We start from the raw sequence: 57671 nt of genomic DNA on the forward strand, positions 1-57671 counted from the left end.
ACAGGCCAATGCAGTGCTCATCAGCTAACAGCTCTTCCGTACTCACGGCCGCCTCCACAATCCTGAAACCATCGCGTCAGCATACGCCGAATCGATGTTTCAGGAATGTGGATGTACGTTAGGGCGAAGGCCGGGATCCAGTTTCGCGCAAACACTACTGAATCACCTTGAACTCGATCCGCCGGTTGCGCGCCTTCCCCTCCGCCGTGCGGTTGTCGGCCACCGGCCGGTCCGGTCCCTCCCCCGACACCATGATCGTGTCCGCCGCAATACCCTTCCCGACGATGTAGGTCTTGACCGCCTCCGCGCGCGCCTGGCTCAGCGACAGGTTGCCGGCGCGCGAGCCGGCATTGTCCGTGTGCCCGATCACCTCGACCTTGACGCCCCTGAGCTTCTGCATCGCCGCGCTCATCTGGTCCAGCACGGCCATGCCGGATTCGGTCAGCGTCGCCTTGCCCGATTCGAACTCGATGATCCGGTTCGCGAGCGCCGCATCGAGCAGGCCCTGCTGCGTCTCCACCACCCGCAAGCCGTTGTTGACGGTGTAGGTGGGGTTCAGGCTGGACGCGATTTCGCCGGCGATTCGCTGGCGCTGCTCCTCGTTCTCGACGTCGCCGCGCAGCGAGACGTTGGTGCCCTCGACCTTGAGCTGGCCGCGGCTGACCAGCTTCAGGTTGGGGTTGATGAGCTTTGCGACGTAGTCGTTCCAGTTGGCGGGCGCGGCCACGGTGCCCACCGACAACTGGTCGACCACGCGCGAGGCCCCGTACACCGCGCGCAGGCGGTCGAGCAGCGCGGCCCTGGTCGGCTCGTCGGCGACGGTCCCGCTGACGACGATCGGCGGCTCCTGCTGGGCATGGGCGAGGCCGGCGACCAGGAAAGCACCCAGCAATGTCGAGAACGTGGTGGAGAACTTCGCGCAGGGTTTCTTCAATGGGTTCACGTGGCGGCTCCGATGAAGGTTTTCATGAACATGTCGCGCGCCAGCCCGAGCGGCAGGTCCGGCTGCGCCAGGTAGCTGGCCAGCGAGCGCACGTCGAGGTCGATGTAGAGCTGCTCGTCGATCCAGCCGGTGTCGCTCAGGCGCACCTGCTGCTCGGCGCCGACCAGGGGATCGACCACGCCGCGCAGGGTTTCCGCCAGCGCCGCGCAGAAGCCGATCACCAGCACCGGACGGCCCTCCTGCCGGGTGAGGAAGATCGCCAGGTCGAAATTGGCGCGGCGCAGGAAGGGCGCGACCAGCAGCAGCCAGAAGGCGGCGACCGGGTGGCGCGCGGCGGCATCGTTCGGCAGCGGCAGCACGAGGCTCTTGTGCAGCTCGGCCGGCTGGCTGTGCATCACCGGCTGCAGCAGCAGGCCCAGCGCGAGCACCATGCGCGCGAACTGGCGCTCCTCCAGCAGCGCGCCGAGCGAGCCGACCGTGCCGTTGGCCAGCAGATGCGACAGGGTCGGTTCGGCATCGCCCAGCGCGATGGCGGCATCGGCGATTGCCGCCAGGTGCGGCGCCGGGTCGGCGTCGCACAGCACGCGCGGGCACATCGATTCGAGGAAGCTCCACAGGGGTGCGAAGGCGAGCGGGCAGCGCGTGACGAAAGCGGCCGGATCGAGCACCGCGTGCGTGCGCGCGGCCAGGAAGGGAAACCGGCGGCCCGACTGGTCGTGGCTGGCGAGCAGGTGGCCGGCCACGGCATGGCGGCGCGCGGGCCCGACCAGCGCGAAACTCACGGCCGGCATGGCGTCGTAGTTGATGCGCCAGCGCGCATCCGAAGGCAGGAGGGTCATCACCTGCGCCAGCCAGCGGTCGAGCATCGTGATCGCCGCCGCGTCGTCGGCCAGCTTGACGAAGTCGGCGCGCGCCGGAATCTTGCCGAAGTAGCCGATCCGTTCCGAAGCGGGGCCGCGCATCACTGGCCTCCGGAAGTGGCGGCGAGCGTCGGGCCGCCCGGCGCGCCGTCGGGAACAGCTTCCAGCGAGCGGCCGACGATCACCGGCGGCAGGCGCAGCCCCTGGAAACCCTTGCCCTGCTCGCCGCTGCCGCTGGCGGCGGCGCTGCTGACGATCTTCAGGTCCACCGTCACCGTTACATTCTGCGCGCTCCAGCGCAGCTCGAACACGCCGCCGTCCTTACGCTTCTTCTGGGCCGCGTCGATCATCCGCTTCAGGCCCGACTGGCCCGGTTCGTTGAACAGCTCCACCGTGCGGCCGTCGAACGTAACGGCCGAAATGCGCACGCCGGCCACCCCCTGCGGCCCCGGGTGCACCATGTTGGTCCACGCGGGCGGCGTGTTCTTGTAGCGCAGCTGCTGGCCGTCGATGTCGAGCGTGTATTCCAGCGTGCCCGGGGCTGCCTGCGGCAGGATCTGGAACACGGTCTGTGGGCCGTTGCTGGTAGCGACGCCTTTCGAGGACAACGGTGCGATCCAGCCCGGGAAGCCGGACACCACCTGCGGCGACAGGGTGATGCCGATGTCGGCCCAGGTGCGGGGGGCCAGCACGCCGCCCCGGTTCACGACCAGCGGTCCCATCGACGTCGTGACGAACTTGGCCACCTCGCCCTCGGGCCCGAATATCTGGCCGATCTCCCCTGGAGTGGCTTCCACGCTGGAGCCGGCGGCGAACGGGTACTTGGTGGCGAGCGTGCGCTGGAACGGTTCGACCACCTGCAGCTGCCAGGTCTTGTTGATTTCGGCCTCGGACGGCAGCACCACCATGGCGAAGGTCTGGATCAACGGGCGCACCAGCAGCGGGCGCAACGCCGCCTTCTGGGTGTCGCTCATCCCTGTCAGCATCTGCTCGTCGACATAGCGCAGCGCGTCGGCCAGCTCGGAGCCGTTGCCCTCCAGCGTCTGCTGCATGAACTGCTTGGCGCCGGGACCGGGGTCGCCCTGGTTCTTGAGTGCGTTCAGGCGGGTCCGCAGCTTCGACAGGGCGTCGAGGTAGCCCGTCATCAAGGAGGCGTCCTTTTCCTTGGCGCCGACCAGGCGCGCCACGCCGGCGAACTCGCGCCCGATCGGCCCGGAGTTCTGTTGCGCCAGCAGCGAGGCCGGATCCACCGTATTGGCCAGCGTGCGCGCGTCCGACGGTGCCCGGCGCAGGATGACTTCCTTGAACCAGTCGGCAAAGCCGCGTTCGGTCTTGCTCAGGCCCGCGCCAAGCGCACCCGGATTGTCCCACACGGTCTCGTCGTAGATCGTGCGCAGCAATTTGGCGATCGGGGAAGCCTGCGGGTCGCCCAGCCGGTTCATGGCCTGCACGCTGCCATCGAACCCCTTGAGGTCGGCAATTGCGACGCCCTGCACGAACTTCATCCACTCGCGCGCATACTCGGCCTTGTACAGGTCGACCAGCGCCTTCTGGATCTGCTCGGGACTGCCTTCGAGGGTCAGGTCGTCCTTCGACACCGTCTTGAGCACCCAGTCGGCGCTTTCGGCCTGGCTGCTGGAGGCTTCGCGGATCGCGCCCAGCACGTACTTGTTCCAGGCTTCGCGGGTGAATGCGCCGCTCACTGCGTGGCTGCCGGCCACCAGCGCCTGGTCCTGCTCGCCGACGATGCGCGCCACCGTCACCGCCGGGAAGCGGGTCGCGGCGCGGGTCTTGATGTCGTTGTACACCCGCTCGCGCGCCGGGGTGCCGCGCACCACGCGGCGCAGGTGCTCGCGGGTGCTGTCGAGCAGCGACAGCTTGAGCGTCATCTGCGGCCAGGCCTGGTCGTTGATCTGCGACAGGTGGAAGGTCAGCAGGCGTTCGGCGCTGCGGATCATCTGCTCGCGCGGCATGTTGCCGCGGTTGGCTTCCAGCCAGGTGCGCCAGTAGCGCGTCAGCTGGTCGTTCAGGTGCCCCGGTTCGGCGTGGGACTTGTCGCCCAACATGAGGTAGGTCTTGAGGGCGTTGTAGGCGTCGGCCACGCTGGTCGCGGAGACGCCCTGGTACGTGCCGCCCGCGGACGTGGCGGACGCTGTCGCCTCAGCCGCCGGTAGCGCTGCCGGGGCTGCCGGGTCGGCCGGTGCGGCGCCGGGCGCCAGCTGCGCGGCGTTGGCGTTGACTTCCGTGAGCATCGTCTCCAGGGCCGCGGTGACCGGCTCGACCATCACCGCGCGCACGCCCGCAAAATACTCGTCGCGCAGCTTGCGCTCCAGCGACCCGCCCTGGTACAGGCCGAAGGCGAGCGCCCACGGCTGGTCCTTCCTGTATTTGTCGAGCTGCTCGATGCGGTCCTGCAGGATATCGAGCGCCTCCAGGCGCGACTGCAGGTCGATACGGCCGGCCTGCAGCTTGTTCACCTTGTCGAGGTCGGACTGGACATTGGCCACCAGTTGGCGGTTGCCCATGTAGGACCAGCTCCAGCCGCCCAGCGCGCAGCCGAGCAGGATGGTCGCCCCGAAGAAGGCCGCGACCTTCCAGCGCGCCGCGGAAGGGTTGGTGTAGCGTTTGACGAGCTCCTTGTCGGCGAAAATCACCTTGCGGAACAGGTCGAGCAGGAAGTAACCGGACTGCTCCTTGACTTCGCCGCCCTGCTGCTCGCGCAGCGCCAGGTCGAAGCGGCTCGCCACGCGCTTGCTCGACAGGTCCTGGACGCAGCCCTCCTGCAGCGCGCTGGTGAAGTAGAAGCCGCGGAAGACCGGCTTGAACTGGAAGGTGTTTTCCTCGAACAGCGTCGACAGGAAAGCGCGCAGCGGCGTCTTGATGGCCGCGAACTCCAGCGGGAAGGTGAACACGCCGGGCCGCATCTGCGTGCTGCGGTTGGCGCCCATGTTCGCCAGGCTCATCTCCTTGAGGCCGTCGTACAGCTCGTCGAAGTGCTCGTCGAAGAAGCCCAGCACGTCCTGCGGCGCACTGCGGCGGTTGTAGCGCAGCGTGGCGCCCCAGATCCGGTCGCGCTCGGAACGCTCGGTGTCGGCGAAGAAGTCGGTGAAACCGGCCACCAGGTCGGCCTTGGTGAAGATGACATAGACCGGCGCGTGCACGCCGAGGCGCTCGGTCAGCTCCTGCACGCGGGTGCGCAGGCTCTTGGCCAGCTCGTGCGAGGCGCTGGTCGGCCCGGCCACCAGCTCGGCCACGCTGACGGCAATCAGGATGCCGTTGATCGGCGCACGCGGGCGGTGCTTTTTCAGCAGGTCGAGGAAGCTGAACCACTCGGCACGGTCAGTGTCTTGTACCTTGTCCTGCACCGAATAGCGGCCGGCGGTATCGAGCAGGATGCCATCGGTGGTGAAGAACCAGTCGCAGTTGCGGGTTCCCCCGACGCCCTGCAGGGCCTTGTTGCCGGGGATCGGGAAGCTCAGGCCCGAGCGCGCGATGGCGCTGCTCTTGCCGGCCGCCGGGTTCCCGATGATCATGTACCAGGGCAGCTCGTACAAGGCTGCAGCGCCGCGCGTCAGCCCGAGCTTGGAGGTCTTGATGGTGGCGACCGCCTCGAGCATGTTCTTGCGCAGGACCGCCACCTCGCCGCCGGCGGCGGCGCCAGCAAGCGCCCCGTCACCGGGCACGATGGCCTCGCCCAGCCGTGTCGCGGCGCGCTTGCGGATGTGGCGGCGGATCGCCCACCAGATGCCCCAGCAGGCAAGCAATGCAAGCCCTGCGATCAGGGCCCAGATCAGGTCAATGCCGATCAGGTCGGCGCCAATGAGGAGGCAAGCCGCAAGCGCGGCGATGCCGATCGCGACCAGCACGCGGCTGTCGGTCAGGAACTGCCAGATTCTTGCCATGGCGGGAGCGGAGTGATGAGTTGTAGGAATGGCCTAAAGGAAATATTCGCACTTCGCCGCTTGGCAACACTTGCGACGGCTCAAGGGTTGCCCGGCCCTCAACGCTGCATGACGCCACGCACCCTCAGCTCGGTGTGGCCGAAATCCATCATTTTCCAGCGGCCGCCCCAGGTCAGCCCCAGGGATTCGGCGACTTCACCGTAGAGTTGGTAACCGCGCATCGCCCACGGATCCTTTTCGGAGATCACCAGCTTGCCGTCGCGCAGGAAAGCGCAATCGGCGGCCAGTCCATACTGGTGCCAGCTCTGGAAGGCCCGTGCATTCGTCACATGGCTGCCGGCCCGCGCCAGTTCCTCCTGGCGTGCCGGGCTGCGGTAGCCTTCGAGCAGTGCCATGTCGTAACCGTGCTTTTCCTTCATGATCTTGAATGCCAGCAGCAGACGCTGGCTGAAGTCCGGATGCAGCAAGCCCCAGTTACGGCTCGCGTTCACCAGCATCGGCCGCACCACTTCCACTTCGGCCGTGGTGAAGACGCCGGGAGGCAGCGCCACCGGAGGTACCAGCCGCTCGCCCTGCAGCAGGGCCGCCACCTGGGCGTCGGGCAGCGTGGTGCTGCCCTCGTACACGGGCAGCATGGCCGGGCTGCTCAAAGCCAGCGCCAGCAGCGACGGAATCAACACCGCCGGCACCCCGACGGCGCAGGCGATCCGGTGGCGCTTGACGAAGCGCACGACGCTGCCGCGCAGATCGCCGGGAAGGCCGTCGCGTACCGAACCGGCATAGCGGCTGCCCGCGATCTGCCAGCCGGTGGCGCGCCGGGCGAGGTGCTGACGGATCATGAACAGTCCCCGTGCGACGAAAGCCCGGCCGCTGGGGAACAGCGCGAGCCAGATCGCACCCGTGGCAAGACAAAAGTACAGAAGGGCGAGAAAAATCAGCATCGCTTCCTCCAAGATTGTTTCTAATCAGAATTAGGAGAACCAATCTTAGGAGTAATGTCGTGCGGCCTACAGACGAAAATCAACCCGCCTCCATGCGACCGAACCTGATGTCGCCCCGCCGTACCAGTGGCGAGGACAGCATCCTCGCGATGCTCGAACGCGAGCCGGGGCGCCGGCATGGCGCCGCCGCGTCGCCTGCACGGCTCGCCTGGTACGGTGCCGGCGCCGCCGTCGCGCTGGCGCTGACCGCGACACTCGTGTGGCTGGCCTCGAACAACAATGACCTGAGGCCGGAGGTGGAGCAAAGCGTGCTTGCCGACGCCATCCATGCACCTCCGGCGAATCCTGCGCATCCCGCGCCCGCCGGCGCCATGCGCTCCGATTCGGCAAGCCCGGCGGCGCCACCTGCTGCGCCGCTGCGCCAGGTTGCCATGGCGGCACCGCCAGGCTCGCCCGCCGCTGACGGCCCGGCGCCGACGCAGCATGCGAGTGCGGTGATCGTGGACCAGCCTGCTGCCCCCGACGGCGTGCCGCCGCTGCGCCTGCTCAAGCCGGCGCAAGCACAACCGGCCCCGACCGTGCCGGTGCGTGAACCGGCGCCGGTTGCCGAGAACGCCGCGCGCCTGGCCGAACGCACTGCGCCGGCCGCTGCCAGGGCAACGGCCACCGCCCGCACCGGCGCCAGGCAGGCCTCCGTCACGCCTGCGCGGCCGGCCGCAGCGCCCGCACGTCAGGCCGCGCTGGCGCGCAGCGCCGCCCGTCCCGCACCCGCCAGGGCGCAGCGCCCCGGCAGCCCGCGCAAGACGAGCGATGGGCACGTGGACGCAGACGTGGCCCTGATTTCCGCCGTCATCGTGCATGCCAACGGCCACGCCCCGGAAGACTCGCAGATGACCGAACTCCTGTGCCCCAACGATTCCTGCAAGGCAGCCCCCGCCCGCCAGTAACGTGGCGAAAAGCCTGCATCAGCCGCGAAAAAGGCGGAAACTGCTGGGTTATTGATTCCGCGCAGCGTTATACTGTACATAAGCACAGTGCAACGTTACGACATGATCAGGGTTCTGGAAAACGAGTTTTATTACCTGGATAACTTCCAGCGCGTCCTCGACTGGATCGGCGAGCGTTATCGCGACCTGTTGGGCGACGAGGAGCTCGCCTTCCTCGCGGCGTTTCCGGCGCTGCCCAAGGCTGCGCGCGCCCTGTTCGTGCGCATGGTCATGCGCAAGGGGGACCTGTTTCGCGCGAGCAAACTGGTCTATCCCGAAATCGGCTGTCCGGTCGACGCTGCCCGCGACCTGCTCGCCACCGGCTGGATCGAAACCAACCCGGTCCTGAGCCTGGACGAACTGTTCGACCTGCTGTCAAAACCCGAGATCGCGGCGGCTTTCGGGACCCGGCTCCCGCAAAAGAACGCGCGCAAGGCCGAACAGCTCGAAGCCCTGCGTGCTGAATTTGCCGAGTCGCGCCCCTTCGGCGACTGGTACCGCGAGTGCGCCGACCTGGCGTTGCGCATCCACGTCAAGCCCTTGTGCGACCGCCTGCGCCTGCTCTTCTTCGGCAACCTGCACCAGGACTGGACCGAGTTCGTGCTGTCCGACCTCGGCATGTTCCGCTACGAGCAGGTCGAGATCTCGCACGCCTCGCGAGGCTTTCGCTCGCGCAGCGATGTCGACCATTACCTCGTCCTCCACGGCTGCAAGGAACGCTTCGCCGCAGGCGAACCGCTCGACGAGGTCGTGCGCGACCTGCCCGAGCACGCCTTCGGCAACGACTGGCTCGCGAGCCGGCGCGAAAAGCTGCTGTTCCAGATCGGCCAGCAGTACGAAAAGCAGAAGGACTGGGACAATGCCTACGCCGTCTACGCACGCTGCCGCTTTCCGGGCGCGCGCGGACGCGCCATCCGCGTACTGGAAAAGCATGAGCGTTTCGCCGAGGCCTACGACCTGCTGGCGCTGGCCCGGCAGGCGCCGGAAAGCGAAGCGGAGCGCCAGCACCTGATGCGCATCGGTCCGCGCCTCGCGCGCCGGCTCGGCCACGCCAGGCTGGCCGCACCGCGTACCACCGGTGTCCACCGCCTCGACCTGTGCCTGCCCATGCCGGCCGGCGACTGGTGGGTGGAAGGCGTGGTGCGCGAACACCTTGCCAGCGAGGAGGCGCCGGTGTTCTACGTCGAGAACGCCCTGGCCAATTCGCTGTTCGGCCTGCTGTGCTGGCGCGCCGTGTTCGCCGCCATTCCCGGCGCTTTCTTCCACCCGTTCCATCGCGGGCCGGCGGACCTGTACAGCGCCGACTTCCACCACCGCCGCGAGGCCGAGTTCGCGTCCTGCCTGGCCGAGCTCGAGGACGGCCGCTATGTCGGGACCATCCGCCGCAATTTCGAAGAAAAGGCGGGCATCGCCTCGCCCTTCGTGTACTGGGGAGCGCTGACCGGCGAGCTGCTCGACCTGGCGCTGGCCTGCATTGCGCCGGCGCACCTGCGCAAATGGTGCGAGCGCATCCTGGCCGACGTGAAAGCCAACCATACCGGCTTCCCCGACCTGATCCAGTTCTGGCCGCACGAAAAGCGCTACACCATGATCGAGGTGAAGGGCCCGGGCGACCGCCTGCAGGACAACCAGCTGCGCTGGATCGACTACTGCACGGCGCACGGAATGCCCGTGTCGGTCTGTTACCTGCAGTGGGAGGTGGCTGCTTGACTGCGGGCGGCCTCGCCGGTGACGGCCCGTGCTACAAGGTCGCCGTGCGCACCTTGTGCGAATTCACCGCCAAGCAGGGTGACCTCGACCTGCGCTTCACCCCCTCGCCCAGCGCCCAGGAAGGCATCGCCGGCCATGCCGTCGTTACGGCCCGCCGCGGCGGCAACTACCGCACCGAAGTGTCCCTGAGCGGCGACTGGGGCGGGCTGCACGTGCGCGGCCGCGCCGACGGTTACGACCCCGACCAGAACCTGCTCGAAGAGATCAAGACCCACCGCGGCAAGTTTTCGAGCATCCCCGACAACCACCGCCACCTGCACTGGGCGCAGCTGCGCGTCTATGGCCACCTGCTCTGCGTGGAGCACAGGCTCGAGCAGGTGAACCTGGCGCTGGTCTACTACGACATCGGCAGCGGCCAGGAGACGGTACTGCGCGAGACGCAGGATGCGGCGGCGCTGGCCACGCTCTTCGCGGACCTGTGCGCGCGCTTTTCCGCCTGGGCTGCGCAAGAGGCGGCGCACCGTGCGGCGCGCGACACCGCGCTGGCCACGCTGCGCTTTCCGCATGCGGATTTCCGTCCCGGCCAGCGCCAGCTGGCGGAGAACGTCTACCGCGCCAACACGAGCGGGCGCTGCCTGCTGGCGCAGGCGCCGACCGGCATCGGCAAGACCATCGGCAGCCTGTTCCCGGTACTGAAGGCGATGCCGCAGGAAGGCCTGGACAAGGTATTCTTCCTGGCCGCGAAGACGCCCGGGCGCCGGCTTGCGCTCGACGCCGCCGCCAGCCTGGCCGGCACGACCATCCCCCTGCGCGTGCTGGAACTCACCGCCCGCGACAAGGCCTGCGAACATCCGGACAAGGCCTGCCAGGGCGACTCCTGCCCGCTCGCGAAAGGCTTCTACGACCGCCTGCCGGCGGCCCGGTCGGCCGCCGTGCAGGTGGGCATGCTGGACCGCGAGGCCTTGCGCGAGGTCGCGCTTGCGCACGAAGTTTGTCCGTATTACCTGGGCAGCGAGATGGCGCGCTGGGCCGACGTGGTGGTCGGCGACTACAACTATTACTTCGACGGCGGCGCCATGCTGTACGCGCTCGCATTGGCCGACAACTGGCGCACCAGCGTGCTGGTCGACGAAGCCCACAACATGGTGTCGCGCGCGCGTTCGATGTACAGCGCGGAGCTGGAGCGCGGCAACCTGCGCGCGGCGCGGGCGAACGCGCCGGAGCCGGTCAGGAAGGCGCTCGAGCGCGTCGGCCGCGCCTGGACCGGCGTCGACAGGGAAGCGCCCGCGCCCTACCAGGTGCTCCCGGCCGTGCCGGAGAAGCTGCTCGACGCCCTGCAGAACGCCACCAGCGCCGTGAACGACTTCCTGGCCGAGTTCCCCGGACCGCTCGATCCGGACCTGCAGCGCTTCCATTTCGATGCATTGGCCTTCATCCGGCTGGCCGAATCCTTCGGCGCGCATTCGCTGTGCGACCTGGCGCGCGCGGGCGTGCGCGACTCGAACATTTGTATTCGCAACGTGGTGCCGGCGCCCTTCCTGGCACCGCGCTTTGCGCTGGCCCGTTCGGTCACGCTGTTCTCGGCCACGCTCGGCCCCTGGCACTACTTCTGCGACCTGCTCGGCATGCCGCCCGATACCGCCTGGGCCGACGTTGCCTCGCCGTTCAGCGCCAGCCAGCTCGAAGTCCACATCGCCGACGGCATCTCCACGCGCTACCAGCACCGCGCCGCCTCGCTCGGGCCGATCGCGGACCTCATCGCGCGCCAGTACGCCGCCAGGGAAGGCAACTACCTGGCCTTCTTCAGCAGTTTCGATTACCTGGAACAGGTGCTCGCGGTGCTGCAGGAACGCCACCCGGAGGTGCCGGCATGGCGCCAGGAGCGCCGCATGAGCGAACCGGAACGCGCCGCCTTCCTCGATCGCTTTGCCGCGGGCGGGCGCGGCGTGGGTTTCGCCGTGCTGGGCGGATCGTTCGGCGAAGGCATCGACCTGCCGGGTGAACGCCTGATCGGCGCCTTCGTCGCCACCCTCGGGCTGCCCCAGGTGAACCCGGTGAACGAACAGCTGCGCGAGCGGATGCAGGCGATGTTCGGCGCCGGCTACGACTACACCTACCTGTATCCCGGCATGCAGAAGGTGGTGCAGGCGGCCGGCCGCGTGATCCGCACCGAGCTTGATCATGGCGTCGTCTGGCTGATCGACGACCGCTTCGGCCGGCCCGAGGTGCGTGCCCTGCTGCCGGCCTGGTGGGACGTGGACGAGCGGCCCGGCGCACGCAGCTGAGGAGGCGATCAGCGCACCGCTTCGCGCACCCGCTGGTAGCCGCTGCGGCTGATCGGCAGCTTGACGCCATCCTTCAGCACCGCGCAATAATTGTCCTTGCTGGCCGGCTCGATGCGCGCGACCGATCCGACATTGACGATGTACGAACGGTGGATGCGGATGAACACCTGCGGGTCGAGCTGCGCTTCGAGCTCCGACAGGCTCTGGTGCTTGAGCCAGGCCCGCCCGCCTGCGTTGACCTGCACGTAATCGTCCTGGGCCTCGATGTAATCGATGGTGGGCGCCGGCACCAGGTGCACGCGGGCGCCATCCTTGATCAGGACCCGCTCGAGGTATCCGTGGCGCCGCGCCGCCTGCGCTACCAGCGCTTCCACCCCGGCCTGTCGCGGACGGCGGCTGCGCGCATGCTCCAGCGCCTGGGCCAGCCGCTCGCGGCTGAAGGGCTTGAGCAGGTAGTCGATCGCATGCACCTCGAACGCCCGCAACGCGAACTGGTCGTAAGCGGTGGTGAAGATGTAGTGCGGCGCATTCGGGCTCGTATCGGGCAACTTCGTGCCGGCCAGCTCCACCACTTCGAAGCCGTCCAGCTTGGGCATCTGGATATCGAGGAAGACCAGATCCGGAGCCAGCTCCCCGATGGCCTTCACGGCCTCGAAGCCGTTGGCGCACTCGCCGACGATCTCCACGTCGGGGTGGCGTTCCAGGTACTCGCGCAGCAGCGCCCGCGCCAAGTGCTCATCATCGACGATCAGTACGCGCATCCGCATCTCCCATCAGGCTTTCCGTTGTCTCCGCGGGCAGCACCAGGTCCACCCTGAACTTGTCGTCCTCGCGTGTCCAGTGCACGCTGGCTTGCCTGCCGTATGCAGCGGCCAGCCGCTGGCGGACATTGGCCAGGCCGATGGCACCGGGCGCTGCCGCTGCTCCCGCCTCGTCCGGATCGATGTCATTTTGCACCCGAAGACGCAGGAGCGAACCGGCGCGCTCGGCCCAGACCGTAATCCTGCCGCCATCGAGCATCTGCCCGATCCCGTGCTTGACCGCATTTTCCACCAGGGGCTGCAGGATCATCGGCGGCAGCAGGCATTGCGCAGCATCCTCGCCCACCTGCCGTGTGAACGCCAGGCGCGGCCCGAAGCGTACCTGCTCGATCGCCACGAAACGCTCGAGCAGCGCCATTTCCTCGCCCAGGCTGACCTTGCGGTGCGCCTCCAGCCCCAGTGTGTGGCGGAAGAAGCCGGCCAGCTGCAGGCTCATGTCGCGTGCCTTGCCGGGATCGATGCTGGTCAGTGCGCTGATCGAGTTCAGGCTGTTGAACAGGAAATGCGGATCGACCTGCGTGCGCAGCATGCGCAACTCCGCATCCTGCGCCAGCAGCCGGGACTCGAGCGCCTGCGTCTCGGCGCGCCGTGCCCGCTCGAACTCCAGCGCCAGGTAGTGCGCGACCGCCGTCATCCAGTACAGCAGCACGCCGATCCCGAACATCATCGCCACGAACGGACGCGTTACCGCCACCGCGTCGGCCTGCGCCAGCACCAGCGTGCACAGCGACGCCCAGGCGCTGCCGGCCACGCACCACATCAGGGCCGCCGTGGCCGCGCTGAAGACGAACACCGACAGTACCGCCCCCAGCCGCCGCTTCCCGAGCGGATAGGCGCGGCACAGGTAGTAGGCGGAGAAACCGCAGGCGCTGGCGTAGCACAAGGTCAGCGGGACCGCGAACAGCAGGCTGGCGAGCGGGCCGGCGCCGGTGGCAGCGACGATCAGCCCGGCCAGCAGCACGCCCAGCATCATCCAGGCCAGCAGATAGAGCGCAACGCTGCGCCGCACCCAGGAACTGCCGTTCATCGACGGCGGACCATCAGTTGCGAACCTCCACGCCGCCCATGATCGCATAGCCGCGCACGACCAGCCGCTTGCTGTTGTCCGGCGGCGTGATGGTCTTTTCCTCGAAGCCCCCCATGATCGGCGTGCCGTTCAGGACAACCGTCCAGTCGGGCGGAACCTTCAGGGTGACGCCGCCCCAGAAAGCGAACACGTTGAGGACCGCTTCGTCCTGGATCGATGAATTGCGCAGGTCCAGTTCGCAGCCGCCCATCACTGCGGTGATCTCGCCGCCGCGGAAATGCGGGGTCGTGACACGGCGGTCGAAGCCGCCCAGGATGGCAGTGACGTCCACCACGTCGCTTCCGGTACCACCCTCGTCCTTGAGCGAGCCGCCCGAGAGCATGCGGCGTCCGGTGACCGCCTTGTACAGCATGTAAGCGCCGAAGCCGATCAGGAACAGCGGCCACACGGCGCGCCAGCTGAAGTCGATGATGTCCATCCGGTCCAGCATCATCAGCACGCCGACGCCGATGAATCCCGTACCCATCAGCTGGCCGCCACGGGTTTGGGTGTCGCACAACTTGACGGTGCCGACGACAATGAACAGCATCGGCCAGAACGACACGGCGCGGTGCATGTCGAGGATGCCGAGGTTATCGAGCAGGAACAGCAGGCCCATCAGGATCACGAGCAGGCCAAGCACGACCTGGCTGGTGACGCCGGCCTTCGACTGGATTTCATTTTTCATGCTGGCTCTCCGGATTGTTGGTGCTCGGTTGTTGCGACAGGCGGCGCGCGACCAAGGGCTGGACCACCATGTTGACGCCCCAGGCCAGGATGAACAACGGCCAGCTGTTAAAGAAAGTCAGGCCGAAGACGTTCTCGAGGCAGGCGAACAGCCACAGGCCGATGAACACGGTCCACAGGCCGTTGCCGAATTCGCGCGGACTCGGATAGCCGATGGTCTGGTTGATACCGACGACGACCAGCAGCAGCGGCCAGTAGTGCCAGGTCTCGCTGGCGTCGATATGGCCCAGGCGATCGAGCAGGAAGACGGTGCCGACGACGATCAGGAGCAGGCCCCAGATCACCTGCTTGCGCCAGCGGTAGGCTTCTTCGGTATGCATCTCGCGTATCTCCTCGTGTGTGCTCGCAGCTGAGCGAATGGACACACGATACCGGAACGGCAAGACCTGTTGGAACCGGAAATCGGCGAACGGCGGCCACGGGGCGGCGAACGGAGAAGAATTCGGCGGACGACCGGGAAAACGCTGAGCGGCACAGCGGCACGGAGGTCGCCAATGACGGCGTGGGCGACAGCACCCACTGGTGGGAACGGGGCGGACAAAAAAAAGCCCACCCCGTCGCGGGTGGGCCAGATGGGCACAGGGAAATCAGGCAGTCGCAGCGAGATCCATCTGCGGGCGACCCTTGACCTGGTTGCGGTACTTGGCGCGGGCTTCGGCCATTTTCACGGCTTCGCGTGCGATATTGGTGCGACGAATCTCCTGGCGTTCCTTCTTGCCACGGTGTTGTGCTTCATGTTTGTTGCCAATGCTCTTGGTCATGAACGTCTCCTGGAGTGACACCGTGCTCACGGTGATGGGCCGCGCCGTCCTGGCGCGAATGAACTTAGGAGCGGCTGGTGCCCGTCTTGAGATCGGCCGGCATGAGCATTCCCCAACCAAGCTGGCGCCGGATTTCTTCCGGCGTCGGCGGCGGCGCGGACTCCCGCGCGCGACGTTCGAGGTACTCGCGTACCAGGTGCTTGGGTGGGTTCTTGATCTCGGACATGGCAACCTCCGCTACCGTTGTGGCCGTCGCCTGCGCGCCGGCCGGGATCTGGTGCCGGTCCTCGAGGCGACCGGCTGACCTGTCGAGCTGTTGGTCTACCGCGCGGATGCCGCGCAGGTCCCTCACTCACACGGCTTCATCATAGCGGCGGCGCTGGGGACCCACCGTTAGGTGACGCACATTTTGCGATAGGCGCGCTCCTACACGGCGGAGGGCGGAGACGGAAGCGAGGCAGGAAAGCTAGAAAAAAAGGGGAGCCGAAGCTCCCCCTTGGTTCAACTACGCGGGAATCAGAAGCGGTACTTCAGGTTCACGTAGTAGCTGCGGCCGGCCACGTCCAGCTTCTGCGGCTCGGCTTCGCTGTAGCGGTAGTAGGCGCGCTTCACGTTGGTCAGGTTGGTCGCATCGAGCGACAGCACCAGGTCCGGCGTCAGGTTGTAGCTTGCGTTGAACGCCAGCGTGGTGACCGGTGCGGCCATGGTCGGTGCGACCGGCATCAGGACGCCGTTGATGGTCGACAGGCCCTGGCTGTTCGCGTTCGGCGCCGGCGCCGTCGAGGTGTTCACGTACTCGCTGCGATAGTTGGCGACCAGGCGTGCCGACACCTTCTCGTTCTCGAAGTACAGGCCCAGGTTCGCCGCGTATTCCGAGGCGCCCACCATCGGACGGCCGTCGTCGACCTTGGTCTTGGCCTTGCTGACGTTCGAGGTGAAGCCGAACGGGGTGCTGCCGAAAGGCTGTTCGTACATGATCTCGATGCCGCGGATGCGTGCACCCTGCTGCGAGGCCGAATTGACCGCGAACTCCTTGACGATGTTGTCGCGCGGGTCGAGCAGGGTCACGCGGTCCTGGCCGGCGACGCCGGTCTTCGGGTAGCCGGTGATGTTCGAGGCGAACAGGTTCACGCTGACCACCGAACGGCGCGCAAAGTACCAGGCCCACGACAGATCCACGTTCTTGGCGAACATCGGCTCCAGGTTCGGGTTCGGGCCGGTCACCTGGCAGATGCCGTCGGTGCAGGTCGGCGAGCCGTAGCCGGCACCCAGGATGTTGTAGTTCTGGCGCGAGATGGTCTTGCTGGTGCCGAAGCGCAGGATCTGGTCCTTGGTCAGCTCATAACGCAGGTTCAGGCTCGGCAGCAGGTTGTTGAAGGTGCTTTCCTTCGCCTCCTTGTAGTACATCACGCCGGCGAGCGGGTTGAACGGCACGCCGTCGTAGTACTGCACGCCGTCGCTGGCGGTGGTGATGGCACCCGGCACGGCGGCGCAGGTGGTGGCCGGCTTGCCCGGCTCGGTACGCGGGCACAGTCCCACCGGGATCGGCGCCGGCACGGCGGCATTGACCTTGGTGCGCACGTAGCGCACGCCGACGTTGCCGGACCAGCGCTCGCCTTCCAGGTTGGCCTGCAGGTAGCCCGCGCTCTGGCGCTCGCGCATGTCGAGTTCGGTCGAGACGCGGCGCTCCCATTGCGCATTGGTCGGCTTGTAGTTGGCTGCGAAATAGGCCTTCAGGGCTTCCGGGGTCAGGGTCCAGCTGGTGTTGTCCCAGCCGGCCGGGCCGTCCAGGCCCGAGCCGAAGTCCGCCGGCAGCGGCTGGAAGTTGAAGGCGCCGGTCGGTGCGAACGATTCCAGGTTGCTGTTGCGCAGCTGCGGGAAGCGGCGCGCGCTGTCGCGGCGGTGGTCGGCGTGGCGTACGCCGAAATCGAGCGAGTTGACGAACGCGCTATTGAGCTTGTACTCGGCATCGAGGTTGATGCTGTGTTCCTTGTCGTTGGTGGTCACGCCCGAGGCGGCGCGGCCGCTCAGCACATACCCGCTCCCGTCCGGGTTGCGGCCCGGGACGTTCGGACCGGTGCCGTAGTACTGGACGAACGGCGCGTCGTACAGGCTGCCCAGGGCATACGACACACCCGTGCCGTAGCGGGTATAGGTCAGGCCCTGGTCGAGCGCGGTCTTGCCGACGCCCTTGGTGGCCGACAGCAGCGCCTTGACCGTCAGGTCCTGGCTCACGCGATACTTCACATCGAGATCGAGGAAGGCGCTGGACGCCTTGGCGCCGTCGCGGTAGGCGCCTTCGGTCTCGCCGATGTACTGCGGGGTGGTGCCGGCCGGGTAGACGATGTCCGCCGCCTTCAGCACCTTCAGCTCGTGGCCGTACAGGGTGCGCTCGGTCACGATGACCGGGTTCTTGATCTGCGCGTAAACGCGCTGGCCGTTCGAGTTGGTCGGGACGTTGGTGCCCTGCACGCCGCCCAGGCCGCGCAGCATGCTGAACATCGCGCCGGCGTTCAGGCGGCCGAAGTTATTGGCCTTCATCTCCGAATGGAAGCCGGTCAGGGTCATGTCCAGGTCGTTGTTCGGCTTGAACTGCAGCGAGAACATGCCGCCCTTGCGGTCACGCACGCCTTCGACGTATTCGGTGCTCATCGAACCGGGAATGCGCACGCCCTGCAGGTCCGACGCCTTGTAGCCGGTGCCGGCCAGCGATTCGTCGGTGATGCCTTTCATGGTATCCAGGTTGATCACGTCCCAGCCGCTGCCGCCCGAGTAGGCGAAGCGCGAGGCCGAGTCACGGCGTACGTGGCGCTTTTCGGCGAAGACCGTGGTGATGAAGCCGAAGGTGCCCGACTCGTTCTTCCAGTTGATTGCGGCGTTGGTATCGTGCGCGAACTTGCTCGGCAGGTCGGAGTACACGCCGCCCAGGTTGACCACGCCGGTCAGGCGCTCTTTCTGCGCCAGCGGCTTGCGGGTGGTGACATTGATGGTGCCGGCCATGCCGCCGTCGACCAGTTTGGCCTCGGAAGTCTTGTGGACGACAGCCTGGTTGATCACGGTGGACGGCATCAGCGACAGGCTGGTCGAGCGGCTGCTCGAGAGCTGGTCGGCAAAATACCAGTCGCCGCCCGAGACGGTGTGGCCGTTGAACAGGATCAGGGTGTGGTCCGGGTTGGTGCCGCGCATCGCGACCTTCTCGGCTTCGTCGTAGTCGGTACGCACGGCCACGCCGGAGAGGCGTTGCAGCGAGTCGGCGATGTTCTTGTCCGGCATCTTGCCCACGTCTTCGGCAGTAATCACCTCGACGTTGGTGGCTGCATCGCGCTTGACGGCCAGCGACTTCGCCATCGAAGCACGGATGCCCGTGACCTCGACGGTCTGGATCTGGCCCGCGGGGGCGTCCTGCGCCATGGCCGGCACGGCGGCCAGGCTCCAGACGGCCATCGATACGGCCGCGGCGAGCGGCTTCTGTCTGAACATTCTTTTATCTCCTGGGTATATAGCTATCGGACTGCAAGCTTGTTTCACGGGGCCCGAAACCGGGCGCCATCGCTGCCATTTTCAAAGTATTGATTATTTGCACCCTTGTTGAATAATCACTTGTTTTCTCTGCTATATAACTCTGAGGAATGTACATATTCTCGCCGCATAAGAAAGGTTATGGCCGGGCGACGAAATTTCATTACTCAAAGCGGCACCCCGGGCGTTAGCGTGGGAGTTCGTCAACAGCTCCTTCTACAGCTCCTTTCCGACCATGCGCCTTCTCCCCCTGCTGTTCGCCGGCGCCGCCCTTGCCGGCTGCGCCATCGCCCCGCCGAAGCCTGCGTCCTCGCCGCTCCCTGAAACACCGTTGGCGGCCGTCCTGCAGAAGCAGATCTACCAGATGACGCCACAGGAAGCGGGACGCTACATCGCCCATGTCCACGGCGCCGAACCCGACCTGCGCAAGCGCATCGCCGCCATCGGTCGCAAGAACCTCGGCCAGCCGTATTCGCTGCACCTGCTGGGCGAGTTCCCGTTCGAGATCCATGACAAGCTGCCGCTGTTCAGCCTGGAGGAAAGCGATTGCGTGGTCTTCGCCGAGCACACCTATGCGATGGCGCTGTCGCAATCGTGGGAAGAATTCTTCTGGATGCTGCAGCGGATCCGCTACCGCGACGGCGTGATCGGCGTCGCCACCCGCAACCACTACACCGAGATGGACTGGAACGTCGCCAACCGCTGGCTGGTGACCGACATCAGCGCCGACCTGGCCGGGCCGGACGGCCCGACCTACGCGATGACGGTGGACCGGGCGCGCTTCCTGCGCACGCGCCACAACACCGTGCGCGACATCCCGGTCGAGAGCAGCCGCCAGGCTTTCGTGCCGAAGGAACGGGTACCCGCCGTCGCCAGCCAGCTGCAGGAAGGCGATTTCGTCAACGTCATCTCCACCCGCGACGGCGAGTACTGGGCCTCGCACGTCGGGCTGGTGGTGCTCGGCCCGAACGGCGAACGCCACTTCCTGCATTCGCAGGAGCCGAAGGTGCGTGAAGAGACCTTCGAGGCCTTCATCGCGCGCGCTGCGCAGCGCGAAGCGCGCAACGCACGCGAGGGCAAGCGCGGCCAGGCGCTGGCCGGCTTCAAGTTCCTGCGCTTGAACGAACAGATCACGGTGCCGCCGATGGCCCCGCAACCGCGTCCCGGCCGCTAAGCCACCGATTCCCTCCTTCCCGCCCTCGCCAACCTGGTCGGCGAGGCGCCTCCCGCCCTGCCTGCGCCGCGTCGCCGGCGACCCGAGCTTGGCCCCTTTGCCTTCCCCTGTTGCGCCCGGGCCGCGCACCTCCTGATTTTCTCGCACTGTTCAGCGAAATAAATAATCTATGGAAATTAAATTCTCGATTTATTTCCTATTTTCATTTCCCATTATTAATTCCAAGTCTTTTCAATTTAATTCACTCGCCGCCGTTGAGTCAGGTCAAGCTCCCAGCGAAGTAGTCGCCAGATAATAAATTTACAAAACTCACAGACCTGATCCCCGGGCTGTATTACGGGGTTCATTTATTTGCCAATTATTGACCGTTCCATTCGCACCTGCACCCATTAATCCCATTCCTTAACCAGCAGCGGATCGCCATGTCCAATTTCAGCACCGATCTCTTCAGCCAGCTTTGCGCACGGATGGTGTCGATGAGCCGCACCAGTAAAATCGTCCTGATGGTCGTCGCCGACCTGCTGGCATTGCCGGTGTGTTTTCTCATCGCGATGATATTGCGAGGCGGCGATTTACATCTCGCAATGAATTATGGCCCGGCTTCTTATGCATTGGTTGCCGTCGTCACGATTGCGGCATTTTCCATGTCCGACCTGTATCGCGCGGTAATCCGCTTTATCGACCAGCGCTTATTGAGTTTTACCGGAGTGGCGCTCGCATTTGCCATATTCTGCGTTTATGTCGTTTTAATCGTCACGAACGAACCGCGTTTTCCAAGAAGTGCCCTGGCAATTTACTGGTTCGTCGTATTTTCATATGTCGTCATTTCGCGGATCGGCGTGCGCAACCTGCTGCGTGCCCATTGCGGACAGCGTGCCAGTTCCGACGCGGTCGCCGTCTACGGCGCCAGCGAAGCAGGCGCCCGGCTGGCGCAGGCAATGCGCCACAGCGACGAATACCGCCCGGTTTGCTTCCTGGACGACAAGACCGCACTCAACGACCGCACCATCGCCGGGCTGCGGGTGTTCAACACGGCACGCCTCCCGGAGCTGGTCGCTTCGCACGGCATCCGCACGATCGTCATCGCGTTGCCCTCGGTGTCCCCGGAACGGCTGCGCGACATCATGCAGCGCCTGGGCCAGGCCGGCGTGCCGACCAAGATCCTGAGCCGTCTCGTAGACCTTGCCGACGACCGCGCACCGGCGCGCGACTCGATCCGCGAACTCAAGTTCGAAGACCTGCTCGGCCGCCCGCCCGTGCCGCCGCGGCTCGACCTGTTCGCCCGCTGTGTGCGTGGCAAGAGCGTGCTCGTCACCGGCGCCGGGGGCTCGATCGGCAGCGAATTGTGCCGCCAGATCGTCACCCTGACCCCGCTCGAGCTGCACCTGCTCGACCACTCCGAATATGCACTGTACACGGTGCGCCAGGAGCTGACTTCCCGCTTCCCGGGCCTGACCATCCACGCGCATCTCGGCTCGGTCTGCAACAACGACCTGGTCGACCGGATCCTGCGCGACGGCAAGGTGAACACGATCTACCACGCGGCCGCCTACAAGCATGTGCCGCTGGTGGAGGCCAACATTGTCGAAGGCTTGCGCAACAACGTCGTCGGCGCCCAGGTGGTGGCCAGCGCCGCGGCCAGGCACGAGGTGGAAACCTGCGTCCTGATTTCCAGCGACAAGGCGGTGCGCCCGACCAACATCATGGGCGCCAGCAAGCGCATCGCGGAACTGATCTTCCAGGCCGCCGCCGTGCGCCACGGCGCCCACACCACCTTCTGCATGGTCCGCTTCGGCAACGTGCTCGGCTCGTCCGGCTCGGTGATCCCGCTGTTTCAGCGCCAGATCGCACGCGGCGGGCCGGTCACCATCACGCACCCGGAAGTCTCGCGCTACTTCATGCTGATCGCCGAAGCCGCCCAGCTCGTGATCCAGGCCGGCGCGATGGCCAAGGGCGGGGACGTGTTCGTGCTCGACATGGGCGAGCCGGTCAAGATCGTCGACCTGGCCCGCACGATGATCGCCATGTCCGGGCTCACCGAGCGCACGCCGCAGAACCCGCGCGGCGACATCGAGATCCAGTTCGTCGGGCTGTTCCCCGGCGAAAAGCTGCACGAAGAGCTGCTTACCGACGGCACCGTCTTCCCCAGCGAGCATCCGCGCATCATGCGGATGAAGGAAAGCGCGCTGCGACCCAGCGTGCTCGAAACCTGCATCACCTGCCTGATGATGGCTTGCGAAACCCACGAGCGCGGCACGATCGAATCGATGGTCAAGGCCATCGTTGCCGAGTACGTGCCGCACCCGCCGGTCGCCGCACCGCCACTGGTCGCGGAAACGCCGCGCCCGAGCCTGATCAAGAAGTACGTGCCGTTCCGAATTTGACGCCTCCCCCTGGAATTTGTCCCTGAAGCCTGCCCCCACTATTGTCACTGACCGACGAGGAAACACATGCGCGACGAGAACATCTCCCCTCACCTGGAGCAGCTGCTGGCCAAGCTGCAGGACCGCACTGCCGTCATCGGCATTGTCGGCCTCGGCTATGTCGGGCTGCCGCTGACCCTATGCTACGCGGCACAAGGCTTCCGGGTGCTCGGGATCGACATCGATGTCGACAAGGTCGATCGCCTCAATCGCGGTGAGAGCTACATCAAGCATATCGACGCCAAGGCCGTGGGTGCGGCGCGCGAGCACGGGTTCGAGGCCACCGCCGACTTCACCCGCGCCGGCGAAGCCGATGCCCTGATCATCTGCGTGCCCACCCCGCTCAACGCCTACCGCGAGCCCGACCTGTCCTTCGTGCTCGGCACCGTCAATGCCCTGCTGCCCTACGTGCGGGCCGGCCAGGTCGTATCGCTCGAAAGCACCACCTACCCGGGCACCACCGAAGAGGAACTGCGCCCGCGGCTGGAGTCGCGCGGCTTCACGATCGGGCGCGACCTGTTCCTCGTGTTTTCGCCGGAACGCGAAGACCCGGGCAATGCGCACTTCCAGACCCGCACGATTCCGAAGGTCTGCGGCGGCAGCACCCAGGCCTGCCTGGACGCCGGCCTGGCACTGTACCGCGCCGCGGTCGACCAGGTGGTGCCGGTCAGTTCGACCCGGGCGGCCGAACTCACCAAGCTGCTCGAGAACATCCACCGCGCCGTCAATATCGGCCTGGTCAACGAGATGAAGATCATCGCCGACCGCATGGACATCGATATCCACGAGGTGATCCGCGCCGCCGCCACCAAGCCGTTCGGCTTCACGCCCTATTATCCCGGCCCTGGCCTGGGCGGGCACTGCATCCCGATCGACCCCTTCTACCTCACCTGGAAGGCGCGCGAATACGGCGTGCACACCCGTTTCATCGAACTCGCAGGCGAAATCAACAGCGACATGCCGCACTGGGTCATCAGCAAGGTGGCCGATGCACTCAACGAGCGCGGGCGGTCGATCATGGGCAGCCGGGTGCTGGTGCTGGGCATCGCCTACAAGAAGGATGTCGAGGACATGCGCGAGTCGCCGTCGGTGGCCTTGATGGAAATCCTGCGCCGCAAGGGCGCCACCGTCGACTATTCCGATCCGCACGTGCCGGTCTTCCCACGGATGCGCGAACACCGTTTCGAGCTGTCGAGCGTGGCCCTGACGCCAAATGCGATCGCCTCCTACGACGTGGTGCTGGTGGCCACCGCCCATAGTGCCTTCGACTATGAACTGGTGCGCCAGTACGCGAACCTGATCGTCGATACCCGCGGCGTGTACACCGAACGCCTGCCGAATGTCGTGAAAGCCTGAGCCAAGCCCGGAGACTACGATGCGTTCCTATCCCCCTGCCATTCTCGACCGCAAGATCCGTTTCGCCCTGGTCGGCTGCGGCCGCATAGCCAAGAACCACATGAATGCGATCCGCGAGCACCACGACCGCTGCGAGCTGGTCGGCGTCTGCGACGTCAACCCGCGCGCACTGGAGGAAGCCGCCGCCACCGGCGCCAGGCCCTGGCGCAGCCTCGACCGCATGCTGGCCGAATGCGACGCCGACGCCTTCGTGCTCGCCACCCCGTCCGGGCTGCACCCGCAGCAGGCGATCCAGGTGGCGCAGGCCGGCCGCCATGTCATCACCGAGAAACCGATGGCCACCCGCTGGGAAGACGGAAAGGCCATGGTTGCCGCCGCCGATGCCGCCGGCGTACGCCTGTTCGTCGTCAAGCAGAACCGCCGCAACGCCACGCTGCAGCTGCTCAAGAGCGCAGTCGAGAAGAAGCGCTTCGGCCGCATCTACATGGTCAACCTGAACGTGTTCTGGACCAGGCCGGACGAGTACTACAACAGCGCAAAATGGCGCGGCACCTGGGAGTTCGACGGCGGCGCCTTCATGAACCAGGCCAGCCACTACGTCGACCTGATCGACTGGATCGTCGGCCCGGTGGAAAGCCTGCAGGCCTACACGGCCACGCTGGCGCGCGACATCGAGGTCGAGGACACGGGCGTCATCAGCCTGCGCTGGCGCAATGGCGCGCTCGGCTCGATGAACGTCACGATGCTGACCTACCCGCGCAACCTCGAAGGCTCGATCACCATCCTGGGCGAGCACGGTACTGCCCGCATCGGCGGAGTCGCCGTCAACGAGGTACAGCAGTGGGAGTTCGCCAAACCCGACCCCGATGACGAACTCGTCAAGGAAGCCAGCTACCAGACCACCTCGGTCTACGGTTTCGGCCACCCGCTGTACTACGACAACGTGATCAAGGTCCTGCGCGGCGAAGCCGAACCGGAAACGGACGGGCGCGAAGGATTGAAGTCGCTCGAAGTGCTGGTAGCGGCCTACCGGTCGGCGCGCGACGGCAAGCGCATCGCCCTCCCCCTGGAGTACTGATCATGGCCATCGTGATCCACTCCAGCGCCATCGTCGACCATGGCGCCGCCCTCGGCGACGGCACCCGGGTATGGCATTTTGCCCACGTCTGCGCCGGCGCGCGCATCGGGAACGACTGCTCGCTGGGCCAGAACGTTTATGTCGGCAACGACGTCCGGCTCGGCAACCAGGTGAAGGTCCAGAACAATGTCTCGATCTACGACGCCGTCACGCTCGAGGACGAGGTGTTCTGCGGCCCGAGCATGGTGTTCACCAACGTCTACAACCCGCGCGCCGCAGTGACGCGCAAGCATGAATACCGGCGCACCCTGGTGCGCCGCGGCGCCACGATCGGGGCCAACGCCACCATCGTCTGCGGCGTGACCATCGGCGAATATGCCTTCGTCGCTGCAGGCGCCGTCGTCAACCGCGACGTGCCGGCCTTCGCGCTGGTCGCCGGGGTGCCGGCACGGAGAATCGGCTGGATCAGCCGCTTCGGCGAACGCCTGCCGTTCGAACCCGACGGCAGCGGCGAAGCACGCTGCCCGCACACCGGCGACCTGTACGTGCTGCACCAGGGTGCGTGCCGCATCGAACGCGCCGCCAACCAATCCTAAGAAGGACCGTCATGGATTTCATCGATCTCAAGTCGCAATACCTGGCCTCCCGCGAGCTGATCAACCAGCGCATCCAGACCGTGCTCGACCATGGTCAGTACATCATGGGGCCGGAAGTAGCCGAACTGGAAGGCAAGCTGGCTGCCTACACCGGCGCCCGGCACTGCATCACGGTGTCGTCGGGCACCGAGGCACTCGTCATCGCGCTGATGGCCCTGGGCATCAAGCCCGGCGACGAAGTCATCACCACGCCCTTTTCCTTCATTGCTACCGCCGAAGCGGTCGTGCTGCTGGGCGCCACGCCGGTGTTCGTCGACGTCGAAGCCCGCACCTGCAACCTGGATGCGCGCCAGATCGAGGCGCATGTCACGCCACGCACCCGCGCCATCATCCCGGTCTCGCTGTACGGCCAGCCCGCCGACATGGACGCCATCAACGAGGTGGCCGAGCGCCATGGCCTGGCCGTCATCGAAGACGCCGCACAAAGTTTCGGCGCCACCTACCGCGGCCGCAAGAGCTGCAACCTGTCCACGGTCGGCTGCACCAGCTTTTTCCCCAGCAAGCCGCTCGGCTGCTATGGCGATGGCGGCGCCATCTTCACCAGCGACGACGAACTCGCCACCGCGATGCGCGAAATTCGCGTGCATGGCCAATCACGCCGCTATGTCCACACGCGTATCGGTGTCGGCGGCCGCATGGACACGCTCCAGTGCGCCGTCGTGCTCGCCAAGCTGGAACGTTTCGAATGGGAAGTCGAACAGCGCCAGCGTGCCGCGGCCTATTACGATGACTTGCTAGCCGGGCATCTCGACGTGGTCGGTTGCCAGCCCGACCGCACCAGCGTGTACGCGCAATACACGGTCCTGGCACCGCAGCGCGAACGCTTGCAGGAAGCGCTGCATGCTGCCGGCATCCCGACTGCGGTCCACTACCCGGTCCCGATCCACCAGCAACCTGCCTATGCCCACTGGTCCAGCCCCGGCAGCTGCCCGGTGGCCAGCAGCCTGTCCCACCAAGTATTGAGTCTTCCGATGGGTCCCTACCTCGACCGCCAGAGCGCCCACCAGGTGGCTGACGCGGTGGCGGCTGCACTCGCCCAGTTCGACGGCAAGGCGGCATGAGACGTCGTCGCATGCAAGTGCCGCCCTTCTGGCGCAACGTCGCGACGGTCGTGACCGGCGCCGTCGGCGCCCAGGCACTACCACTGCTGGCCGCGCCGCTGCTCACCCGGCTGTGCAGCCCGGGCGAGCTCGGCGCCTACAGTGTGTGGCTCGGCATCGTTGCGATATCGGCGATCGGCGCGACCTTGCGCATGGAAGCGGCCATGATCCTCGACCATGAGCCCGAACGGCAGCGCGCGTGCTTTCGCGTCGTCTTCTACAGCGCCACCGTCACCGCGGTAGCCGTGACGGTCCTCGCCGCCGGGGCGTGCCTGGTCGGCTTCGGGCCGGCATGCAGCCTGCCCTGGAGCTCGCTGCTCACCATCGGGATCGCCACCTGGCTCACCGCCTGCATGCAAACCACCCTCGCCTATGCCACGTCGCACAACGCGTTCGGCAAGGCGGCACGCGCCAAGGTCACCACCGCCGCGACCATCGTGGGCACGCAACTCGCGCTGCTGTATGCCGGACTCGGCGGAGCGGGATTGGTGGCCGGCCACGTGATCGGAAGCGCGGTCGGCTTCGCCACCGCACGCATGCTGCTGCACCCTCCCGCGGCGCCGATCGGCTGGCTCCCCGACGCCGAACAGCGCGCCCACCTGATGCGGCACCACAAGTTCTGGCGTTACTCGCTGCCGTCGAACCTGCTCAACGGCGCCGTCAGCCAGTTGCCGCTGTTCCTGATCGGGATGCGCCACGGCGTACTGGCCGCCGGTCTGTACGCCCTGACCCAGCGCGTGCTCTCCGCTCCCATCTCCCTGATCGCTTCCTCGATCCTGGAAGTGTTCAAGCGTGAATCCGTGCGCGAGTTCGAAGAGCACGGAAACTGCACCCGAACCTACATCAAGACCTTCAAGGCACTGATGGTGCTCGGCGCGGGCCCAGCCCTGGTCCTGTTGTTGTTTGCCCCGCACCTGTTTGCCTGGGTTTTCGGAGAAAGCTGGCGGGCTTCCGGGGAACTGGCCCAGCTCATGGCCCCTTTGTTCCTGCTGAACTTCATCGCCAGTCCGCTCAGCTACGTGTTTTTCGTCGCCGGGCGCCAGAAGGCCGACCTGCTGTGGCAAGTCACCCTGTTCTGCCTCACCCTCGGCGCCTTCCTGGCACCGGGCAGCATCGAGCAGAACGTGCTGTGGTATGTCATCGGGTACTCGTGCCTGTACCTGGTCTACCTGCACATGTCGTGGCAATGCTCGCGCAACGTGATGGCGGCCGCATGAGCACGCTACGGGAAACCGGATGGGAGCGGCGCGACCAGCTGGTGCTGATCGCATGCTTTTTCTTGTTGTTTCCCGGCTTTTTCTTTTATCACACCCTGCTTGGCACCGGCACCACCGGTGCCTTCCTGGGGGGCTATTTTGCACCGATAGCCCTGCTCTTCTCCATCCCCGTCTGCCTGGTCTACCTTTCACGCATGCGGCGCGACCGGCGGCGCCTGACGATGATCGACATCCACTACGGCCTGTTCTTCGCTTACTTCGCCACAGTCGTCTTCATCAACGCCGCCTCGGGCGCCAACCGTACCATCGTGACCGCCCATGTGCTCGGCATCCTGTTCATGGTGCTCGTTTACGTGATGTTCAGTTTCATCGATTTCGAAAGCCGGCGCTTCCGCACGGTCGGGCTGCTCAGCCTCGTGGCAATGTCGTCGATCGCCTTTTCGTATTCCGTGGACGGCGTGTTCTACCTGGGCGCGATGGGGGTCGCCAAGGATGCCGATGCGCTGGCGACCTACCAGGGCTTCTCGCGCTCCTACCTGTTCACTTACCTGGCGGTCGTGACCTTCACCCGCAGGTTGCCGCTGCGGCTGCTGCTGCATGCGCTGGGCGCGGCCACCCTGTTCGTCAACACGGCGCGCAGCGAATTCGCTGCCCTGCTGTTCGCCATTCCCGTGATCGAGTTCTACTACTCGCGGCACAAGCTGTATTTCCTGCTGGCCGGCGCCATGCTGGTGGCGCTGCTGGCCATGTATTTCGACCGGATCCTCGCCGTGCTGCCGTCCAACCGCATTCTCGAGCTGCTCGACCTGTCCCACTCGACCTCGGCGAACATACGCCAGCAACTGACCGTGCACGCCTGGCAGACCATTGCAGCCCATCCGATCTTCGGCGACTACGCCAGCTACAAGCCGGGCTACTATTCCCACAACGTGCTGTCCGCCTGGGTCGACCTCGGGCTGTTCGGCATGGTCTACCTGGCGGCACTGGCCATCGTGCCCATCACGCCAATGTTCTTCCACGAATATTTTGCCGCCCGTTCGCGCGGGTTGTTCCTGTGCGCGTTCTCGTTCGCCTGCGTCACCGTCCTGCTCCTGTTGTCGTCCCACTACTTCACCGACATGCTGCTCAGCGCCACCCTCGGCGCCTGCGCGCGCTACTCGTATGAGAGGAAACATGCCCCGCATCGTGCACATGACCTCGGCACATCCGCGCTTCGATACGCGGATTTTCGTGAAACAGTGCCGCAGCCTGGCCAGCCACGGACATGACGTGGCACTGGTGGTGGCCGACGGCGCCGGCGACGCGTGCCGCGATGGCGTCCGGATCGTCGATGTTGGTCGGCCGGCCGGCCGGCGCGACCGCATGCTGCGCGTCACCCGTCGGGTTGCCCGCGCCGCCCTCGCCCTGGATGCCGACGTCTATCAGCTGCACGACCCCGAGCTGATTCCCGCCGGCCTGTGGCTGAAACGCGCCGGCCGGCACGTCGTCTTCGACGCGCACGAAGACGTCCCCACCCAGCTGCTCGACAAGCCCTACCTGTCGCCGCGGACAGCACGAATGTTGTCGCAGGCATTCCGGCACCTCGAGCGCTTTGCGTGCCGCCGCTTCGACGGCATCCTGGCGGCGACCCCGATCATTCGCAGCCGGCTTGCAGCCTACAACCCGCTGACCCTTGATGTGAACAATTTCCCGCGCATCGAGGAGTTCCCGCCTCCTGCGACCGGCAACCTTATACGCGACCGCGTCTGCTACGTGGGCAGCATCTCGGCGATCCGCGGCATACGCGAACTCGTCAAGGCCTGCGCCCTGCTGCGCACCCCGGTGCGGCTGGCCCTGGCGGGCAGTTTCGCCGAGCCGGCACTCGAGACGGAAGTGGCAGCCTACCCCGGCTGGCAACGCGTCGATGCCCTCGGCCACCTGGACCGCTCGGGTGTCGCGCATGTCATGGCGCAGGCGTTCGCCGGACTCGTCACGCTGCAGCCGACCGCCAGCTACCGCGAAGCCCTGCCTGTGAAGATGTTCGAGTACATGGCGGCAGGTATACCGGTCATCGCCTCTGATTTTCCATTGTGGCGTGACATCGTCGAAGGCAGCGGATGCGGCCTGTGCGTCGATCCATGCGATCCCGCGGCAATCGCCGGCGCCATCGACCACCTGGCGGCTCATCCGGTGCTGGCAAGGCAGATGGGCGAAAACGGAAGGCGTGCAGTGTTGGAGCGCTATAACTGGGAGAACGAATCGGACAAATTGATTGCGTTTTATGCCGATATTTTCGCTGCGCAACGATCTCGCACTATTTATTCCACGAGGCATGGTTTTGCAAAACATAAGATGCATTCAATTGATTGAATTGCAGTGCCTGCTCTTAAGCCACTTCAACAAGAGCCGGCGCGTTCAGCCGTATTGTTTACCTAATACAAAATACTTGAGAGCGACTATGTTCCTGCAACACTACAATACCTTGCTCGAAGTAATTAAATTGCCCAAGGCAGAGCTTTGCTTTACCCAGGAAATCGATCCCGACGATATTAAAAAGACCTATCGCACTTATACGAAACCGCATCCACGTTTCAAACTCATTCGACATAAGACAATCGGTGCCGCGCTCATCGATCTGTCGGTCTTTCCTGACAGACAGGCTTATCTCGACCACATCAAAGGCAAGAACCAGGGCGGCTACCACGCCAAACGCGCGCGCAACCGTGGATATGCCGTACAAGAAATCGACCGGAATAACTACGTCGACGATATCCACGAAATCAATACCAGTCTCGACGAGCGCCAGGGCCGCCCGATGGACCAGAAATACCTGGAAAAGCGCGAGCATTTCGAGAAGCAGAAGCATTTCCGTTATTACGGCGTATTGAATAGCCAGGGAAAGCTCGTGGCCTATGCCAACCTGGGAATTTATGGCAATTTCGCCGCCTTCTCCCAGATGCTGGGCATCCGCAATAACGACGGCATCATGCACCTCCTGCTCACCGAGGCCATTTGCCGGCTGATTGACGACGGGCAAGTGCGCTACGTGATGTACGACACCTTCTTCGGTGCCCAGCCGGGGCTGAAGACCTTCAAGACCATCCTGGGCTTCCGCCCTTATCGCGCCAGCTATACGCTGCAGTGAACATCATGCTCAACCGTGTCTATGCAGATTACCTCATGCCGAGCCGGCTCGGCGAGTACGATGCGCTCGTCCGGGAAGTGGCCGACGCCGGTTATGCGCAATTGTCGGTACGTGAGTTCTATCGCGACATCCACCATCACGGGCGGCCGACCGGCAAGAGCTTCGTTCACCGGCACGATATCGACAGCGACCTGCGCACCGCCAAGAAGATGTTTGCCATCGAGTCGCGCCACGGCGTCCATGCGAGCTACTATTTCCGGCTCTGCACCCTGGACTTCGGCTTCATGCGCGACATCGAGGCGGCCGGCAGCGAAGCGAGCTACCACTACGAAGAAGTCGCCGATTACGCCAAGCGCCATCGCCTGCGCAGTGCCGACGCCGTCCGCCAGCGCTTCCCCGAGATCCGCGAGATGTTCGCACGCAATGTAAGCAGCATCGTCGAACGCCTCGGCCTGCCGCTCACGACCGTCGCCAGCCACGGCGATTTCGCCAATCGCCGGCTGAAGGTGATCAATCACGAACTGCTGCGCGACGAGGCGCTGCGCCGCCGCTGCGGCATCGAGTGCGAATCCTATGACGCCGAGCTGCTGCGCTGTTTCGACATCTATATCAGCGACCGCAAGCACCCGGTCTATTACTACCCGCTGTCGCCATTCGACGCGCTGGAAAAGTATGAACACATCTGCCTGCTGACCCATCCGGTGCAGTGGGAAACGAATTGGGTGGAGAGCACGCGCTGCAACATGCGCCGGCTCGTCGAAGAAATGGCCTGGCGCACATGAACATCCTCTTGATCAACCACTACGCCGGGTCGGTCCACCACGGCATGGAGTACCGGCCCTATTATCTCGCGCGTGAATGGGTCCGGCTTGGGCACCGGGTGCGGATCGTTGCCGCCAGCCAGGCGCATGTGCGCGCCCGCGCCCCCGAGATGAACGGGCGGTCCCGCCATGACGAAACCATCGACGGAATCGAGTACACGTGGTACGCCACCCCGCCCTACCGCGGCAACGGCGTCAAGCGCGTGCGCAACATGGCCGCATTCGTCACGCGCCTGTGGCGCGAAGCCCGCACGCTGGCCCGTGAGATCGCCCCGCAGGTCGTCATCGCTTCGAGCACCTACCCTCTCGACATCTGGCCCGCCCACCGGATCGCCCGACTGGCCGGCGCGCGCCTGCTGCACGAGGTACACGACCTGTGGCCCTTGTCGCCGATGGAACTGGGTGGCTATTCGCGCCACCATCCCTTCATCCGGCTGCTGCAGGCTGCCGAAGACCATGCCTGCCGCCATGCCGACACGATCGTGTCGATCCTGCCCAAGGTGCGCAGCCACCTTGAAGCGCGCGGCATGGCGCCGCACAAGCTGCATGTCATCCCCAACGGCACCGACCCGGCCGAATGGCTGGCCGCCCATCCGGCCCTGCCCGAGGCGCTCGATGCCCTGCTAGCCGGCCAGCGCGCGCAAGGCCGCGCCGTGGTCGGGTACGCCGGCAGCCACGGCATCGCCAACGCGCTCGACACCCTGCTCGATGCGGCCGCCCTCATGCGGAACAGGCCGGTCGCCTTCGTGCTGGTCGGCGACGGCCCGGAAAAGCCCCGGCTCGAGCGCCGGGCACGCGAGCTCGGGCTCGATAACGTCCACTTTGCCGCGCCCATCGCGAAACAACAGATTCCGGCCCTGATGGCCCAGCTCGATATCGCCTACCTGGGCTGGCAGCGCCAGCCGCTGTACCGCTTCGGCATCGCACCCAACAAACTCATCGACTACATGATGGGGGGCTGTCCCGTTCTGCACGCGGTCGAGGCCGGTAACGACCCGGTAGCCGAGGCGGGCTGCGGCCTGACCGTGGCACCAGACGATCCCGCCGCCATTGCGCACGGACTTGGTGCGCTGCTGGCGATGAGCAAGACCGAGCGGCGCGCCCTGGGGGAACGCGGGCGGGCGCACGCGCTGGCGAACCTGACCTATCCCATTCTTGGGCAACGATTCCTGACTACTTTCGCACACGAGGTATCCCATGGCTGAAGAGGCATTGGTCGCCAGCGACCCGCTGGACGACATTCCATCCACCCGATTCCTGCCGTTCGCAGTGCCGGACATCGGCGACGAGGAAATCCGCGCGGTCGAATCCTGCCTGCGCTCCGGGTGGGTGACCACCGGGCCTGTGACGAAGCGCTTCGAACAGGACTTCCGGGCCTACCTCGGCGGCGACGTGGAGGCGATCTCGGTCAACTCGGCAACGGCCGGCCTGCACCTTGCCCTGGAAAGCGTCGGCATCGGCCCGGGAGACGAAGTCATCGTCCCGACCATGACGTTCACCGCCACCGCCGAAGTCGTCCGCTATCTCGGCGCCCGCCCTGTATTCGTGGATGTCGATCCCTCGACCCTGAACATCTCGCCATCCGCGGTGGCGGCCGCCATTACGCCCCGCACACGCGCCGTGGTCCCCGTGCATTACGCAGGGCTTGCCTGCGACATGGAGGCGATCCTTGCGCTGGCAGCGCGCCATGGCCTGCGGGTCATCGAGGACGCGGCCCATGCCTTCCCCACCCGCCTCGACGGCAAGCTGGTGGGCACGCTCGGCAGCGACATCACCGTCTTCAGCTTCTATGCCAACAAGACCATGACCACCGGCGAGGGCGGGATGGTCGTGACACGCCACCCCGAGCTGGCCGCACGCATGCGCTGCATGCGCCTGCATGGCATCAGCCGCGACGCCTTCGACCGCTACACCTCGCACGTGCCCTCCTGGCACTACGAAGTGATCGCAGCCGGCTTCAAATACAACCTGACCGATATCGCATCGGCCATCGGCATCGAGCAATTGCGCAAGATCGATCGTTTCCAACAGCGCCGCACCTGGCTGGCCCAGCGCTACGATGCGGGCCTGGCCGCGCTGCCCCTGGTATTGCCGGCGCATCCGGTCATGGCCAGCACCCATGCCTGGCACCTGTACGTCGTCCGGCTGAAGGAAGGGGCCGGGATGGAGCGGGACGAGCTGATTCAGGCGCTGTCGGACCGCGGCATCGGCACCAGCGTGCACTTCATCCCGCTGCACCGCCAGCCGTACTGGCGCGACACGTGCGGCCTCGATCCCGCCGCATTCCCGGTGGCGGAAGCGAGTTTCGCGTCAATGCTGACGCTGCCGCTGTACACCAAGATGAGCGACGCCGACCAGGACCGGGTGATCGCCGCGCTGCACGACCTGCTGTCATGAGCAAGCGCCTGTTCGACCTGCTGGCCTCGCTGGCCGGCCTGGTGATGCTGGCGCCGCTGCTGCTCGTGATTGCGCTGTGGATCAAGCTCGATTCACGCGGTCCGGTGCTGTACCGCCAGCAGCGCGTCGGGCGCGGCGGCAGGCTGTTCACGATCTACAAGTTCCGTACCATGCAGCAGCGCCCGGTGGAGGGGCCGCAACTCACCGTCGGCGCCGATCCGCGCGTGACGCGCGCCGGCCGCTTCCTGCGCCACTACAAGCTCGACGAACTGCCGCAACTGTGGAACGTCGTCGAGGGCAGCATGAGCCTGGTCGGACCGCGTCCCGAGGTGCCGCGCTACGTCGACTGTTATCCGCCCGCGCAGCGCCGCGTCGTGCTGTCGGTTGCGCCCGGCATCACCGATTGGGCAGCCATCCGCTACAAGGACGAGAGCGCGATCCTGGCGCGTGCGGCGGATCCGGAACGGGCTTACGTCGAGGCCGTGCTCCCGGTCAAGCTCGACTACTACGTCCGCTACGTGAACGAGCGGAGCTTCTGGGGCGACGTGCGCATCCTTGCACATACGCTCGCAGCCATCGTGCGCTGAGCGGACGGACAGACGATGCAGATACTGCATCTGGGCGACCTCGAACTTACCCTGCCGCTGGCCGCCGCGGTAGGCACCTGGCTGCTGGCCGCGCGCAGTTGGCGTGCAGCCGCTGCGTGGGCGGTCCTGTATGGCGGAGCGGTGGGCCTCGTCGGCGGCAGCAAGATCGCTTACCTGGCGTGGGGAGTGGATATACCCATGCTGGATTTCAAGGCGATCAGTGGTCATGCAACCGGGGTGACGGCCGTCTATCCGCTGGTCGGTTACCTGCTGTGCCGCCATGCGGGTGGCCGGGCCGGGCTGGCAGCCATGGCTGCCGGGCTGCTGTTGGGAGCGGTCGTTGCGGTCGAACTGGTGCGGCAGGACGAGCACTCGGCTGCGGAGGCAGCGGCAGGATGGATGCTTGGTGCCGGCGTCAGCGTGGGCACCGTGTACCAGACGGAACCGGCAGGCGTGTCGTTGAATCTGGCGTCGGCAGCGAGCGCTGCGCTGGTGTTCATGGTAGCGGCGTCGCTGATGCAATCGGCGCACGTCGGCTACTGGATGATCAAGGTTGCACTGGCACTGTCGGGCAACGCCCGGCCCTATTCCTGGGACAGTTGCGGCTAAGGTTTTTTACCAATGGAGAAACGTATGGTTTCCTTCCCCTCGATACAATGGCTGGCACGCGCCCCGTTGGGCGATAACGCGTTGCAGTCGGTGTTGATCTCCGCCCTGCGCGGCCTGGCAGCCCTGCAGGTGGCGGCATCGCACCTGCGCGCCGAAATCTATCCCGGCCTGCGCACGCTCGAAGATCCGAGCCTGGCCTACCTCGGGCTGGCATTCCTGACGGGTTTCGCGCACCAGGCGGTGGTGGTCTTCTTCCTCATCAGCGGCTGGCTGGTCGGGGGCAGCCTGATGAACAGGATGGGCAAGCCGCAGGCGATCGCGAACTACGCCATCGACCGCTTCACGCGCCTGTGGACAGTCCTGCTCCCCACGTTCGTGCTCACCCTCGCAATCGGCCTGGTGATCGGCGCGGCCGTGCCGGGGCCGATGGACTTCGACCCCGCCAATGAATTCTCGGCGGCGAGCTTCGTGGGCAACCTCCTTGGCCTGCAGACCATGACGGTTCCCTATTACGGCGGGAACTACCCCTTGTGGAGCCTGGCCCACGAGACCTGGTACTACATCCAGTTCCCACTCCTCCTGCTGGTCATTGCCGGGGGTGGCGCCTTGCGCCGTGCCGCAGCCGCGGCTGCCCTGGTCCTGCTGCTGGTCACGCTGCGCGACATGATCGCGCTGTACTTCGCGCTCTGGCTGCTCGGTGCGGTGTTCTCGCGCGTCCGGATCGATTGCGGCAGCGTATGCCGTGGCGTCCTGCTGCTGCTGACCCTGGCATTGTTCGTCTACTACCGGCTGACCGGCATCAACGACGACCTGGTGCCGGGCTCCTTCATGCAGGACATCATCTGCAGCGTTCCCTTCCTGCTCTTCCTGGCAACGCTCCAGCAACAGGTCGACACGGCATCGCCCACCTACGTCCGGATCAACCGGATCGCCGTCTTCTTCTCGGAATTCTCGTTCTCGCTGTATGTACTGCATATTCCGGTGATCGACCTGATCCGTTATGCGGGGCGCCAGTTCCTCGGCCGTGATCGCCTCGACCCCTATGTGGCGACGGATTTCCTCTGGTATTTCGCCGTCCTGGGGACTGTCGTGGTGGCCTCCTATGTGTTCTACCTGCTGTTCGAACGACACACGATCCGGATCCGGAATGCCTTGAAGAGCCTGCTCCTCACCCCATCGGCCAAGCCGGTCCGCGTGGCGCTTTCGCCGGACTGATCGACCGGCACGGGCGTGACCAAGGCACGGACGGGCAGCCAGGAAGGAAGTTTTTGGCGCGTCCCGCTCCGTGTCCCACCCTCCCCCACCGTGCCGCCATCCGGCACGGTGCTCATGAAGCCTCCTGATCGGCAAAGCCGGGCCCGGCAGTCGAGACGACAGCCGTCACGTTCTGCCGTTATCCCCGCCGGCCTCCCGGCTGCTGCCGGTTCCTGTCATTTCGCGCCGCGTCGCGATCGCCCGCTGCGCGGCATTCGCCCCAGGTCGTCGAAGATCGGCTGTCGCATGACGGGCCGCGCCAGCCGGCCGGCCGGCGTGCCGAGGCTGGCCGGAGATCTTTCCGATGTGCGGTTCGCTTCGTATCCATCGGCACTAAGCGGCGGCGCCGCGTTCGATGCCGCATCCTCGACGTGTTGTTGGAACGCCGGCAGATTCTTGCCACACTCAGCCCTGCGTCACCGAGCCTTACATCGCTCAGCCTGACGTCGACGTGTCGCCAGCTCGAGGCTAAATCGCCTCAGGACGCGCCTGCTCGTTGGCCGTGAGTTGTCGTTTGCAGGGAATGTCGTGTCCATGGGACGCTCAGGGGCCGGGATCACGCTTGCTGGTCCACTTCGCGCCTCATGGCAGCACCCGCCCCTGCGCCATCCGCTCGCCGCTGCCATGCGCGCTTGCCGGTATCGCTCACCTTGGGCAGGCTTGTCCGCCTACGCCCGCCTGCGCCCGGCTGCACCGTTTGCCGTGCTCCCTGAGCCGCAATGTATCTATGCATGATGCTGCCCAGCGCCACGGGCGGCATATTGGTTCCAAAACGGCGAGCCCACACCGGAACGATACTGCCAAGCCCGGCTGGGCGTGCGATGCCGTGTGGTTCAGGCCACGTACGCTAGTTGCGGCCCGCCGCCGTACTGCGAGCGATAATCGCCCAACCGCAAGGCCATGTCGTTGAACAGCACTCCGCGCGGCGCAATACCGGCATGGTTCAGGCGCTTGATCGACTCGTTGATCTGCCCTTCCGTCGTCACACCCGAACGGGCGATCAGGAAGACTGCGCCGGCATGGGCGCCGATGATCAGCGCGTCCGCCACCGCCAGCAGTGGGGGCGGATCGATCAGCACGAGGTCATACTCGGGACTCACCGTCTCGAGAAGATTGCCGAAGTTGAGATGCAGGAGGAATTCGGCGCGGTTCGTCGGCAGTTCGCCGGTAGGAATGAAGTCCAGGCGCTCGAGCACATTGCGGTGGATGACTTCATCAACGGTCGCACCACCGATAATGGCGCGCGACAGCCCCTTGCCGCGCTCTACGCCGAAATAGCGGTGCAGATGCCCGTTGCGCAGGTCGGCATCGATCAGGAGCACACGTTTGCCGCTGGCTGCCATCACGGCGGCAAAGTTCGCCGCGACAAAGGATTTGCCAAGGTCGCGCGTCGGCCCGGCCATCATGACGACGTTATTCTTGAAGTGCGGCATCGAGAACTGGAGCGCCGCCCGGAAACTGCGCAGGCTTTCGACGGCGGGATCTTCCGGCAGGATCTGCGCCAGCAGCGGCAGCACCCCGTCGGGCTTGGACTTGCGCATCAGCTTGTCCTGGTTGGCGCTGTGCGGGATGGAAGCGTACACGACGCGGGCACGCAGCATGCGCTCGATCTTCTGCGGATCGTCGATACCACCGCGCATCGCCCTGCGGGTGAACGCGATGAGCGTGCCGAGGAACAGGCCCGTGACGACGGCCATCGCGACGATCAGCGGGCGGTTCGGCTTGATCGGCCGCTCCGGGGCGATCGGTGCATCCACCAGGCGGACGTTGCTGACCCGTCCGACCGAGATCAGGCGCAGCTGTTGGGCGGTATTGGACAAGGCGGTGTACAGGTCGGTGTTGACCTTGATGTCGCGCGTCAGGCGCGCCTCGTCCTGTTCCATCACGGGGAGCGTCCGGATACGCCGGGCGATCGACTCGAGTTCCTCGTCGACTTCCTTGCGCTGGCGGTTGACTGCGGCCACGATCGGATGGTCCTCCGTGAAGCGCGCCAGCAGCTCGGTCTTCTTCTGGATCAGCTCCATGCGCCGTGTGCGCGCCGCCGCCGCCTGCGCCAGGCTCATGCGGGCTTCCTCGCGCAGGTCGACCGTACCGTGGGCATTGCGGAACTGGTTGTAGCGGTCTTCCGATTGCTCCAGCTGCCGCTTGAGGATCGGCAGTTGCTGGTTCAGGAAGGCCAGCGACTTCTCGGCCTCCTCGGTCTTGCGCGCCAGGTTCTGGCGCATGTACTCGCGTCCGATCTCGCTCAGCAGGTTATTGATGCGCGCCGAGTTCTCTCCCTGCAGTTTCACCTCGATGATGCCGGACTGCTTGCCCTGCTCGGTGATCACCATCGATCTCTGGATGGCCTGGATCGTGCCCAGGCGCGACTTGCGCTTGATGCGGAAACGGGCGCCGGGGTTGGCATACAGGCGGTCGACCTTGATCTCGAGCATCCCGTCCGGCAGGGGGACGCGGTAACGCTGCCCGACCGTACCGTCGAACGCCAGGCGCTGCCCGCCGCCCGAGAAACGGTAGCGGTTGCCGGCACGCGCCGTCAGCACGAATTCCCGGTCCAGCCAGGAGTCGGGCACCTCGAACACCGAGACCTCGGCCTTTTCGGCGCCCCAGACGTAGCCTCCATAGCCGAACAGCCCCGGATCCGACAGGTTGCCGGCGTTCTGGGTAGCGAACCAGAATCCGGCCACCGGGAAGTACTTGGGCTGGACCTCGATGTACAACTGCAGGTTGTCGACGGCACGCGAGACGACCATGCGCGAACGCAGCAGCTCCATCTCGGCGATCGCGGCCTTCTTGGTCTCGAACAGCGACGACGCTTCGCTCAGGATGTTCTTGGAAGCGTTCGGGCTTTCCTCTTCCACGTGGATCATCAGGTTCGCTTCGTACACGGGCTTGGCCACCAATGCATACAGCACGGCCACCACCGTGATGAAGGCGGTGATGCTGCCGATGAGCCAGCGACTGTCGTAGAGCGTGCTCAAGTATCCCTTCAGGTCGACGGTCGGCTCTTCGCGCAGCGGTTCCGGTGGCCGCGGGTCGAAGGGCACGGACAGGACAGGCGGGCTGTGTGTGACATGGGTCAGCGGATGGGAATCGGCAGGGTGGTTCATGGTGGCGGGACTCGCTCAGGAATACTCAAGGACGCGTGGTAACGCCGACCGCCGAGGTCAGCGCGCCGGGGAACAGCAGGCTCAGGTGGCGGTTCCAGTTGGCCAGCGGCGAGGCGGCGACATACACCACGTCCTTCGGCCGCAGCTCGAAGGATTCCGCCATCGCCAGGGCGCCGCTGACACGGGCATCGAGCTGGAACACGCGGGTGCGCTCGGGCGTCTTGCGCACCACGTAGATCTGGCGCGCATCGCCGCTCAGCGGGCTGACGCCGCCGCTTTCGCCCAGCGCTTCGTTCAGGGTCAGGCGCCCGTTGTGCATCGTCAGGGCCCGCGGCGTGACCACCTCGCCGGACACGAACACCTTGCTTTCGTCCCGGGAATGCACGCGCACGACGTCGCCGTGGGCCAGCAGCACGCTGCCCGGGTTCACGCCTTTCTGCACCAGGTCGCGCAGGTTGATCATGTAGCGCGCGGGCCCGCGTTCGACCACGATGCGGCTCTGGTCGGCGCTGGGCAGCATGCCGCCGGCGCGGTTCAGCGCCTCGACCAGCGTCATGGGAATGTCATTGATCGCCTGCAGCCCGGGCGCCTTGACCTCGCCGTCGATGTACACGCGCTTGCTGCGGTAGGACTGGACCCGCAGCGTGACGCTGGGATTGGCGATGTAGCGCGCCAGCCTCTTGGTCAGCATCGCGCGGGCCTGCTCCTCGGTGAGGCCGTCGACCGTCAGCAGCCCGACCAGGGGGAACTGGATGCGGCCGAGGTGGTCGACCGCGAAGCCCGGGGGAACGGCGTTGGGTGCCGCGGTGCCGCTGTCGGCGGCGGCCGTGGCGGCCGTCATGCCGCCGGCGGCGAGTTCCGGATGGTCCCAGACGACGATCGACAGGACATCGCCCCGGCCGATGGTATAGGGGGCGGGATTGGGCACGATGAGCGGCGACAGGTCTTGCCGGCCCTGCTCGGCCGCGAGACGGCGCTCCTGTTCGATCAACTGCTCGGTGATCATTTCGGTGGACGGGGCGTCTCCGGAAGCGCCGCTTCCGCTACCGGCGAACTGGACACCGGTGGAACAGCCACCCAGCAGCAAGGCAGGCAGGATCGCCGACGCGCCGGCGCGCAGGAGTTTACGCCAACCAGATATTGCAACTGAACAAAACGAAGCCATAATTGTTGCCTATCAAAAATAGACGAGTTACTGGAACGGTTCAGTTCAGCGTACGGCGTCCATCAGGCTTGGCTTTGCAGCGCATCAAATAGAAGTCTTGCGTCCGGCTAGCGTATTTCCTCCAATAACTTTAATCCCTCTGCGAAGGTCCAGACACGCCGGATTTCGATGACATCGAACCGGGCCGCGACATTCGGAGGGAAAGCGGAATAACGCGCATTGAGCTGGACGAAACGCCGCACGGCTTCGTCCATGTCGGGGCGGCCGCTCGAACGCACGATGGTGACGTCGTCGACGCTGCCGTCACTGCGCAGCGACAGGCTGACCAGGGGATCGACACGCACGTCGCGCAGCGCGAAGCGGGCCCCGCCGAGCACGGCGTTGCGTTCGAGTTTCTGGCGCACGCTGTCCACGTACAAGCGCAGAGGCACGTCGCGCTCGGCGCCGTCGGCGCGCACGCGGCGCAGCCCCGCCGGCGGTTCGAAAGGGCGGGCGGGCGGCGCCACGTTCGGGATGCTCAGTCCACGCAGCAGTTCGCGGGCGCGGCTGGCCACGGCGCCGCTCGGCAAGCCGCCCGCGGGCCGGCTGCCCTCGCCCGGGCCGCCGCCGAGGCCGCTGCCGGGCCCGCCGGGACCCGCATTGCCGCTACCGGGGAGCGCTTGCGCCTGCATCCGTTCGGCCGCGGCCCGGCGCGCCGCTTCGTCGGCACGCTCCTGCGCGAGCCGCCCGGTCTCGGCACGCTCCTGAGCCAGCCGGCGCGCGCGCTCCTCGGCCGCCTGGCGTTGCGCCAGTTCCTGGGCGTGCTCGCGCTCGCGCGCCTGCGCTTCGCGCCGCTCGGCTTCCTGGGCCGCCAGTCGCTCGGCTGCAAGTTGCTCCGCTGCGAGGCGTTCGGCAGCTAGCTGCTGCGCCTGCTGCCGCGCCAGCGCCTCCTCGCGCTCGCGCAATTGGGCCTGGCGTTGCTGCTCGGCCTCGATGCGCCGGCGTTCTTCATGCTGTTGTTGCGCGAGCCGCGCGCGCTCGGCTGCCTGCTGCTGGGCCAGGCGCTGCTCGGCGGCGCGCTGCTCGGACTGCTGTTGCTCGGCCTGCTGTTGCTCGACAAGACGCTGTTGCGCCTGCTCCTGCTCGACGCGTCGTTGTTCCTCGTCGCGCAACGCGGCTTCGCGCCGGGCGAGCGCCTCGCCTTCACGCTGCGCCGCCGCTTCGCGCTCGGCGGCGGCAAGGCGTTCCTGCTCTTCCCGCAGCTGGCGCTGCTGTTCCTCGGCCGCAGCGATGCGCGCCGCCTCTTCCTCGCGCAGGCGCTCCGCTTCCTCCCTTTCCGCCTCGTCTTCCCGCGCCGCGAGGACGGCATCCGCGGGCAAAGTCTGCTCTTGCGGCTCGGCCGCGTCGACGCTCGGCATCGGGTCCCGCTCGATATCCGGCAAGGGCGGTGCCACCGCGAACGGGGCATCCGGCTGGGAGGTCGATGCGATCAGGGGTGGCGACACCGGCGCGCGCCGTTTCATGAGCTTGCGGGGCGCCGCTTTGCGGGTGGCGGGCTTCGGGACGGCAGCCTTGGCCACGCCGACAGGCTTCGGCAAGGGGTCGACCAGCCGCAATCCCGTTGCGGGAACCCGCGGCGGCGCAGGCGAAGGAGGCAGGGGCATTGGCGACGGGGGCACCGGCGCAGGCGTGGCAGCCAGCGGCGCAAGCGGTTCGGGAGCAGTGGTCGGCTCGGGTGTGGCGAGCCTTACCTGGATCGGGCCGCCAGGTCCGGCGTCGAATCCGGGCACGCCGAATTGCAGCGACAGCAGCAGGCCGTGCAGCAGCACCGAAACCGCAATGCCGGTGACGAGACGCCGGTCACGCTGGACCAGGGAATCGTTGGAACTGCGTACGTGCGCTGGAAGCATGCCGTGGACCGCTGAGCGAATATTGTCAGGCTGGCATCATAGCGTTTACTCAGCAGTATTGCGAGGCGCGCACGATTGAATCCCCGGCGGACACGGCCGCCTCGACGCTCCCTCAGCGTTGTACCCGGCTGAACGAGTACGTTTCGCCGTGGGCGAGATAGACGACGTCCTTCTCCAGCCCCGCCGCCCGGACTTCGCGCGCAAAATCTTCGAGGGGCGACTTGAACACGTCGTAATCGTTGTAATGGATCGGCACCGTCTTCTTCGGGCGCACGACCTGCATCATGCGCACGCCGTCCTTGCCGTCCATGGTCACCTTGACGACACCCAGGATGCGCGTGCCGCCCAGGTGCAGCAGTGCGAGGTCGATGTCGGGAAAACGCTGCGGAATCGCCCTGATATCGTCGTACACGAGGGTGTCGCCGCTGATGTACATGCGGTAGTCCGGCGCAGCCGCGTTGGCGCCGAAATCGAGTACCGCGCCCATTACCTTGGGCAGCAACACCGCCACGCCGGCCGGGCCATGGCGCCCCGGCGTAGCCGTGACGCGCAGGCGCGATTCGCCCCTGGCGACGTCGAGCCGGTCCCAGGTGCTCAGGCCGAAGATGCGCGTGAATCCCAGGCGCTTGAGGCGCTCGCCCCCCTCCTTGGTCGTGACGATCGGCGTCGCACGGTTGAGCCGTTCCTGCACCTTCTGGTCGAAATGGTCGCCGTGGAAGTGGGACAGCACGACCAGGTCGATCGGCGGCAGCTCTTCGAAGCGGATGGCCGGATTGGTCCGGCGCTCGGAAGTCAGGCCGTAACCGAGGTGCACATGCTCGCCCTTGTGCAGGAAATTGGGGTCGGTCAGGATGGTGAAACCCTGGAACCGGATAATCACCGTCGCCGTGCCGATGAACTGCACCGTGCCCGACTCCGCGTCCTGTGCCGGACTGCCGTTTGCCGCCAACTGCAGGCTGAAGGTCTCGCCGGGTGCTTGCGTCGCCGGAGCGGCCGGCGCACGGGGTGCATCGGCACGTGCGGCGGCGGCATGGCACAGCAAGGCAAGCAGCAAACAGGTCTGGAACAGTCGTGCGAAACGCATGGAACGGTCTCCGGGTTCGGTCGCGTCCCGGTACGGTCCGCGCTGCCAGAACGTTAACACGACAAGACCGGAAGCGCCGCCCGCTTGCGGGGCCAGCGGCCGAACGGAGGCTTTACAGGCTGGACACCAGCTCACTCAAGTGCCTGCGCGCTTTTTCCCATGTAGTGCCGGCTAGTGCGGCCGAGCACGCCGCGCAGGCTTCGAACGGGTTGCAGTCGTGCTCCAGCGCGACGTAGTTCGCGCCCACGGCGGTCTTGCCCCCGTAGCTGTCGACGCGTGTGCCGCCTGCGGGACTGTCAGCGCCCTGCCCCGCCCATTTCGCGAACGCGGCAGTGGCAACGCCGTCGGGCACATACCAGCGGCGCTTGGTGGGGTTCCAGCGGGCGCCGAGCGCCTTGGCTTCGTCTTTCTCGGCGTAGGGAACGTTCAGGAAAAGCATGGGACTCGCAAGTTGGGGGCTGGGGAACGGCGCCGTAGCGCCGGCCGGGAGCGTGATCTTACTGCACAGGACGGAAATCGCGAAGCCTCGGCGTGATTGTTGCCATGGTGCTATGCTTGGGTACTTCTACTACCCGTCATGGAGCCCCGCATGCGCATCGCCGACTATCTTGCCCGGATCGGCCTGCATGACACGCCACGGCGCGATCTCGCCACCCTCGCCGCCCTGCAGGAAGCGCACATGCGTACCGTGCCGTTCGAGAACCTGGACATCCACTTCGGCGTGCCGCTCGTTCTCGACGAGGCCGCACTTTACGGAAAACTCGTGGAGCGCCGGCGCGGCGGGGTCTGCTACGAGCTCAACGGCCTGTTCGCGGGCCTGCTGCGCAGGCTGGGATACGAGGTGGACATGCTGTCCGCACGTGTCCACGGGGCGGGTGGGAGCTGGAGCCCCGAGTTCGACCACCTCACGCTGCTCGTGACGCTGGATGGTAGACGCTACCTGGTCGACGTCGGTTTCGGCGACGCCTTTGCCCGCCCGCTCGACATTGCCCTCGACGGCACGCAGGACGGCGGCACGGGCGGTTTCCTGGTAGGCCGGGACGGAGACGATTACGTGCTGGCGCGTGCCGGCACGCCGTCCGTGCCGATGTACCGCTTCGGCTTGCAATCGAGGACCCTGGACGAGTTCGGCGCACGCTGCGGCTTCCATCAACGCTCGATGGAATCGCATTTCCGAAGCAAGCGCATCTGCTCGCGCATGACGGACACCGGCCGGGTCTCGCTTGGCGGAGACGAGCTCATCTTCACGGAGAACGGAACCCGCCGCGCCGACGCACTGACCTCCGACGACGCCATCGGTCCGGCCCTGCGCGAGCACTTCGGCATCGACCTCGCGTGGTCATCAAGGATTGCATAGGGAATGGCCTGCCCAGCTGGGTTCGAACCAGCGACCCTCAGCTTAGAAGGCTGATGCTCTATCCAACTGAGCTATGGGCAGATGATGCACGCATCCCATGCAGGCGCGTGCCGGAAATGAAACGGGCCGTCGAATGACAGCCCGCGGAAGAAGCCTTGGTCGGAGTACAAGGATTCGAACCTTGGACCCCCTGGTCCCAAACCAGGTGCGCTACCGGGCTGCGCTACACTCCGATTCGGGCCGATGATACTCCCCCGGATGGTGCGCGTCAAATCGGGCCGCATGGCGGCCCCTGTCGGCGCCCGGCTGGCGTATCAGGCCGCGAGCTTGTCGGCGATGCGGCGCGCCATGCTCTCGGCCACTTCCGCTTCCTTGGCTTCGACCATGACACGGATCAAGGGCTCGGTGCCCGAAGCGCGGATCAGCACGCGACCAGTGTCGCCCAGCTCGCGCTCGACCGCTTCCTTCTCGGCCACCAGCGCGTTGTCGGTGGTCCAGTCGAAGCCCGGGGTCACCCTCTTGTTGATCAGGGTCTGCGGATACAGCTTCAGTTCGCTGCAGCATTCGGCCAGCGACTTGTCGCTGCGCTTGAGGGCCGACAGCACCTGCAGGGCCGAGACGATGCCGTCGCCGGTGGTGTGCTTGTCCAGGGCCAGCAGGTGGCCCGAGCTCTCGCCGCCGAACAGCCAGCCGCGCTCCTGCATCACTTCCAGCACATAGCGGTCGCCGACCTTGGCGCGGGCGAAACCGACGCCCATCTGCCTGAAGGCGACTTCGAGCGCCATGTTGGTCATCAGGGTGCCTACTGCGCCGGCCACCGGGCCGGTCGACATGCGGTCGCGCACCATCAGGTACAGCAGTTCGTCGCCGTTGTAGACACGGCCGCTGGCGTCCACCATGATCAGGCGGTCGGCGTCGCCGTCCAGCGCGATGCCGAGGTCGGCCTTGTTGGCGACCACCGCTTCCGACAGGGCTTTCGGCGCGGTGGCGCCAACGCCGGCATTGATGTTGAAGCCGTCCGGCTGGGCGCCGATCGAGACCACTTCGGCGCCGAGTTCGTGGAACACGTGCGGTGCGATGTTGTAGGCTGCGCCGTGGGCGCTGTCGACCACGATCTTCAGGCCGCGCAGGTCCAGCTCGTTCGGGAAGGTGCTCTTGCAGAATTCGATGTAGCGGCCCTGCGCGTCGCGCAGGCGGGTCGCGCGGCCCAGCTTGTCCGAGCCGACGCAGCCCATCGGCTGGTCGATCGCGTCCTCGATTTCCTGCTCGACCGCGTCCGGCAGCTTGGTGCCGTGTTCCGAGAAGAACTTGATGCCATTGTCCTGGAAGGGATTGTGCGAGGCCGAGATCACCACGCCGGCCTGCAGGCGCAGCGCGCGGGTCAGGTAGGCGATGGCCGGGGTCGGCATCGGGCCGGCCAGCATCACGTCCACGCCGGCGGCGGAAAAGCCCGCTTCCAGCGCCGCTTCCAGCATATAGCCCGAGATACGGGTGTCCTTGCCGATCAGGACGACGGGACGGCCGCTGCTCGACTTGCTGCCCTTGGCAAGCACCTTACCGGCTGCATAGCCGAGGCGCATGACGAAATCGGGCGTGATCGGCGCCTCTCCCACCAGACCGCGAACACCATCAGTACCAAAATATTTGCGTGCCATTCTTCTTCTCTTTTCTTTCCGTGATTAAACGCGATGCTTATTTTATCTGGTGTAATTATTTCACGTCGTCACGATTCATCATGCGCCGCTTGCCATACCTTCAACGCGTCGACCGTCTCTGCTACATCATGCACACGCACAATTCTAGCGCCATGCGCTACCGCAGCCAATGCCCCGCCTATACTGCCGGCAACACGTTCCTCGACCGGCCGGCCGGTGACCGCGCCGATCATCGACTTGCGCGACACTCCGGCCAGGACCGGCAGGCCGACTTCGTCACGCATGCGGCCGAGCCGGCGCAGCAGCACGTAGTTGTGCTCGACCGTCTTGCCGAAGCCGAAGCCGGGATCGATGCAGATCCGTTCGCGCGCGATGCCGGCGCGGACCAAGGCGTCCACGCGCTCGTTCAGGAAGTCGATCACCTCGCGCACCACATCGGTATAGCTGGGCGCCTGCTGCATGGTTTGCGGCGTGGCCTGCATGTGCATCACGCACAGGCCGCAGTCGCTGTCCCGCACCGCCTCGATGGCGCCCGGCGCGCGGAAGCCGTTGACGTCGTTGATCATGTCGGCGCCGGCAATGAGGGCCTCGGCCATGACCTCCGGCTTGCAGGTGTCGACCGACAGCGCCACATCCAGCGTGCGCAGCGCGTAGAGCGTGGGCAGCACGCGCGCCAGCTCTTCCGCCACCGGTACGCTCGGCGAGCCCGGCCGGGTCGATTCCCCGCCGATGTCGATCATGGTGGCGCCGTCGCGGATCATCTCCTCGGCATGCGACAGTGCGAACTCGAGGCCCTGGTAGCGGCCGCCATCGGAAAAGGAATCGGGGGTGACGTTCAGGATGCCCATCACGACAGGATGGGTGGAGGCTGGGCCTTCCAGCGCGAAGCTGTACTGGCCGCATTGCAATTGCTTGGGCATGGTAGGAATACGGGTAGTGAAGCCGGGGCAGCGTAAACGAGCAAAAGGCATCCGGATGGATGCCTTTTGCGAAAGTGAATCAGGCGATCAAGCCGCGAATCAGGCCGGTGCGGTGGCGTTCGGGGCCACGCCGCCGCCACTGTCGCCCGGCGGGTTACGCTTGGTCAGCAGGCCAGTCTTCGGCTGGCGCGGCTCGCGGCCGGCCATGATGTCGTTGATCTGCTCGGCATCGATGGTTTCCCAGTCGAGCAGCGCCTTGGTCATCATTTCGACCTTGTCGCGGTTCTCTTCGAGCAGGCGGCGCGCCAGGGCGTACTGCGTGTCGAGGATGTTGCGGATCTCGGCGTCGACCTTCTGCTGCGTCGCTTCCGAGATGGTCTTGGTGGCGCCGCCGAAGAAGCCTTCGTTCTCGCTGTCTTCGTACACCATCACGCCCATGCTCTCGGACATGCCGAAGCGGGTCACCATCGAACGCGCCAGCTTGGTGGCACGGGCGAAGTCGTTCGACGCGCCGGTCGACATCTGGCCGACGAAGATTTCTTCGGCGATACGGCCACCGAACAGGATCGAGATTTCTTCGAGCATCTTGTCCTTGTAGCCCGACAGGTTGTCGTGCTCAGGCAACTGCCAGGTCAGGCCCAGGGCATAGCCGCGCGGCATGATCGTGACCTTGTGCACCGGGTCGGCCTTTGGCAGCAGCTTGGCGACCACCGCGTGGCCCGACTCGTGGTAGGCCGTGTTGCGGCGTTCTTCCTCGCGCATGACCATCGACTTGCGCTCCGGACCCATGTAAATCTTGTCCTTGGCGTCTTCGAAATCGATCATCTCGACCAGGCGCTTGCTGCGGCGTGCGGCGAACAGCGCGGCCTCGTTGACCAGGTTGGCCAGGTCGGCGCCCGAGAAGCCAGGGGTGCCGCGCGCCAGGATGTCGGCCTTGACGTCGGTACCGATCGGCACCTTGCGCATGTGCACGTTCAGGATCTGCTCGCGGCCGCGGATGTCCGGCAGGCCCACCATCACCTGGCGGTCGAAGCGGCCCGGACGCAGCAGCGCCTTGTCCAGCACGTCGGCGCGGTTGGTCGCGGCGATCACGATGACGCCCGAGGAGGCTTCGAAACCGTCCATCTCGACCAGCAGCTGGTTCAGGGTCTGTTCGCGCTCGTCGTTGCCGCCGCCCATGCCGGCTCCGCGGTGGCGGCCGACAGCGTCGATCTCGTCGATGAAGATGATGCATGGCGAATGCTTCTTGGCGTTCTCGAACATGTCGCGCACGCGCGACGCGCCCACGCCGACGAACATCTCGACGAAGTCGGAACCCGAGATCGAGAAGAACGGCACTTTCGCTTCGCCTGCGATGGCGCGCGCCAGCAGCGTCTTACCGGTACCCGGCGGGCCCACCATCAGGACGCCGCGCGGGATGCGGCCGCCCAGCTTCTGGAACTTGGTCGGGTCTTTCAGGAAGTCGACGATCTCCGAGACTTCTTCTTTCGCTTCGTCGCAGCCGGCGACGTCGGCGAAAGTGACGGTGTTGTTGGTTTCGTCGAGCATGCGCGCCTTCGATTTGCCGAAGGAGAACGCACCACCCTTGCCGCCGCCCTGCATCTGGCGCATGAAGAACACCCACACGCCGATCAGGAGCAGCATCGGGAACCAGGAGATGAACACCTGCTGCAGGAACGACGGTTCCTCCGGCGGCTTCACGTCGAAGCGCACGCCGTTCTCGCGCAGGTCGCCGATCAGGCCACGGTCGAGAATGGTCGCGGTGGCGCGGACCTTGGTGCCTTCCTGGGTGACCGCGGTGATGTTCGAGCCTTCGATCACGACGTCCTTGATGCGACGCGCCTTCACCTCATCGAGAAGCTCGGAATAAGCGATGGTCTTGCTGCCGCCGGCGACGCTGTGGTTGTCGAACTGCTTGAACAGCATGAACAACAGCAGCGCGACGACCACCCAGATGGCGGATTTGGAAAACATATTATTCACGAAAACTCCTCCGATGCGGATTGCATCTCTACCGATTTCAGTATGACGATTTTAACCGCAATAAGCCGACGCTGCCACGCAACGTAAGCAATAGTGCCGAAATGCCATTTTTACATATCAGTCAGGCCACGCAACCGTTTGCGCTGCCGGACTCACGCGGCTGATGTGTGGTTGCTGCGCCGAATATCAAGGGCAAAAACGTGTTTGTCCCGCTTTTTCACGCTACCGGATTCTTCAGACCACGGCCAAGCAAGAAAATTTCAGACGATTTGTCCCGGCTTGCCTTGGGCTTGACCTGCTTGACCGTCTTGAACTCGGTACGGAACTTTTCCAGTATCTGAGTAAATCCCATGTCTTTGAAGCACTTTACCAGTAGTGCGCCGCCCGGCTTCAAATGCATTTGAGAAAACTCAATTGCCAGGTCGATCAGGTGTTCCATCCGCGCCGCATCGGCCGTCGGAATCCCGGACAGGTTGGGCGCCATGTCGGACAGCACGAGGTCGACCTTGCGCCCTACCAGCAATGCGTCGAGCTGGTGCAGCACCTCCTCCTCGCGGAAATCGCCCTGGATATATTGAACGTCGGCGATCGGTTCCATCGGCAGCATGTCGAGCCCGATGATGGTACCGTGGATGCCGCCGCCATCCGCGCCGGCCAGCTTGCGGCGGGTGTACTGGGCCCAGCTGCCGGGGGTGCAACCGAGGTCGACAATGACCTGTCCCGGCTTGATCAGCTTTTCGCTTTCGTCGATTTCCTTGAGCTTGTAGGCCGCGCGCGCGCGGTAGCCTTCTTTCTGGGCCAGTTTGACGTACGGGTCGTTAATGTGGTCGTGCAACCAGTTTTTGTTTAATTTGTTCTTGGCCATTCGCGTAGAATACTGCTTTTAAAGGTACATCCAAAAAATTATTATGCTTAAACTCACTCCGGCAGAGCGCAGCGCCCTGCGCGCCGAAGCCCACGGACTCAACCCTGTCGTCATGATCGGCGAATCCGGCCTGACCGAGTCGGTCATGAAGGAAATCGCCTCCAGCCTCGACGCGCACGGCCTGATCAAGGTGCGCGTGTTCGGCGACGACCGCGAAGCCCGCATCGCCATGTACGAGCAGATCTGCGCGGAACTCGACGCCGCCCCGGTCCAGCACATCGGCAAGCTGCTCGTGCTTTACCGTCCCAAGAAAGAAGCCGTCAAGGAACGCAGCGCCAAGGCCGGCAAGGGCATGCGCGAAGTCACCATCGTCAAGGCCAGCGCCAGCGGCACCAAGAAGCCGAGCGTCACCAAGGTTTTGCTGAAGGGGAACGAACGTGTTACCGCGGGCGGCAACATCAAGCGCGCCAAACCGCGCCAGACTTCTATCAAGAAGAATGCGCTGAATAAGTGATCCAGGCCGCGCAAGGCAAAACCGGGGTGACCCGGTTTTTTTCGCCAGGCCGATCGGGCTCCGCCTTTCGCCGGCGCGGCGGATCACACTGTGCGGTAGGAATAAAGTAATCAGCGGCTCTTGAGCACCAGCACCGCCGCCAGTACGCTCTCGATCACGTGGAACAGCTGCGACACCCCATGCATGACGGCGAACTGGGTCCAGTACGGCGACGCCCTCACTCCGGCGGGCCCCGCCAGCTCGCGCATCTGCGCCATGGCCGGCTGCAGGCCGACGAACATCACCAGCGCACACGCCAGCATCGCCAGCACCAGCAGGACCAGGAAACGCTTGCGCCCCGCGTCGAGATCGGGCGAGAAGCGCAGCAGCGCCAGCATGACGGCCGCGCAGGCGATCGACACCCACCCGAGGCGCGTCAACAGCTGCGCCACGACATCTCCCGCCACCGTGCTCGGCACCGCCGCGAACACCGCCGGCGCGGCGATGTAGCCCAGGGCCCACAAGGCACCCGCCCACAGGGTCGCGACCAGCAGCCGCGCCCCCGCCAACCGGGCGCCGGCAGCCGGCAGGACGCCTGGGCGGGCCTGGGTCATCAGACGTAGCGGACTTCGAGGATTTCGTATTCGCGCGGGCCGGACGGGGCCTGCACTTCAACCACGTCGCCGGCGTACTTGCCGATCAGGGCGCGGGCGATCGGCGAGGTCACCGACACCTTGTTCAGCTTCAGGTCGGCCTCGTCGATGCCGACGATCTGGTAGCTGACCTTCTGGCCGGACTCCAGGTCTTCCAGGTCGACGGTGGAGGCGAAGACGACGCGGCCTTCCGCATCCAGCGTGGCCGGATCGATGATCTGTGCGGCGCTCAGCTTGCCCTCGAGTTCCGCGATGCGGCCTTCGATGAACGCCTGGCGCTCCTTTGCAGCATCGTATTCGGCATTTTCGGACAGATCGCCGTGCGAACGCGCTTCGGCGATCGCGTCGATCACGCTACGGCGCTCCTTGGTCTTGAGCTGGTGCAGCTCTTCCTTCAGGAGTTCGGCGCCGTATTTGGTCAGTGGTACGGTAGTGTTCATGTCTGTCTACTTGTTTCGTGATTGGACGTACCAAGTGAAAACCACAGAGGCGCGCGGCGCAAGCCGCGCGAGCTCTGTGGTTCAGGTACTACTCAGTTCTTACACTGATGCTTAGTTTAAGGTTTTATGGAGACCTTGTAAATCATAGACGCGCAGCTCGTCCAGGTGGCGCATGCCCTCGATCGCGGCTTCCGCGCCGGCGATGGTCGTGTAGGTCACCACGCGCGACTGCAGTGCCGAAGTACGGATCGTACGCGAGTCGTTGATCGCCGAACGCTTCTCCTCCACGGTGTTGACCACCATGACGATCTCGCGGTTCTTGATCATGTCGACCACGTGCGGACGGCCTTCCATCACCTTGTTCACCGGGCGCACCGGGATGCCGGCCGCTTCGATGACGGCGGCAGTGCCCTTGGTCGCCACCAGCGAGAAGCCCAGTGCCACCAGCTCGCGCGCCACGGCGACGGCACGCGGCTTGTCCGTGCCCTTCACCGACAGGAATACCGTGCCCTTGGTCGGCAGGTTGATGCCGGCCGCCAGCTGCGACTTGACGAAAGCTTCGCCGAAGGTCTCTCCCACGCCCATGACTTCGCCGGTCGATTTCATTTCCGGCCCCAGGATGGTGTCGACGCCCGGGAACTTCACGAACGGGAACACGACTTCCTTGACGCTGTAGAACGGCGGCGTCACTTCCTTCGTGATGCCCTGTTGCGCCAGGGTCTGGCCGACCATGCAGCGCGCCGCGATCTTGGCCAGCTGCAGGCCGGTCGCCTTCGACACGAACGGCACGGTACGCGATGCGCGCGGGTTCACTTCCAGCACGAACACGGTGTCCACGGTCTTGCCGTCGACTTCCGTTTGTTGAATGGCGAACTGCACGTTCATCAGGCCGACCACGTTCAGGGCCTTGGCCATCAGCGAGGTCTGGTGCTTCAGTTCGGCGATGGTTTCCTGGGACAGCGAGTACGGCGGCAGCGAGCAGGCCGAGTCGCCCGAGTGCACGCCGGCCTGTTCGATGTGCTCCATCACGCCGCCGATGAAGGTGGCTTCGCCGTCCGAGATGCAGTCGACGTCGACTTCGATGGCGTCGTTCAGGAAGCGGTCCAGCAGCACCGGCGAATCGTTCGACACCTTGACCGCTTCGCGCATGTAGCGCTCCAGGTCGCGCTGCTCATGGACGATCTCCATCGCGCGGCCGCCCAGCACGTAGGACGGGCGCACCACCAGCGGGTAGCCGATCTCGTCGGCCAGCGCCAGCGCGTCGGCTTCGGTGCGCGCGGTGCGGTTCGGCGGCTGGCGCAGGCCGAGCTTCTGCAGCAGCTGCTGGAAGCGCTCGCGGTCTTCGGCCGCGTCGATCATGTCCGGCGAGGTGCCGACGATCGGCACGCCGTTCGCTTCGAGGTCGAGCGCGAGTTTCAGCGGGGTCTGGCCGCCGTACTGCACGATCACGCCTTCCGGCTTTTCCAGGTCCACGATCTCGAGCACATCTTCCAGCGTCAGCGACTCGAAGTACAGGCGGTCCGAGGTATCGTAGTCGGTCGACACGGTCTCCGGGTTGCAGTTGACCATGATGGTCTCGTAGCCGTCGTCGCGCATGGCGAGGGCCGCGTGCACGCAGCAGTAGTCGAACTCGATGCCCTGGCCGATGCGGTTCGGGCCGCCGCCCAGCACCATGATCTTCTTCTTGTCGGTCGGGTTGGACTCGCACTCCTCGTCATAGGTCGAGTACATGTAGGCGGTGTTGGTCGCGAACTCGGCGGCGCAGGTGTCGACGCGCTTGTACACCGGGCGGATGCCCAGCTCGTGGCGACGGGCGCGCACGGCTTGCGGCGTGGTCTGCATCAGGAAGGCCAGGCGGCGGTCCGAGAAACCCTTCTGCTTCAGTTTGTAGAGCAGCGGCTTGTCCAGGCTTTCCAGCTTCTGGTGATCCAGCCACAGCTCGATGTCGACGATCTCCTTGATCTGCACCAGGAACCACGGATCGATCTTGGTCAGGTTGTGCACCTCTTCCAGGGTGAAGCCCTGGGCGAATGCGTCGCCCACGTACCAGATGCGCTCCGGGCCCGGCTCGCCGAGCTCCTCTTCGATCTTCTCGCGGTCGCGGGTCTTCTCGTTCAGGCCGTCCACGCCCACTTCCAGGCCGCGCAGCGCCTTCTGGAAGGATTCCTGGAAGGTGCGGCCCATCGCCATCACCTCGCCCACCGATTTCATCTGGGTGGTCAGGTGCTTGTCCGCGGTCGGGAACTTCTCGAAGGTGAAGCGCGGGATCTTGGTGACGACGTAGTCGATCGAGGGTTCGAAGGACGCCGGGGTCGCGCCGCCGGTGATCTCGTTGCGCAGTTCATCCAGCGTGAAGCCCACGGCCAGCTTGGCCGCGACCTTGGCGATCGGGAAGCCGGTCGCCTTCGATGCCAGCGCCGAGGAACGCGACACGCGCGGGTTCATTTCGATGACGATCATGCGGCCGTCCTTCGGGTTGATCGCGAACTGCACGTTCGAGCCGCCGGTGTCGACGCCGATCTCGCGCAGCACGTTGATCGACGCGTTGCGCATGATCTGGTATTCCTTGTCGGTCAGCGTCTGCGCTGGCGCGACGGTGATCGAGTCGCCCGTGTGGACGCCCATCGGATCCAGGTTTTCGATCGAGCAGATGATGATGCAGTTGTCCTTCTTGTCGCGGACGACTTCCATCTCGTACTCTTTCCAGCCGAGCAGCGACTCTTCGATCAGCAGTTCCGACGTTGGCGAGGCTTCCAGGCCGCGCTTGCAGATCTGCTCGAACTCTTCCTCGTTGTAGGCGATGCCGCCGCCGCTGCCGCCCATCGTGAACGACGGACGGATGATGGTCGGGAAGCCCAGCTCGCGCTGCACGCCCCATGCCTCTTCCATCGAGTGGGCGATGCCCGAGCGCGCCGAACCCAGGCCGATCTTGGTCATCGCGTCCTTGAACTTGGCGCGGTCCTCGGCCTTGTCGATCGCTTCCGGGGTCGCGCCGATCAGCTCGACCTTGTACTTTTCCAGCACGCCGTTGTGGTGCAGGTCGAGCGCGCAGTTCAGCGCGGTCTGGCCGCCCATGGTCGGCAGGATCGCGTCCGGGCGCTCCTTCTCGATGATGCGCTCGACAACCTTCCAGGTGATCGGCTCGATGTAGGTGACGTCGGCCGTTTCCGGGTCGGTCATGATGGTCGCCGGATTCGAGTTGACCAGGATGACCTTGTAGCCTTCTTCACGCAGGGCCTTGCAGGCCTGGGCGCCCGAGTAATCGAATTCGACCGCCTGGCCGATGACGATCGGGCCCGCCCCGATGATCAGGATGCTTTTGATATCACTACGCTTAGGCATTGTCTTTTTCCCCTGCTTTTACTTTTTCTGCAACTGCGTTTCCGGCTTTCGCTCCCATCAGGTCGATGAAGCGGTCGAACAGGTAGGCGACGTCGGTCGGGCCGGGCGAGGCTTCCGGGTGGCCCTGGAAGCAGAACGCCGGCTTGTCGGTACGCTCGAAGCCCTGCAGCGAGCCGTCGAACAGCGACACGTGGGTCACGCGGCAGTTGGCCGGGAGCGTTTCCGGATCGACTGCAAAACCGTGGTTCTGCGAGGTGATCAGGACCTTCTTCGAGTCGAGGTCCTGCACCGGGTGGTTGGCGCCGTGGTGGCCGAACTTCATCTTCATCGTCCTGGCGCCGGAAGCCAGCGCCATGATCTGGTGGCCGAGGCAGATGCCGAAGGTCGGGATACCCTTTTCGATCAGTTCCTGGCTGGCTTTGATGGCGTAATCGCACGGTTCCGGGTCGCCCGGGCCATTGGCCAGGAAGATGCCGTCCGGGTTGAGCGCCAACGCGTCGGCGGCAGTCGATTCCGCCGGCAGCACGGTCACCTTGCAGCCGCGCTCGGCGAGCATGCGCAGGATGTTGCGCTTGACGCCGTAGTCAAAGGCGACCACGTGGTATTGCGGGTTTTCCTGCTTGCCGAAGCCTTCGCCGAGCTTCCACTCGGTCTCGGTGAACACGTACGGCTCTTTCACGGACACGACCTTGGCCAGGTCCATGCCCGACAGGCCCGGGAACGAGCGCGCCAGTTCTAGCGCCTGCGCCTCGAGAGGCTCCTTGCCCTGGGTACCGGTGAGGATGGCGCCGCCCTGCGCGCCCTTCTCGCGCAGGATGCGGGTCAGCTTGCGGGTGTCGATGCCGGCGATGGCCACCACATTTTCTTGCTTCAGGTAGTCCGACAGCGACTGGGTGGAACGGAAATTCGATGCCAGCAGCGGCAGGTCACGGATGATCAGGCCGGCGGCGTGGACCTTGGCGGCCTCGACGTCGGCAGGGTTGACGCCGTAGTTGCCGATGTGCGGGTACGTCAGGGTAACGATCTGACGCGAGTAGCTGGGGTCGGTGAGGATTTCCTGGTAGCCGGTAATCGCGGTGTTGAACACCACTTCGCCGGTCGTGTGGCCGACGGCACCAATGGAAATACCTTTGAAAATCGTTCCGTCAGCGAGGGCCAGGATGGCCGGGACGGTTGGGCCAGAAAAAAATGGCGGCAAGGGTAACTCCCAATAAAGTTACCGTAGCTGCGCCACGTCAGACCGACATCCAACAGACCCGGGCGGACGAAATATGCCGGTAGCTGGATATCAAGTTGAATGAGGGATGGTGGGTAGTCGCTACGGCTGATGTGTGAATGGTTAAACTTCCGAATTATAACGCGGAACGGCCCTATTCGGCAATGCAGCAATTCTACAAAAGTGGCGCTGATTTTGCCCAAACGTGCGGGAATTCGGCGCGCAAACACTTGTTTTGCTGCTTTTGCGAAATAAAAGAAAGGCGCTCGCAGACGCCTCTTCATGACAAGCCGGTGACAGCCCAGCCCTTGCTTACGCGTTGACCAGGGCCGCGATGCCCGCCTTGGCAACCTGCGCGTCCTCGTTCGACTTCACGCCCGAGACACCGACGGCGCCGATCACGTGACCGTCCACGATGACCGGCACGCCGCCTTCGAGCATGCCTTCGAGCTCCGGCGCCGACAGGAAGGACACGCGGCCATTGTTGATCACGTCCTCGTAGATCTTCGATTCGCGGCGGCCGAGGGCGGCGGTCTTGGCCTTGGCCGGTGCGATGTAGGCCGAAGTAGCGGCAGCACCGTCGAGGCGCTGGAACCACAGCAGGTGGCCGCCGTCGTCGACGATGGCGAAGGACACGGCCCAGTTGTTCTTCAGCGCTTCGGCTTCGGCGCCGGCGGCGATCTTCTTGACGTCGTCGAGGGTGAGGTAAGGCTTGGTTTGCATGTGGAGTCCTGTTATTGGGGTTGTTGCTTGGCCTTGAGCTTGGCCTTGATCTGCGGCATCAAAGCCGCGGCGGCCTGCTCGCCGGCCAGGATCGCCAGATTACGGTTGTTGAAGTCGGCGCTGCCCATGTTGCCGAGCACCGGCGTGATGACGACATCGGCTTCCTTCAGCTCGAAGTGGTTGAGGCGCTGGCCCATGATGCTAAAGGTCTGCATCAGGACGTCAAGCGAACTGGCCGTTGCCGCGCCTTCCGTCGCGCTCGAGATGTTCACCGCGATGATGAAATCCGCGCCCATGTCCTTGGTGAACTTGACCGGTACCGGGGCCACCAGGCCGCCGTCGACATAGGTGTTGGCGCCGATCTTCACCGGCTGGAACACGCTCGGCACGGCCGAGGACGCGCGCACGGCCATGCCGGTATTGCCCTTGTTGAAGAGGA

Annotated in this window: 47 protein-coding genes and 2 tRNA genes (1 of these 49 running past the window's edge); 21 read left to right on the forward strand and 28 right to left on the reverse strand. The window is 65.4% G+C overall.

Annotation, left to right across the window (positions count from 1 at the left end; all coding sequences use genetic code 11):
* Positions 1-154: 154 nt before the first annotated feature.
* The 4 genes from ACFFJK_RS11065 to ACFFJK_RS11080 all read right to left on the reverse strand — a co-directional run bounded on the left by ACFFJK_RS11065 (position 155) and on the right by ACFFJK_RS11080 (position 6646).
* Positions 155-943, reverse strand: coding sequence for an OmpA family protein (locus ACFFJK_RS11065; protein ID WP_379679186.1), 789 nt, complete (start codon positions 941-943; stop codon positions 155-157).
* Complete coding sequence (tagF, locus tag ACFFJK_RS11070) at positions 940-1905, reverse strand: type VI secretion system-associated protein TagF (protein WP_379679187.1); 966 nt, start codon at positions 1903-1905, stop codon at positions 940-942. Before tagF ends, ACFFJK_RS11065 begins: the two co-directional genes overlap by 4 nt.
* Positions 1905-5705 (reverse strand): type VI secretion system membrane subunit TssM, encoded by a 3801-nt coding sequence (gene tssM / locus ACFFJK_RS11075; RefSeq protein WP_379679188.1) that lies wholly within the window; start codon positions 5703-5705, stop codon positions 1905-1907. Before tssM ends, tagF begins: the two co-directional genes overlap by 1 nt.
* A gap of 98 nt (positions 5706-5803) precedes the next feature.
* Entirely contained in the window at positions 5804-6646 is an 843-nt protein-coding gene (locus ACFFJK_RS11080) for a M15 family metallopeptidase (protein ID WP_379679189.1), read from the reverse strand.
* Between the two features lie 92 nt (positions 6647-6738).
* Between ACFFJK_RS11080 and ACFFJK_RS11085 the strand changes: the two genes are divergently transcribed.
* The 3 genes from ACFFJK_RS11085 (at position 6739) to ACFFJK_RS11095 (ending at position 11627) form a co-directional block, all read left to right on the forward strand.
* Positions 6739-7593 carry a hypothetical protein gene (locus ACFFJK_RS11085; protein WP_379679190.1) on the forward strand — a complete coding sequence of 285 codons (855 nt, stop codon included), beginning with the start codon at positions 6739-6741 and terminating at the stop codon, positions 7591-7593.
* Positions 7594-7695: 102 nt separating this feature from the next.
* Positions 7696-9342 (forward strand): VRR-NUC domain-containing protein, encoded by a 1647-nt coding sequence (locus ACFFJK_RS11090; RefSeq protein ID WP_379679191.1) that lies wholly within the window; start codon positions 7696-7698, stop codon positions 9340-9342.
* Positions 9339-11627, forward strand: a complete 2289-nt coding sequence (locus ACFFJK_RS11095) for an ATP-dependent DNA helicase (protein WP_379679192.1) — start codon at positions 9339-9341, stop codon at positions 11625-11627. Before ACFFJK_RS11090 ends, ACFFJK_RS11095 begins: the two co-directional genes overlap by 4 nt.
* An 8-nt stretch (positions 11628-11635) precedes the next feature.
* Here the strand turns inward: ACFFJK_RS11095 and ACFFJK_RS11100 are convergent, their stop codons facing one another.
* From ACFFJK_RS11100 to ACFFJK_RS11130, 7 genes are all read right to left on the reverse strand, one after another.
* The gene (locus ACFFJK_RS11100) at positions 11636-12388 is read right to left on the reverse strand and encodes a LytR/AlgR family response regulator transcription factor (protein ID WP_379679193.1); all 753 of its coding nucleotides are present in this window, start codon (positions 12386-12388) and stop codon (positions 11636-11638) included.
* On the reverse strand, positions 12366-13475 hold the full coding sequence (locus ACFFJK_RS11105; RefSeq protein WP_379679194.1) for a sensor histidine kinase: 1110 nt from the start codon (positions 13473-13475) through the stop codon (positions 12366-12368). Before ACFFJK_RS11105 ends, ACFFJK_RS11100 begins: the two co-directional genes overlap by 23 nt.
* Before the next feature lie 13 nt (positions 13476-13488).
* Positions 13489-14202 (reverse strand): LiaI-LiaF-like domain-containing protein, encoded by a 714-nt coding sequence (locus tag ACFFJK_RS11110; protein ID WP_379679195.1) that lies wholly within the window; start codon positions 14200-14202, stop codon positions 13489-13491.
* Positions 14192-14581, reverse strand: a complete 390-nt coding sequence (locus tag ACFFJK_RS11115) for a LiaI-LiaF-like domain-containing protein (protein WP_379679196.1) — start codon at positions 14579-14581, stop codon at positions 14192-14194. The genes ACFFJK_RS11110 and ACFFJK_RS11115 overlap by 11 nt, the downstream gene beginning before the upstream one ends.
* Before the next feature lie 267 nt (positions 14582-14848).
* Complete coding sequence (locus ACFFJK_RS11120; protein ID WP_379679197.1) at positions 14849-15022, reverse strand: hypothetical protein; 174 nt, start codon at positions 15020-15022, stop codon at positions 14849-14851.
* 64 nt (positions 15023-15086) lie between these two features.
* A complete protein-coding gene (locus ACFFJK_RS11125) occupies positions 15087-15248 on the reverse strand; it encodes a hypothetical protein (protein ID WP_379679198.1) in 162 nt (53 codons plus the stop codon).
* A gap of 290 nt (positions 15249-15538) precedes the next feature.
* Complete coding sequence (locus ACFFJK_RS11130) at positions 15539-18502, reverse strand: TonB-dependent receptor (protein ID WP_379679199.1); 2964 nt, start codon at positions 18500-18502, stop codon at positions 15539-15541.
* 274 nt (positions 18503-18776) lie between these two features.
* Here ACFFJK_RS11130 and ACFFJK_RS11135 point away from each other — a divergent pair, with 274 nt between their 5' ends.
* The 16 genes from ACFFJK_RS11135 to ACFFJK_RS11210 all read left to right on the forward strand — a co-directional run bounded on the left by ACFFJK_RS11135 (position 18777) and on the right by ACFFJK_RS11210 (position 36298).
* Complete coding sequence (locus ACFFJK_RS11135) at positions 18777-19715, forward strand: N-acetylmuramoyl-L-alanine amidase-like domain-containing protein (protein ID WP_379679200.1); 939 nt, start codon at positions 18777-18779, stop codon at positions 19713-19715.
* Between the two features lie 551 nt (positions 19716-20266).
* Positions 20267-22099 (forward strand): polysaccharide biosynthesis protein, encoded by a 1833-nt coding sequence (locus ACFFJK_RS11140; RefSeq protein WP_379679658.1) that lies wholly within the window; start codon positions 20267-20269, stop codon positions 22097-22099.
* Positions 22100-22165: 66 nt separating this feature from the next.
* Positions 22166-23494, forward strand: coding sequence for a nucleotide sugar dehydrogenase (locus ACFFJK_RS11145; RefSeq protein ID WP_379679201.1), 1329 nt, complete (start codon positions 22166-22168; stop codon positions 23492-23494).
* Positions 23495-23513: 19 nt separating this feature from the next.
* Positions 23514-24572, forward strand: coding sequence for a Gfo/Idh/MocA family protein (locus ACFFJK_RS11150; protein ID WP_379679202.1), 1059 nt, complete (start codon positions 23514-23516; stop codon positions 24570-24572).
* A 2-nt stretch (positions 24573-24574) separates the two neighbouring features.
* Positions 24575-25168, forward strand: a complete 594-nt coding sequence (locus ACFFJK_RS11155; protein ID WP_379679203.1) for an acyltransferase — start codon at positions 24575-24577, stop codon at positions 25166-25168.
* Between the two features lie 11 nt (positions 25169-25179).
* Positions 25180-26289 (forward strand): DegT/DnrJ/EryC1/StrS family aminotransferase, encoded by a 1110-nt coding sequence (locus ACFFJK_RS11160; protein ID WP_379679204.1) that lies wholly within the window; start codon positions 25180-25182, stop codon positions 26287-26289.
* Positions 26290-26300: 11 nt separating this feature from the next.
* On the forward strand, positions 26301-27545 hold the full coding sequence (locus tag ACFFJK_RS11165; protein ID WP_379679205.1) for a lipopolysaccharide biosynthesis protein: 1245 nt from the start codon (positions 26301-26303) through the stop codon (positions 27543-27545).
* On the forward strand, positions 27542-28813 hold the full coding sequence (locus tag ACFFJK_RS11170) for an O-antigen ligase family protein (protein WP_379679206.1): 1272 nt from the start codon (positions 27542-27544) through the stop codon (positions 28811-28813). The genes ACFFJK_RS11165 and ACFFJK_RS11170 overlap by 4 nt, the downstream gene beginning before the upstream one ends.
* Positions 28719-29894 (forward strand): glycosyltransferase family 4 protein, encoded by a 1176-nt coding sequence (locus ACFFJK_RS11175; protein ID WP_379679207.1) that lies wholly within the window; start codon positions 28719-28721, stop codon positions 29892-29894. Before ACFFJK_RS11170 ends, ACFFJK_RS11175 begins: the two co-directional genes overlap by 95 nt.
* Positions 29895-29982: 88 nt before the next feature.
* Positions 29983-30669, forward strand: a complete 687-nt coding sequence (locus ACFFJK_RS11180) for a GNAT family N-acetyltransferase (protein WP_379679208.1) — start codon at positions 29983-29985, stop codon at positions 30667-30669.
* A 5-nt stretch (positions 30670-30674) separates the two neighbouring features.
* Positions 30675-31451: a hypothetical protein gene (locus tag ACFFJK_RS11185; protein WP_379679209.1), complete on the forward strand. Its 777-nt coding sequence runs from the start codon at positions 30675-30677 to the stop codon at positions 31449-31451.
* Positions 31448-32695 (forward strand): glycosyltransferase family 4 protein, encoded by a 1248-nt coding sequence (locus ACFFJK_RS11190; RefSeq protein WP_379679210.1) that lies wholly within the window; start codon positions 31448-31450, stop codon positions 32693-32695. Before ACFFJK_RS11185 ends, ACFFJK_RS11190 begins: the two co-directional genes overlap by 4 nt.
* Positions 32688-33887: a DegT/DnrJ/EryC1/StrS family aminotransferase gene (locus ACFFJK_RS11195; RefSeq protein WP_379679211.1), complete on the forward strand. Its 1200-nt coding sequence runs from the start codon at positions 32688-32690 to the stop codon at positions 33885-33887. The genes ACFFJK_RS11190 and ACFFJK_RS11195 overlap by 8 nt, the downstream gene beginning before the upstream one ends.
* Complete coding sequence (locus ACFFJK_RS11200; RefSeq protein ID WP_379679212.1) at positions 33884-34474, forward strand: sugar transferase; 591 nt, start codon at positions 33884-33886, stop codon at positions 34472-34474. The genes ACFFJK_RS11195 and ACFFJK_RS11200 overlap by 4 nt, the downstream gene beginning before the upstream one ends.
* A gap of 15 nt (positions 34475-34489) precedes the next feature.
* Complete coding sequence (locus ACFFJK_RS11205) at positions 34490-35083, forward strand: phosphoesterase (RefSeq protein WP_379679213.1); 594 nt, start codon at positions 34490-34492, stop codon at positions 35081-35083.
* A gap of 24 nt (positions 35084-35107) precedes the next feature.
* Entirely contained in the window at positions 35108-36298 is a 1191-nt protein-coding gene (locus ACFFJK_RS11210; RefSeq protein ID WP_379679214.1) for an acyltransferase family protein, read from the forward strand.
* A gap of 872 nt (positions 36299-37170) precedes the next feature.
* On the opposite strand, the gene ACFFJK_RS11215 is transcribed toward ACFFJK_RS11210, so the two are convergent.
* The 5 genes from ACFFJK_RS11215 to ACFFJK_RS11235 form a co-directional block, all read right to left on the reverse strand.
* Positions 37171-39447: a polysaccharide biosynthesis tyrosine autokinase gene (locus tag ACFFJK_RS11215; protein ID WP_379679215.1), complete on the reverse strand. Its 2277-nt coding sequence runs from the start codon at positions 39445-39447 to the stop codon at positions 37171-37173.
* A 25-nt stretch (positions 39448-39472) separates the two neighbouring features.
* Positions 39473-40534, reverse strand: coding sequence for a polysaccharide biosynthesis/export family protein (locus tag ACFFJK_RS11220; protein WP_379679216.1), 1062 nt, complete (start codon positions 40532-40534; stop codon positions 39473-39475).
* Positions 40535-40719: 185 nt separating this feature from the next.
* Entirely contained in the window at positions 40720-42501 is a 1782-nt protein-coding gene (locus ACFFJK_RS11225; protein ID WP_379679217.1) for a TonB family protein, read from the reverse strand.
* A 112-nt stretch (positions 42502-42613) separates the two neighbouring features.
* Positions 42614-43585, reverse strand: a complete 972-nt coding sequence (locus ACFFJK_RS11230; protein ID WP_379679218.1) for an MBL fold metallo-hydrolase — start codon at positions 43583-43585, stop codon at positions 42614-42616.
* A gap of 112 nt (positions 43586-43697) precedes the next feature.
* Positions 43698-44024, reverse strand: a complete 327-nt coding sequence (locus ACFFJK_RS11235; protein WP_379679219.1) for a DUF5710 domain-containing protein — start codon at positions 44022-44024, stop codon at positions 43698-43700.
* 150 nt (positions 44025-44174) lie between these two features.
* Between ACFFJK_RS11235 and ACFFJK_RS11240 the strand changes: the two genes are divergently transcribed.
* Complete coding sequence (locus ACFFJK_RS11240) at positions 44175-44942, forward strand: arylamine N-acetyltransferase family protein (RefSeq protein WP_379679220.1); 768 nt, start codon at positions 44175-44177, stop codon at positions 44940-44942.
* 4 nt (positions 44943-44946) lie between these two features.
* Here ACFFJK_RS11240 and ACFFJK_RS11245 read toward each other — a convergent pair.
* The 6 genes from ACFFJK_RS11245 to ACFFJK_RS11270 all read right to left on the reverse strand — a co-directional run bounded on the left by ACFFJK_RS11245 (position 44947) and on the right by ACFFJK_RS11270 (position 50365).
* A tRNA-Arg gene (locus ACFFJK_RS11245) sits at positions 44947-45023 on the reverse strand.
* Between the two features lie 75 nt (positions 45024-45098).
* A tRNA-Pro gene (locus tag ACFFJK_RS11250) sits at positions 45099-45175 on the reverse strand.
* Positions 45176-45256: 81 nt separating this feature from the next.
* Complete coding sequence (gene glmM / locus ACFFJK_RS11255) at positions 45257-46597, reverse strand: phosphoglucosamine mutase (RefSeq protein ID WP_379679221.1); 1341 nt, start codon at positions 46595-46597, stop codon at positions 45257-45259.
* A gap of 68 nt (positions 46598-46665) precedes the next feature.
* Positions 46666-47517, reverse strand: a complete 852-nt coding sequence (gene folP, locus ACFFJK_RS11260) for a dihydropteroate synthase (RefSeq protein WP_379679222.1) — start codon at positions 47515-47517, stop codon at positions 46666-46668.
* A 99-nt stretch (positions 47518-47616) separates the two neighbouring features.
* Positions 47617-49500: an ATP-dependent zinc metalloprotease FtsH gene (gene ftsH / locus ACFFJK_RS11265; protein ID WP_379679223.1), complete on the reverse strand. Its 1884-nt coding sequence runs from the start codon at positions 49498-49500 to the stop codon at positions 47617-47619.
* Between the two features lie 217 nt (positions 49501-49717).
* On the reverse strand, positions 49718-50365 hold the full coding sequence (locus tag ACFFJK_RS11270) for an RlmE family RNA methyltransferase (RefSeq protein WP_379679224.1): 648 nt from the start codon (positions 50363-50365) through the stop codon (positions 49718-49720).
* A gap of 43 nt (positions 50366-50408) precedes the next feature.
* Here ACFFJK_RS11270 and yhbY point away from each other — a divergent pair, with 43 nt between their 5' ends.
* Complete coding sequence (gene yhbY / locus ACFFJK_RS11275; RefSeq protein WP_379679225.1) at positions 50409-50879, forward strand: ribosome assembly RNA-binding protein YhbY; 471 nt, start codon at positions 50409-50411, stop codon at positions 50877-50879.
* 110 nt (positions 50880-50989) lie between these two features.
* Here the strand turns inward: yhbY and ACFFJK_RS11280 are convergent, their stop codons facing one another.
* The 6 genes from ACFFJK_RS11280 to ACFFJK_RS11305 form a co-directional block, all read right to left on the reverse strand.
* Positions 50990-51472, reverse strand: coding sequence for a DUF4149 domain-containing protein (locus ACFFJK_RS11280; protein ID WP_379679226.1), 483 nt, complete (start codon positions 51470-51472; stop codon positions 50990-50992).
* Positions 51472-51951 (reverse strand): transcription elongation factor GreA, encoded by a 480-nt coding sequence (gene greA / locus ACFFJK_RS11285; RefSeq protein WP_379679227.1) that lies wholly within the window; start codon positions 51949-51951, stop codon positions 51472-51474. The genes ACFFJK_RS11280 and greA overlap by 1 nt, the downstream gene beginning before the upstream one ends.
* A 111-nt stretch (positions 51952-52062) precedes the next feature.
* Positions 52063-55293, reverse strand: a complete 3231-nt coding sequence (carB, locus tag ACFFJK_RS11290; RefSeq protein ID WP_379679228.1) for a carbamoyl-phosphate synthase large subunit — start codon at positions 55291-55293, stop codon at positions 52063-52065.
* On the reverse strand, positions 55286-56491 hold the full coding sequence (gene carA / locus ACFFJK_RS11295; protein WP_379679229.1) for a glutamine-hydrolyzing carbamoyl-phosphate synthase small subunit: 1206 nt from the start codon (positions 56489-56491) through the stop codon (positions 55286-55288). Before carA ends, carB begins: the two co-directional genes overlap by 8 nt.
* A gap of 330 nt (positions 56492-56821) precedes the next feature.
* The gene (locus tag ACFFJK_RS11300; protein WP_379679230.1) at positions 56822-57232 is read right to left on the reverse strand and encodes a GlcG/HbpS family heme-binding protein; all 411 of its coding nucleotides are present in this window, start codon (positions 57230-57232) and stop codon (positions 56822-56824) included.
* A gap of 11 nt (positions 57233-57243) precedes the next feature.
* Positions 57244-57671: the 3' portion of a patatin-like phospholipase family protein gene (locus ACFFJK_RS11305; RefSeq protein ID WP_379679231.1), read on the reverse strand. Its footprint extends 490 nt past the window's final position; the window shows 428 of its 918 coding nt (coding positions 491-918); the start codon falls outside the window, past its right edge; it ends in the stop codon at positions 57244-57246.

The sequence above is a fragment of the Massilia consociata genome, assembly GCF_042432755.1.
GTDB lineage: Bacteria > Pseudomonadota > Gammaproteobacteria > Burkholderiales > Burkholderiaceae_D > Telluria > Telluria consociata.

Excerpts from the sequence above, each read along its gene's own strand:
- ACFFJK_RS11150 (WP_379679202.1), top strand. The coding sequence starts at position 23,514 with ATGCGTTCCTATCCCCCTGCCATTCTCGACCGCAAGATCCGTTTCGCC.
- tagF (WP_379679187.1), bottom strand. The coding sequence starts at position 1,905 with ATGCGCGGCCCCGCTTCGGAACGGATCGGCTACTTCGGCAAGATTCCG.
- ACFFJK_RS11200 (WP_379679212.1), top strand. The coding sequence starts at position 33,884 with ATGAGCAAGCGCCTGTTCGACCTGCTGGCCTCGCTGGCCGGCCTGGTG.
- ACFFJK_RS11165 (WP_379679205.1), top strand. The coding sequence starts at position 26,301 with ATGCAAGTGCCGCCCTTCTGGCGCAACGTCGCGACGGTCGTGACCGGC.
- yhbY (WP_379679225.1), top strand. The coding sequence starts at position 50,409 with ATGCTTAAACTCACTCCGGCAGAGCGCAGCGCCCTGCGCGCCGAAGCC.
- ACFFJK_RS11205 (WP_379679213.1), top strand. The coding sequence starts at position 34,490 with ATGCAGATACTGCATCTGGGCGACCTCGAACTTACCCTGCCGCTGGCC.
- ACFFJK_RS11180 (WP_379679208.1), top strand. The coding sequence starts at position 29,983 with ATGTTCCTGCAACACTACAATACCTTGCTCGAAGTAATTAAATTGCCC.
- greA (WP_379679227.1), bottom strand. The coding sequence starts at position 51,951 with ATGAACACTACCGTACCACTGACCAAATACGGCGCCGAACTCCTGAAG.
- ACFFJK_RS11300 (WP_379679230.1), bottom strand. The coding sequence starts at position 57,232 with ATGCAAACCAAGCCTTACCTCACCCTCGACGACGTCAAGAAGATCGCC.
- ACFFJK_RS11235 (WP_379679219.1), bottom strand. The coding sequence starts at position 44,024 with ATGCTTTTCCTGAACGTTCCCTACGCCGAGAAAGACGAAGCCAAGGCG.
- ACFFJK_RS11100 (WP_379679193.1), bottom strand. The coding sequence starts at position 12,388 with ATGCGCGTACTGATCGTCGATGATGAGCACTTGGCGCGGGCGCTGCTG.
- ACFFJK_RS11230 (WP_379679218.1), bottom strand. The coding sequence starts at position 43,585 with ATGCGTTTCGCACGACTGTTCCAGACCTGTTTGCTGCTTGCCTTGCTG.
- ACFFJK_RS11225 (WP_379679217.1), bottom strand. The coding sequence starts at position 42,501 with ATGCTTCCAGCGCACGTACGCAGTTCCAACGATTCCCTGGTCCAGCGT.
- ACFFJK_RS11215 (WP_379679215.1), bottom strand. The coding sequence starts at position 39,447 with ATGAACCACCCTGCCGATTCCCATCCGCTGACCCATGTCACACACAGC.
- tssM (WP_379679188.1), bottom strand. The coding sequence starts at position 5,705 with ATGGCAAGAATCTGGCAGTTCCTGACCGACAGCCGCGTGCTGGTCGCG.
- ACFFJK_RS11130 (WP_379679199.1), bottom strand. The coding sequence starts at position 18,502 with ATGTTCAGACAGAAGCCGCTCGCCGCGGCCGTATCGATGGCCGTCTGG.
- ACFFJK_RS11120 (WP_379679197.1), bottom strand. The coding sequence starts at position 15,022 with ATGACCAAGAGCATTGGCAACAAACATGAAGCACAACACCGTGGCAAG.
- ACFFJK_RS11160 (WP_379679204.1), top strand. The coding sequence starts at position 25,180 with ATGGATTTCATCGATCTCAAGTCGCAATACCTGGCCTCCCGCGAGCTG.
- ACFFJK_RS11170 (WP_379679206.1), top strand. The coding sequence starts at position 27,542 with ATGAGCACGCTACGGGAAACCGGATGGGAGCGGCGCGACCAGCTGGTG.
- ACFFJK_RS11115 (WP_379679196.1), bottom strand. The coding sequence starts at position 14,581 with ATGCATACCGAAGAAGCCTACCGCTGGCGCAAGCAGGTGATCTGGGGC.
- ACFFJK_RS11190 (WP_379679210.1), top strand. The coding sequence starts at position 31,448 with ATGAACATCCTCTTGATCAACCACTACGCCGGGTCGGTCCACCACGGC.
- ACFFJK_RS11175 (WP_379679207.1), top strand. The coding sequence starts at position 28,719 with ATGCCCCGCATCGTGCACATGACCTCGGCACATCCGCGCTTCGATACG.
- ACFFJK_RS11145 (WP_379679201.1), top strand. The coding sequence starts at position 22,166 with ATGCGCGACGAGAACATCTCCCCTCACCTGGAGCAGCTGCTGGCCAAG.
- ACFFJK_RS11090 (WP_379679191.1), top strand. The coding sequence starts at position 7,696 with ATGATCAGGGTTCTGGAAAACGAGTTTTATTACCTGGATAACTTCCAG.
- ACFFJK_RS11210 (WP_379679214.1), top strand. The coding sequence starts at position 35,108 with ATGGTTTCCTTCCCCTCGATACAATGGCTGGCACGCGCCCCGTTGGGC.
- ACFFJK_RS11155 (WP_379679203.1), top strand. The coding sequence starts at position 24,575 with ATGGCCATCGTGATCCACTCCAGCGCCATCGTCGACCATGGCGCCGCC.
- ACFFJK_RS11105 (WP_379679194.1), bottom strand. The coding sequence starts at position 13,475 with ATGAACGGCAGTTCCTGGGTGCGGCGCAGCGTTGCGCTCTATCTGCTG.
- ACFFJK_RS11135 (WP_379679200.1), top strand. The coding sequence starts at position 18,777 with ATGCGCCTTCTCCCCCTGCTGTTCGCCGGCGCCGCCCTTGCCGGCTGC.
- folP (WP_379679222.1), bottom strand. The coding sequence starts at position 47,517 with ATGCCCAAGCAATTGCAATGCGGCCAGTACAGCTTCGCGCTGGAAGGC.
- ACFFJK_RS11085 (WP_379679190.1), top strand. The coding sequence starts at position 6,739 with ATGCGACCGAACCTGATGTCGCCCCGCCGTACCAGTGGCGAGGACAGC.
- ACFFJK_RS11195 (WP_379679211.1), top strand. The coding sequence starts at position 32,688 with ATGGCTGAAGAGGCATTGGTCGCCAGCGACCCGCTGGACGACATTCCA.
- ACFFJK_RS11270 (WP_379679224.1), bottom strand. The coding sequence starts at position 50,365 with ATGGCCAAGAACAAATTAAACAAAAACTGGTTGCACGACCACATTAAC.
- ACFFJK_RS11280 (WP_379679226.1), bottom strand. The coding sequence starts at position 51,472 with ATGACCCAGGCCCGCCCAGGCGTCCTGCCGGCTGCCGGCGCCCGGTTG.
- ACFFJK_RS11140 (WP_379679658.1), top strand. The coding sequence starts at position 20,267 with ATGATATTGCGAGGCGGCGATTTACATCTCGCAATGAATTATGGCCCG.
- ACFFJK_RS11080 (WP_379679189.1), bottom strand. The coding sequence starts at position 6,646 with ATGCTGATTTTTCTCGCCCTTCTGTACTTTTGTCTTGCCACGGGTGCG.
- ACFFJK_RS11185 (WP_379679209.1), top strand. The coding sequence starts at position 30,675 with ATGCTCAACCGTGTCTATGCAGATTACCTCATGCCGAGCCGGCTCGGC.
- ACFFJK_RS11125 (WP_379679198.1), bottom strand. The coding sequence starts at position 15,248 with ATGTCCGAGATCAAGAACCCACCCAAGCACCTGGTACGCGAGTACCTC.
- ACFFJK_RS11240 (WP_379679220.1), top strand. The coding sequence starts at position 44,175 with ATGCGCATCGCCGACTATCTTGCCCGGATCGGCCTGCATGACACGCCA.
- glmM (WP_379679221.1), bottom strand. The coding sequence starts at position 46,597 with ATGGCACGCAAATATTTTGGTACTGATGGTGTTCGCGGTCTGGTGGGA.
- ACFFJK_RS11110 (WP_379679195.1), bottom strand. The coding sequence starts at position 14,202 with ATGAAAAATGAAATCCAGTCGAAGGCCGGCGTCACCAGCCAGGTCGTG.
- carB (WP_379679228.1), bottom strand. The coding sequence starts at position 55,293 with ATGCCTAAGCGTAGTGATATCAAAAGCATCCTGATCATCGGGGCGGGC.